This window comes from Nonomuraea sp. B1E8 (genome assembly GCF_039871515.1).
Classification (GTDB): domain Bacteria; phylum Actinomycetota; class Actinomycetes; order Streptosporangiales; family Streptosporangiaceae; genus Nonomuraea.
On the sequence record NZ_JBDPLS010000004.1, the window covers coordinates 511,139 to 567,654 of the forward strand.

52 protein-coding genes (2 of these 52 running past the window's edge) are annotated in these 56,516 nt (G+C 72.8%); 20 read left to right on the forward strand and 32 right to left on the reverse strand.

The genetic code is table 11. The features are described 5' to 3' along the window. Together ABGA98_RS17250 and ABGA98_RS17255 are read right to left on the reverse strand one after the other, a co-directional pair. Window positions 1-112, reverse strand: partial view of an FAD-dependent oxidoreductase gene (locus ABGA98_RS17250; RefSeq protein ID WP_347619315.1) — the 5' end (the start) only. The gene continues 1,463 nt to the left of window position 1, outside the view; only the first 112 of its 1,575 coding nucleotides appear in the window; the start codon lies at window positions 110-112; the stop codon falls past the left edge of the window. A 148-nt stretch (window positions 113-260) separates the two neighbouring features. Then, window positions 261-599, reverse strand: a complete 339-nt coding sequence (locus ABGA98_RS17255; RefSeq protein ID WP_347619316.1) for a hypothetical protein — start codon at window positions 597-599, stop codon at window positions 261-263. Between the two features lie 211 nt (window positions 600-810). Between ABGA98_RS17255 and ABGA98_RS17260 the strand changes: the two genes are divergently transcribed. Continuing rightward, a complete protein-coding gene (locus ABGA98_RS17260) occupies window positions 811-4,713 on the forward strand; it encodes a helix-turn-helix domain-containing protein (RefSeq protein ID WP_347619317.1) in 3,903 nt (1,300 codons plus the stop codon). Here the strand turns inward: ABGA98_RS17260 and ABGA98_RS17265 are convergent, their stop codons facing one another. Together ABGA98_RS17265 and gndA are read right to left on the reverse strand one after the other, a co-directional pair. Beyond that, window positions 4,714-5,142 carry a type II toxin-antitoxin system PemK/MazF family toxin gene (locus tag ABGA98_RS17265; RefSeq protein WP_347619318.1) on the reverse strand — a complete coding sequence of 143 codons (429 nt, stop codon included), beginning with the start codon at window positions 5,140-5,142 and terminating at the stop codon, window positions 4,714-4,716. A 306-nt stretch (window positions 5,143-5,448) separates the two neighbouring features. Next, window positions 5,449-6,873 carry an NADP-dependent phosphogluconate dehydrogenase gene (gene gndA, locus ABGA98_RS17270; RefSeq protein WP_347619319.1) on the reverse strand — a complete coding sequence of 475 codons (1,425 nt, stop codon included), beginning with the start codon at window positions 6,871-6,873 and terminating at the stop codon, window positions 5,449-5,451. A 327-nt stretch (window positions 6,874-7,200) separates the two neighbouring features. Here gndA and ABGA98_RS17275 point away from each other — a divergent pair, with 327 nt between their 5' ends. Next, the gene (locus ABGA98_RS17275; protein ID WP_347619320.1) at window positions 7,201-7,842 is read left to right on the forward strand and encodes an SDR family oxidoreductase; all 642 of its coding nucleotides are present in this window, start codon (window positions 7,201-7,203) and stop codon (window positions 7,840-7,842) included. A gap of 100 nt (window positions 7,843-7,942) precedes the next feature. Next, complete coding sequence (locus ABGA98_RS17280; protein ID WP_347619321.1) at window positions 7,943-10,450, forward strand: ATP-dependent Clp protease ATP-binding subunit; 2,508 nt, start codon at window positions 7,943-7,945, stop codon at window positions 10,448-10,450. Here the strand turns inward: ABGA98_RS17280 and ptsP are convergent. The 8 genes from ptsP to ABGA98_RS17320 are packed head-to-tail and all read right to left on the reverse strand — an operon-like array spanning window position 10,447 to window position 17,226. Then, window positions 10,447-12,186, reverse strand: a complete 1,740-nt coding sequence (gene ptsP, locus ABGA98_RS17285; RefSeq protein ID WP_347619322.1) for a phosphoenolpyruvate--protein phosphotransferase — start codon at window positions 12,184-12,186, stop codon at window positions 10,447-10,449. The genes ABGA98_RS17280 and ptsP overlap by 4 nt on opposite strands. Continuing rightward, window positions 12,179-12,460, reverse strand: coding sequence for an HPr family phosphocarrier protein (locus ABGA98_RS17290; protein ID WP_347619323.1), 282 nt, complete (start codon window positions 12,458-12,460; stop codon window positions 12,179-12,181). Before ABGA98_RS17290 ends, ptsP begins: the two co-directional genes overlap by 8 nt. 58 nt (window positions 12,461-12,518) lie before the next feature. Then, window positions 12,519-13,523 carry a zinc-dependent dehydrogenase gene (locus ABGA98_RS17295; protein WP_347619324.1) on the reverse strand — a complete coding sequence of 335 codons (1,005 nt, stop codon included), beginning with the start codon at window positions 13,521-13,523 and terminating at the stop codon, window positions 12,519-12,521. Further along, window positions 13,520-13,945 carry a PTS sugar transporter subunit IIA gene (locus tag ABGA98_RS17300; protein WP_347619325.1) on the reverse strand — a complete coding sequence of 142 codons (426 nt, stop codon included), beginning with the start codon at window positions 13,943-13,945 and terminating at the stop codon, window positions 13,520-13,522. The genes ABGA98_RS17295 and ABGA98_RS17300 overlap by 4 nt, the downstream gene beginning before the upstream one ends. After that, window positions 13,938-14,246 (reverse strand): PTS lactose transporter subunit IIB, encoded by a 309-nt coding sequence (locus ABGA98_RS17305; RefSeq protein WP_347619326.1) that lies wholly within the window; start codon window positions 14,244-14,246, stop codon window positions 13,938-13,940. The genes ABGA98_RS17300 and ABGA98_RS17305 overlap by 8 nt, the downstream gene beginning before the upstream one ends. A gap of 3 nt (window positions 14,247-14,249) precedes the next feature. Beyond that, complete coding sequence (mtlA, locus tag ABGA98_RS17310; RefSeq protein ID WP_347619327.1) at window positions 14,250-15,437, reverse strand: mannitol-specific PTS transporter subunit IIC; 1,188 nt, start codon at window positions 15,435-15,437, stop codon at window positions 14,250-14,252. Between the two features lie 47 nt (window positions 15,438-15,484). After that, window positions 15,485-16,468, reverse strand: a complete 984-nt coding sequence (pfkB, locus tag ABGA98_RS17315; protein ID WP_347619328.1) for a 1-phosphofructokinase — start codon at window positions 16,466-16,468, stop codon at window positions 15,485-15,487. Further along, complete coding sequence (locus tag ABGA98_RS17320) at window positions 16,465-17,226, reverse strand: DeoR/GlpR family DNA-binding transcription regulator (protein WP_132598494.1); 762 nt, start codon at window positions 17,224-17,226, stop codon at window positions 16,465-16,467. Before ABGA98_RS17320 ends, pfkB begins: the two co-directional genes overlap by 4 nt. A 101-nt stretch (window positions 17,227-17,327) precedes the next feature. Between ABGA98_RS17320 and ABGA98_RS17325 the strand changes: the two genes are divergently transcribed. Both ABGA98_RS17325 and ABGA98_RS17330 read left to right on the forward strand, forming a co-directional pair. Then, complete coding sequence (locus tag ABGA98_RS17325; protein ID WP_347619329.1) at window positions 17,328-18,194, forward strand: hypothetical protein; 867 nt, start codon at window positions 17,328-17,330, stop codon at window positions 18,192-18,194. An 80-nt stretch (window positions 18,195-18,274) separates the two neighbouring features. After that, window positions 18,275-18,790, forward strand: coding sequence for a hypothetical protein (locus tag ABGA98_RS17330; RefSeq protein ID WP_347619330.1), 516 nt, complete (start codon window positions 18,275-18,277; stop codon window positions 18,788-18,790). A 106-nt stretch (window positions 18,791-18,896) separates the two neighbouring features. Here ABGA98_RS17330 and ABGA98_RS17335 read toward each other — a convergent pair whose 3' ends face one another. Further along, window positions 18,897-19,691, reverse strand: coding sequence for a methyltransferase domain-containing protein (locus ABGA98_RS17335; protein WP_347619331.1), 795 nt, complete (start codon window positions 19,689-19,691; stop codon window positions 18,897-18,899). 167 nt (window positions 19,692-19,858) lie between these two features. On the opposite strand from ABGA98_RS17335, the gene ABGA98_RS17340 reads away from it, so the two are divergent. Together ABGA98_RS17340 and ABGA98_RS17345 are read left to right on the forward strand one after the other, a co-directional pair. Beyond that, entirely contained in the window at window positions 19,859-20,275 is a 417-nt protein-coding gene (locus tag ABGA98_RS17340) for a CBS domain-containing protein (RefSeq protein WP_347619332.1), read from the forward strand. A 10-nt stretch (window positions 20,276-20,285) separates the two neighbouring features. Continuing rightward, window positions 20,286-20,639, forward strand: coding sequence for an MmcQ/YjbR family DNA-binding protein (locus tag ABGA98_RS17345; protein WP_347619333.1), 354 nt, complete (start codon window positions 20,286-20,288; stop codon window positions 20,637-20,639). 33 nt (window positions 20,640-20,672) lie between these two features. Here the strand turns inward: ABGA98_RS17345 and ABGA98_RS17350 are convergent, their stop codons facing one another. Further along, window positions 20,673-21,599: a hypothetical protein gene (locus ABGA98_RS17350; RefSeq protein WP_347619334.1), complete on the reverse strand. Its 927-nt coding sequence runs from the start codon at window positions 21,597-21,599 to the stop codon at window positions 20,673-20,675. 130 nt (window positions 21,600-21,729) lie between these two features. Here ABGA98_RS17350 and ABGA98_RS17355 point away from each other — a divergent pair, with 130 nt between their 5' ends. Further along, the gene (locus ABGA98_RS17355) at window positions 21,730-22,674 is read left to right on the forward strand and encodes a GNAT family N-acetyltransferase (RefSeq protein WP_347619335.1); all 945 of its coding nucleotides are present in this window, start codon (window positions 21,730-21,732) and stop codon (window positions 22,672-22,674) included. A gap of 14 nt (window positions 22,675-22,688) precedes the next feature. On the opposite strand, the gene ABGA98_RS17360 is transcribed toward ABGA98_RS17355, so the two are convergent. Both ABGA98_RS17360 and ABGA98_RS17365 read right to left on the reverse strand, forming a co-directional pair. After that, window positions 22,689-23,471, reverse strand: coding sequence for a nucleotidyltransferase domain-containing protein (locus tag ABGA98_RS17360; protein WP_347619336.1), 783 nt, complete (start codon window positions 23,469-23,471; stop codon window positions 22,689-22,691). After that, the gene (locus ABGA98_RS17365) at window positions 23,468-24,106 is read right to left on the reverse strand and encodes a nucleotidyltransferase domain-containing protein (RefSeq protein WP_347619337.1); all 639 of its coding nucleotides are present in this window, start codon (window positions 24,104-24,106) and stop codon (window positions 23,468-23,470) included. Before ABGA98_RS17365 ends, ABGA98_RS17360 begins: the two co-directional genes overlap by 4 nt. Before the next feature lie 45 nt (window positions 24,107-24,151). Between ABGA98_RS17365 and ABGA98_RS17370 the strand changes: the two genes are divergently transcribed. From ABGA98_RS17370 to ABGA98_RS17390, 5 genes are all read left to right on the forward strand, one after another. Next, window positions 24,152-26,020, forward strand: a complete 1,869-nt coding sequence (locus ABGA98_RS17370) for a propionyl-CoA synthetase (protein WP_347619338.1) — start codon at window positions 24,152-24,154, stop codon at window positions 26,018-26,020. A 105-nt stretch (window positions 26,021-26,125) separates the two neighbouring features. After that, window positions 26,126-28,978 (forward strand): hypothetical protein, encoded by a 2,853-nt coding sequence (locus ABGA98_RS17375; RefSeq protein WP_347619339.1) that lies wholly within the window; start codon window positions 26,126-26,128, stop codon window positions 28,976-28,978. Between the two features lie 157 nt (window positions 28,979-29,135). After that, on the forward strand, window positions 29,136-30,023 hold the full coding sequence (locus ABGA98_RS17380; RefSeq protein ID WP_347619340.1) for a hypothetical protein: 888 nt from the start codon (window positions 29,136-29,138) through the stop codon (window positions 30,021-30,023). Between the two features lie 33 nt (window positions 30,024-30,056). Continuing rightward, on the forward strand, window positions 30,057-30,965 hold the full coding sequence (locus ABGA98_RS17385) for a hypothetical protein (protein ID WP_347619341.1): 909 nt from the start codon (window positions 30,057-30,059) through the stop codon (window positions 30,963-30,965). A 21-nt stretch (window positions 30,966-30,986) separates the two neighbouring features. Further along, window positions 30,987-31,871, forward strand: coding sequence for a hypothetical protein (locus ABGA98_RS17390; RefSeq protein ID WP_347619342.1), 885 nt, complete (start codon window positions 30,987-30,989; stop codon window positions 31,869-31,871). On the opposite strand, the gene ABGA98_RS17395 is transcribed toward ABGA98_RS17390, so the two are convergent. Both ABGA98_RS17395 and ABGA98_RS17400 read right to left on the reverse strand, forming a co-directional pair. Beyond that, complete coding sequence (locus ABGA98_RS17395; RefSeq protein WP_347619343.1) at window positions 31,856-32,992, reverse strand: UDP-N-acetylglucosamine--N-acetylmuramyl-(pentapeptide) pyrophosphoryl-undecaprenol N-acetylglucosamine transferase; 1,137 nt, start codon at window positions 32,990-32,992, stop codon at window positions 31,856-31,858. The two genes, ABGA98_RS17390 and ABGA98_RS17395, sit on opposite strands and share 16 nt — an antisense overlap. 4 nt (window positions 32,993-32,996) lie before the next feature. Continuing rightward, window positions 32,997-33,848, reverse strand: a complete 852-nt coding sequence (locus ABGA98_RS17400; protein ID WP_347619344.1) for a formylglycine-generating enzyme family protein — start codon at window positions 33,846-33,848, stop codon at window positions 32,997-32,999. A 215-nt stretch (window positions 33,849-34,063) separates the two neighbouring features. Between ABGA98_RS17400 and ABGA98_RS17405 the strand changes: the two genes are divergently transcribed. Further along, a complete protein-coding gene (locus ABGA98_RS17405; RefSeq protein ID WP_347619345.1) occupies window positions 34,064-35,023 on the forward strand; it encodes a Ppx/GppA phosphatase family protein in 960 nt (319 codons plus the stop codon). 58 nt (window positions 35,024-35,081) lie between these two features. Continuing rightward, the gene (locus ABGA98_RS17410; protein ID WP_347619346.1) at window positions 35,082-35,435 is read left to right on the forward strand and encodes a hypothetical protein; all 354 of its coding nucleotides are present in this window, start codon (window positions 35,082-35,084) and stop codon (window positions 35,433-35,435) included. Here the strand turns inward: ABGA98_RS17410 and ABGA98_RS17415 are convergent. Together ABGA98_RS17415 and ABGA98_RS17420 are read right to left on the reverse strand one after the other, a co-directional pair. Next, complete coding sequence (locus tag ABGA98_RS17415) at window positions 35,432-35,863, reverse strand: ATP-binding protein (protein WP_347619347.1); 432 nt, start codon at window positions 35,861-35,863, stop codon at window positions 35,432-35,434. The genes ABGA98_RS17410 and ABGA98_RS17415 overlap by 4 nt on opposite strands. Window positions 35,864-35,950: 87 nt before the next feature. After that, complete coding sequence (locus tag ABGA98_RS17420) at window positions 35,951-36,496, reverse strand: helix-turn-helix domain-containing protein (RefSeq protein WP_347619348.1); 546 nt, start codon at window positions 36,494-36,496, stop codon at window positions 35,951-35,953. Between the two features lie 99 nt (window positions 36,497-36,595). Between ABGA98_RS17420 and ABGA98_RS17425 the strand changes: the two genes are divergently transcribed. Further along, window positions 36,596-38,176 carry an MDR family MFS transporter gene (locus tag ABGA98_RS17425; protein WP_347619349.1) on the forward strand — a complete coding sequence of 527 codons (1,581 nt, stop codon included), beginning with the start codon at window positions 36,596-36,598 and terminating at the stop codon, window positions 38,174-38,176. A gap of 15 nt (window positions 38,177-38,191) precedes the next feature. Here the strand turns inward: ABGA98_RS17425 and ABGA98_RS17430 are convergent, their stop codons facing one another. From ABGA98_RS17430 to ABGA98_RS17445, 4 genes are all read right to left on the reverse strand, one after another. Then, window positions 38,192-39,469, reverse strand: a complete 1,278-nt coding sequence (locus tag ABGA98_RS17430) for an AAA family ATPase (RefSeq protein ID WP_347619350.1) — start codon at window positions 39,467-39,469, stop codon at window positions 38,192-38,194. Next, complete coding sequence (locus tag ABGA98_RS17435; RefSeq protein ID WP_347619351.1) at window positions 39,466-40,893, reverse strand: hypothetical protein; 1,428 nt, start codon at window positions 40,891-40,893, stop codon at window positions 39,466-39,468. The genes ABGA98_RS17430 and ABGA98_RS17435 overlap by 4 nt, the downstream gene beginning before the upstream one ends. Before the next feature lie 19 nt (window positions 40,894-40,912). After that, complete coding sequence (locus ABGA98_RS17440; protein WP_347619352.1) at window positions 40,913-42,022, reverse strand: hypothetical protein; 1,110 nt, start codon at window positions 42,020-42,022, stop codon at window positions 40,913-40,915. 115 nt (window positions 42,023-42,137) lie between these two features. Beyond that, window positions 42,138-42,905, reverse strand: a complete 768-nt coding sequence (locus ABGA98_RS17445; protein ID WP_347619353.1) for a hypothetical protein — start codon at window positions 42,903-42,905, stop codon at window positions 42,138-42,140. A 298-nt stretch (window positions 42,906-43,203) separates the two neighbouring features. Here ABGA98_RS17445 and ABGA98_RS17450 point away from each other — a divergent pair, with 298 nt between their 5' ends. Both ABGA98_RS17450 and ABGA98_RS17455 read left to right on the forward strand, forming a co-directional pair. Then, window positions 43,204-43,662: a hypothetical protein gene (locus ABGA98_RS17450; protein ID WP_347619354.1), complete on the forward strand. Its 459-nt coding sequence runs from the start codon at window positions 43,204-43,206 to the stop codon at window positions 43,660-43,662. Continuing rightward, window positions 43,659-44,261: a TetR family transcriptional regulator gene (locus ABGA98_RS17455; protein WP_347619355.1), complete on the forward strand. Its 603-nt coding sequence runs from the start codon at window positions 43,659-43,661 to the stop codon at window positions 44,259-44,261. The genes ABGA98_RS17450 and ABGA98_RS17455 overlap by 4 nt, the downstream gene beginning before the upstream one ends. Before the next feature lie 10 nt (window positions 44,262-44,271). On the opposite strand, the gene ABGA98_RS17460 is transcribed toward ABGA98_RS17455, so the two are convergent. The 3 genes from ABGA98_RS17460 to ABGA98_RS17470 are packed head-to-tail and all read right to left on the reverse strand — an operon-like array spanning window position 44,272 to window position 47,242. After that, window positions 44,272-45,231, reverse strand: coding sequence for a phosphotransferase family protein (locus ABGA98_RS17460; protein WP_347619356.1), 960 nt, complete (start codon window positions 45,229-45,231; stop codon window positions 44,272-44,274). Beyond that, window positions 45,228-46,418, reverse strand: a complete 1,191-nt coding sequence (locus ABGA98_RS17465) for an acyl-CoA dehydrogenase family protein (RefSeq protein WP_347619357.1) — start codon at window positions 46,416-46,418, stop codon at window positions 45,228-45,230. The genes ABGA98_RS17460 and ABGA98_RS17465 overlap by 4 nt, the downstream gene beginning before the upstream one ends. Before the next feature lie 41 nt (window positions 46,419-46,459). Next, window positions 46,460-47,242, reverse strand: a complete 783-nt coding sequence (locus tag ABGA98_RS17470; RefSeq protein ID WP_347619358.1) for a CPBP family intramembrane glutamic endopeptidase — start codon at window positions 47,240-47,242, stop codon at window positions 46,460-46,462. 116 nt (window positions 47,243-47,358) lie between these two features. Between ABGA98_RS17470 and ABGA98_RS17475 the strand changes: the two genes are divergently transcribed. Next, window positions 47,359-47,709 carry a DUF6285 domain-containing protein gene (locus ABGA98_RS17475; RefSeq protein ID WP_347619359.1) on the forward strand — a complete coding sequence of 117 codons (351 nt, stop codon included), beginning with the start codon at window positions 47,359-47,361 and terminating at the stop codon, window positions 47,707-47,709. Window positions 47,710-47,781: 72 nt separating this feature from the next. Here ABGA98_RS17475 and ABGA98_RS17480 read toward each other — a convergent pair whose 3' ends face one another. Both ABGA98_RS17480 and ABGA98_RS17485 read right to left on the reverse strand, forming a co-directional pair. Further along, window positions 47,782-49,392, reverse strand: coding sequence for a sodium:solute symporter (locus ABGA98_RS17480; protein ID WP_347619360.1), 1,611 nt, complete (start codon window positions 49,390-49,392; stop codon window positions 47,782-47,784). Further along, window positions 49,389-49,598 (reverse strand): DUF3311 domain-containing protein, encoded by a 210-nt coding sequence (locus tag ABGA98_RS17485; protein ID WP_347619361.1) that lies wholly within the window; start codon window positions 49,596-49,598, stop codon window positions 49,389-49,391. The genes ABGA98_RS17480 and ABGA98_RS17485 overlap by 4 nt, the downstream gene beginning before the upstream one ends. 306 nt (window positions 49,599-49,904) lie before the next feature. Here ABGA98_RS17485 and ABGA98_RS17490 point away from each other — a divergent pair, with 306 nt between their 5' ends. Further along, window positions 49,905-50,807 (forward strand): SDR family oxidoreductase, encoded by a 903-nt coding sequence (locus ABGA98_RS17490; RefSeq protein WP_347619362.1) that lies wholly within the window; start codon window positions 49,905-49,907, stop codon window positions 50,805-50,807. Between the two features lie 3 nt (window positions 50,808-50,810). Here ABGA98_RS17490 and ABGA98_RS17495 read toward each other — a convergent pair whose 3' ends face one another. The 3 genes from ABGA98_RS17495 to ABGA98_RS17505 form a co-directional block, all read right to left on the reverse strand. Beyond that, a complete protein-coding gene (locus tag ABGA98_RS17495; RefSeq protein WP_347619363.1) occupies window positions 50,811-51,755 on the reverse strand; it encodes a WYL domain-containing protein in 945 nt (314 codons plus the stop codon). Further along, window positions 51,737-53,338 carry a CocE/NonD family hydrolase gene (locus ABGA98_RS17500; RefSeq protein ID WP_347619364.1) on the reverse strand — a complete coding sequence of 534 codons (1,602 nt, stop codon included), beginning with the start codon at window positions 53,336-53,338 and terminating at the stop codon, window positions 51,737-51,739. The genes ABGA98_RS17495 and ABGA98_RS17500 overlap by 19 nt, the downstream gene beginning before the upstream one ends. 97 nt (window positions 53,339-53,435) lie before the next feature. Further along, window positions 53,436-56,516: the 3' portion of a S8 family serine peptidase gene (locus tag ABGA98_RS17505; protein WP_347619365.1), read on the reverse strand. Its footprint extends 405 nt past the window's final position; 3,081 of the gene's 3,486 nt are visible here — the last part of the coding sequence; the start codon falls outside the window, past its right edge; its stop codon occupies window positions 53,436-53,438.

Genomic DNA, 56,516 nt, shown 5'->3' on the forward strand with positions numbered 1-56,516 from the left:
TCGCCTGGCCCCGGTAGCCCGACTCCACCACCGTCACCGTCGCGCCGCGGCCGGTCAGGTAGTAGGCCGCGGCGGCCCCGATGATGCCGCTTCCGATCACCACAACGCGCATGGTCCAATCGTCGCAGCCTCTCTGAACTGGCCTGATGCCCGGGTCGTCCCCTTACCATCCGGATACCGGCCCACGCCCTTCTCATGCCGGGACGGCCCCCGGGCGCGGCTCGCCGCCGCACCCGGAGACCGTTCCGGTTCCCTACGGGTCAGGCGACGGTGTTGCAGCTGGGCACCCAGCCGACGACGCCCGTGGCGACGTTCCTGCCGTGCTCCCAGTCGCGGGTCGTCACGCCGTTGTCGCACGTGTACGAGGCGCCGGCGGCGAAGTTGTCCACCTCGAAGCCCTGGCCGGGGTAGCCGAGACCGTGCCGGGTCGACCCGCCGTCGGGGTGGGCGAAGATCCTGACCCCGGGGACCCGGAAGTCGTACCGGACCGCCCGCTGGGCGGCGTCCTCGGCCGCCACGGCCTGCGCGGGGACGGCGGCCAGGGGCAGCGCGGCGGCGGCGACCAGGGCGAGGGCGGCGGTCTTGATCGTCTTGTGCATGGTGCTTCCTGTTCTCTCGATCGTGTTGAGCGACCCGCACCGCCGGGTTGCGGTGGCGGGCAGCACCGATCGTGGAGCCGGCGGAGGGGCCGGCAGAAGGCGTTTCCCATCGCCTCACGCGGCGGGCGACAGGGAAACCCGGACAAGTCAGAACCAGCCGGCCGGGAAAATTCGAGGGCGCCGCGCCCGCCGGGGCAACTACAGTGAGTGAGTGATCGATCACGGCGCCAGGTTGCGCGCGTTGCGGCTGGAGCGCGGGCTGTCACTCAACGAGCTGGCCCGGCTGACCAACTACAGCAAGGGCTATCTGAGCAAGGTCGAGACGGGGGAGAAGGGGCTGACGCCGGGGGTCGCGCGCGGGTGCGACCGCGCGCTGCGGACCGGTGGCGAGCTGGCCGGGCTGGTGGAGCGCGAGTCGGCGGCCTGCCCCTACCGCGGGTTGAGCGCGTACGAGCCTGAGGACGCTCGATGGTTCTTCGGACGGGAGCACGCGGTCGGGGTGCTGGTCGCCCGGCTCGCCGGGCGGCCGGACGGGCGGGGGCCGCTCACCGTCGTCGCCCCCTCGGGAGCGGGGAAGTCGTCCCTGCTGCGGGCCGGCCTGCTGGCGGCGCTCAGGCGCGGCGCGCTGCCGGGAGCGCAGGCGTGTCCGGTCCTGCTGTTCGTGCCCGGCGAGCGCCCGGTGGACGAACTGCTGGGCAGGATCGGGGACGGCGCCGGCCTGGACGTCCCCTCCCTGGCCAGGTCCCTGCGGCAGGGTCCCGGCCGGTTCGCCGCACACGTACGCGCGATGCTCGACAATACCTCCGGCCCACCACCGGCCGCGCCCGGCCTCGGTCCCTCACCGGCCGTGCCTGATCCCGGCCCGGCACCCGTCGGCGCCGGTCTCGGCGCGTCCGGGGAGTGCGCCGCGGAGCGGCGGCTGGTGCTGGTGGTCGACCAGCTGGAGCAGGTCTTCACGTTGTGCTCCGATCCCGCGGAACGGCACACGTTCCTCGCCGCCGTGCACGCCCTGGCCACCTCCGGAGCCGCGCTCGTCGTGCTCGGCCTGCGCGCCGACTTCTACGGCCACTGCCTGGCCTACCCCGAGCTGGTCGGCAGCCTGCGCGACGGCCACCTCCCGCTGGGCCCGCTCACCCTGCCGGAGCTGCGCGAGATCATCGCCGGTCCGGCCCGGGCGGCGGGCCTGACCATGGAGCCGGGCCTCGCCGAGTTGCTGCTGCGCGACATGGGCGTCCTGCCGGGCACGGCCGACTACGGCACGGGCCCGGTGCACGAGCCGGGCGCGCTCCCGCTGCTCTCCCACACGCTGCTGGCCACGTGGGCGCGGCGTAAGGGCAACACCATGACGGTGGACGGCTACCGGTCGGCGGGCGGCATCAGCGGGGCCGTCGCGGCCACGGCCGAGCACGTCTACCGCGGCCTCGATCCGCACGGTCAGGAGATCGCCCGCCGGGTGCTGCTGCAGATGGTGTGCGTGGGGGAGGACAACGTCGAGGCCCGCCGGCCGGTCGACCTGCGTTCGCTGCCCGAGCCGCACTTCCCCGCCCCGGCCACGGCCGAGGTGGTCGAGTCGTTCGTCCGGGCACGGCTGCTCACTCTCGACGCCGACCACGCTCAGCTCGCCCACGAGGCGCTGCTGCGGGCCTGGCCGCGCCTGCGCGAATGGATCCTCGCCGACCGGGCGGGCCTGCGGACGCGCAGGCAGCTCAGGGAGGCGGCCGAGGCGTGGCGGCGGGAGAACCGCGAGCCTTCGCTGCTCTACCGCGGCACCCGGCTGCAGTCGGCCCAGGACTGGGCGGCCTCGGGCGACACCGCGCTGACCGGCCTGGAGCAGGAGTTCCTCGACGCGGGGCTGGCCGCGAGGGCGGCCGAGGAGGCGGGGGCGCGCCGCCGCAGCCGCCGGCTGCGCCGCATGGTGGCGCTGCTGACCGTGCTGCTGGTGCTGGCCGTGGCCACCACGGTGATCGCGGTGATCAACCAGCGAGCGGCCACCGAGCAGCGCAACACCGTGATCGCGCGGCAGGCCGCCGACGAGGCCGCCGCGCAGCGGGTCGCCGAACCGGCGCGGGCCGCGCAGCTCAGCCTGGCCGCCTTCCGCCTGGCCCCCACAGTGGAGACGCGCAGCGGGCTGCTGGCCGCGTTCGCGGCCCCGTACGCGATCAGGGTGAGGGCGGGTGACGGGGTCAACCGGGCCGTGTTCAGCGGCGACGGGCGTCTGCTGGTCAGCGCGGGCGACGACGGGGTGCGCCTGTTCGCGTTGGAGGACCGGCGCCGGCCGCGGCTCCTGGCGGCGTTCGGCGCCGACGGGCCCGACGTCGAGTCCGTCGCCCTGAGCTCAGACGGCGGGCGGCTCGCCACCGCCGGGCTCGACGGCTCGGTGGGTCTGTGGGACATCACCGAGCCGCGCGCGCCCCGGCTGCTGGGCGCCTTCACCGGCCACGACGGGCCGATCTGGGAGATCGTCTTCGCTCCCGGCGGGCGGTTCGTGGCCACCGGCTCCGACGACGGCACGGCCAGGCTCTGGGACGTCCGCGACCCCGGCAGGCCCCGCCGCCTGGCCACCCTGACCGGCCACGAACGGGTCGTCCACGGCGTCGCGCTGAGCCCCGACGGCCGGACTCTGGTCACCACCAGCTACGACGACACCGTCCGGGTCTGGGACGTCCGCGACCCCGCCGCCCCGCGCCACCTCGCCACGATGACCGGTCATGGCGAGGACGTCGGGACGGCCGCGTTCAGCCCCGACGGCCGCACCCTCGTCACGGGCAGCGACGACCGCACCGCCAGGCTGTGGGACGTCGCCGACCCGCGCCGCCCGCGCGAGCTCGCCACGATCACCGGCCACACCGGGCCGGTGATCGCCGTCGCGTTCAGCCCCGACGGACTCCGGGTCGCCACGGGCGGCTGGGACCACACCGTAAGGATCAGCGACGTCGGCGACCCCGCCCGTTCCGCCACCGTGCTGACCGGCCACAGCGGCACGGTGTCCGCGCTGGCGTTCAGCCCTGACGGCTCGACCATGGCCAGCGCGAGCTGGGACCACACGGTCAACCTGTGGGACTCGGCCGGCCCGGTCCTGGCCGGTCACGGAGGGGCGGTCCGTACCGTCGCCTTCCGGCCGGGCGGGCGCGTCCTGGCCACGGCCGGCGACGGGCGCGAGGTCCGGTTGTGGAACGTCGCCGACCCGTACCGGCCGGTGCCCCTGCCCGCGCTCGACAGCCCGGCAGGCACCTCCTATGCCCTGGCGTTCAGCCCGGACGGCGGAATGCTCGCGGGCGGTGGCGAGGACGAGACCATCCGCCTCTGGAACGTGTCCGACCTCAAGGCGCCCCGCCCGCTGGCCACGCTGAGCGACCACACCGCCAGGGTGCGCACGGTCGCGTTCAGCCCCGACGGCCGCATCCTGGCGGGCGGCGGGTTCGACAACACCGTCCGCCTGTGGGATGTCGCCGACCCGCGCCGCCCCGAGCTGATCACGACGATCAGCACCCATCCCGGCGCCGTCTATTCCGTGGCCTTCAGTCCGGACGGCGGCCTGCTGGCCGCCGGCGGGTTCGACAGGACCGTCCGCCTGTGGCGGCTGAGCGATCCGGGCCGTCCGGAGCCCGTCTCCACCCTGTCCGGGCACACGAACGAGGTCTACACCGTCGCGTTCAGCCCCGACGGGCGCACGCTGGCCAGCGGCAGCTTCGACCAGAGCGTGCGCCTGTGGGACATCACCAGCCCGGCCAGGCCGCGCACGATCTCCCGGCTCGGCGGCCACCGCGGCGGCGCCACCTCGGTGGTGTTCAGCCCGGACGGCGGGTTCCTCGCGACCACCGGCGAGGACGGGACGACCCGGCTGTGGCGCCTGACCGGCGCCGGCGGGCCGCTCCTGCGGGCCCGCCTCACGGGACACACCGACGCCGTCCGCGCGGCCGCGTTCAGCCCGGACGGCCGCACGGTGGCCACGGCGGGCGCCGATCACACGGTACGTCTGTGGGACCCCGACGCCGGCCGCGTCGCCGGCCGCGTCTGCGCCCTGACGGGCCCCGGCCTCATCCGGGACGCGTGGCCCGATCACTTCCCCGGTCTCGCCTACCGCCCGCCTTGCCCGGACGCGGCGAACGGCTAGCTATCCGGCGTCCCAGCCGTGGGTCTTCATGAGCCTGGCCGCCACCCGGGCGAAGCGCTCGCCGTCGAGCACCGCGCCCTCGCGCCGGATGCCGTCCTCGTCCAGCACGAAGACCCGGTCGAGCCGTACGTAGGAGACCCGGTCGTCGCGGCCCCACGAGCCCAGCTCCAGCCAGTCGGGGCCGTCGTCGCCCTTGCTGGACAACATCATGCCGAGGAGCCTGCGCCCGGTGCGGCCCACGACCAGCAGGGGGCGGTCCTTGCCCCTCGACGGATCCTCCTCGTAGGGCACCCAGGCCCAGACGATCTCCCCGGGGTCGGCCATGCCGTCAAGGTCGGGGGAGTAGGCCAGAGTGGCGGGCCCGTGGAGGGTATGGATCTCGTGTACCGCACCCCGGGCGGGCCGGGGGTCCTCACCTAGATCGCGCATTGTGGGAGCTTACGGGGCCACGCCGGCGAAAATCCATCCCGGACGGTCAGAGACCGCGAAGAACGCCCGGACGTCGCCCGCCGGCGCCTCGGGCGCCTGGAGCGCGGCGTCGTGCCCGCCGTCCGGGGAGGCCGACGCCGGGCGCTCACGCGTATCACCGCCGCCTGCCGCGACCACGAGCAGCTCCGTTTCGACGACACCGGCCGCTGTGTCGCCGTCGGCGTTCTCACGCGTGGAGAGGGGACGACCTCGTCCCCGCCCCGCACGCCGCAAGCCCTCCGGTCATCCGGCCCGGCGGCGACCTCGTCAGGCCGGGCGCTCCGCGCGGTCGCCGGACCAGTCGGTGTGGAAGGCGCCCTCCTTGTCGACCCGGTGATAGGTGTGCGCCCCGAAGTAGTCGCGCAGCCCCTGCACCAGCGCCGCGGGCAGGCGGTCGCGCCGCAGCCCGTCGTAGTAGGCCAGCGCCGAGGAGAAGCCCGGCGTCGGCACGCCGATCTGCACGGCCGTGGTGATCACCCGCCGCCACGACTCCTGCGCCGCGTCCAGGACGGCCGCGAACGTCGGGTCGGCGAGCAGCGTCGGCAACTGCCTGTCGGTGTCGTACGCGGCCCGGATCCGGTCGAGGAACTTGGCCCGGATGATGCACCCGCCGCGCCAGATGGTGGCCATGGCGCCCAGGTCGAGGTCCCAGCCGTACTCCTTCGAGGCCGCCGCCATCTGGTCGAAGCCCTGCGCGTACGCCACGATCTTGGAGGCGTAGAGGGCCTGGCGCACGTCCTCGATCAGCTCGCGCCCACCGACGCCCGACAGCTTCGGCCCCTGCAGGGACGCGGCGGCGGCGCGCTGCTCCGGGTGGCCGGACAACGCGCGGGCGAAGGTCGCCTCGGCGATGCCGGTCACCGGGACGCCCAGGTCGAGCGCGCTCTGCACGGTCCAGCGGCCGGTGCCCTTCTGCTCGGCCTGGTCGACCACGACGTCCACGAACGGCTTGCCCGTCTCGGCGTCCACCTGGTCGAGCACCTCCGCGGTGATCTCGATCAGGTAGGAGTCGAGGTCGCCCCGGTTCCACTCCCTGAACACCTCGGCCAGCTCGGCCGGCGTCGCGCCCAGCGCCTGGCGCAGCAGGTCGTAGGACTCCGCGATGAGCTGCATGTCGGAGTATTCGATGCCGTTGTGCACCATCTTCACGAAGTGACCGGCGCCGTCGGGGCCCACGTGCACGCAGCACGGCACCCCGTCCACCTGGGCCGCGATGTCCTGCAAGATCGGGCCGAGCGCCTCCCACGACTCCTTCGACCCGCCCGGCATGATGCTCGGGCCGAGCAGCGCGCCCTCCTCGCCGCCGGAGATGCCGGTGCCGACGAAGTGGATGCCCCGCTCGCGCAGCGCCGCCTCGCGCCGCCGGGTGTCCTGGAAGTGCGCATTGCCCCCGTCGACGATCATGTCGCCCGGCTCCATCAGGTCGGTGAGCTGGTCGATCACCGCGTCGGTGCCCGCCCCCGCCTTCACCATGATGATCGCCCGGCGCGGGCGCTTCAGCGAGGCCACGAACGCGGCCAGCTCCTCGGACGGCACGAACGTGCCCTCGCCGCCGAACTCCTTGATCAGCTGCTGGGTACGGCTGTACGAGCGGTTGTGCACCGCCACCGCGTATCCGTGCCTGGCGAGGTTGCGGGCCAGGTTGCGTCCCATGGTGGCCAGGCCGGTGACGCCGATGTCTGCCAAATCCATAGTGAATCTCCTCTGTGGGGGGTACGCATGATCCAGCCCGGGCGTTCGGAGGGATATTCCCACCACGCCCCGCCTGCCGTACACCCGGCTCCTCGAGCCCGTCCGGCAGGCCGGCGAGAACGTCCTCCCTGCCATACCCGCCGGCGGCTGCCCGATGCCGGACGGCCGCCTGAGGTTGTGCCCGCCCGCCGGTGAGAGACGCCGGGTCATCCGGCGGGGGAATAGGGTGCGCGAAAACGGGCATTGCGGTCTGATCGCCGCCCTCAGCCGGGGGCGGGCAAGCCGCTCCCCGCAGGGAGCGGAGGAGCCACGACACCATGGGGAACGATGCGGATCATCATCGCGGGCGGCCACGGGAAGATAGCACTGCGCCTGGCGCGGCGCCTCGGAGCCGGCGCCGTGGGCCTGGTGCGCAACCCGGCCCACGTCGCCGACGTCGAGGCCGCCGGCGGCGAGGCCGTGGTGTGCGACCTGGAGCGGGCGTCGGTCGATGAGGTCGCGCGGATCGCCGAGGGCGCGAGCGCCGTGGTCTTCGCCGCGGGCGCGGGGCCGGGCAGCGGCGCGGCCCGCAAGGAGACCGTCGACAAGGGCGCGTCCGTGCTGCTCGCCGACGCGGCGGAAGCGGCCGGCGTGCGACGGTTCATCCAGGTCTCGAGCATGGGTGCGGGCAAGCCGCCCGCGCCCGGCAGGGACGAGGTCTGGGCCGCCTACATCAAGGCGAAGACCGGGGCCGAGGACGACCTGCGCGCCCGCGACCTCGACTGGACGGTCCTGCGCCCGGGCCGGCTGACCGACGACCCGGGTTCCGGCCTGGTCAGGCTGGCGCCGGAGGTCCCGCCGGGCTCCGTGCCCCGCGACGACGTGGCCGCCGTCATCGCGGCCCTGCTCGACGCCCCGGGGACCGTGCACCGGACGCTGGAGCTCGTCTCCGGTGACACGCCCGTCGCCGACGCCGTCGCGGGAAGGTGACGCGCGGCGATCGGCCGCCCAGGAGCGGCAGGCTTTGCCGAACTCTGGCTATGAACTGCGACATACACGGCTAGATGTCCCCTGAGCCTAAGGGGGATTCATGTCTGACATGCCGTTCAGGTCGTTCTTCGGCGGGGACCCGTTCAGGGGGTTCGAGGAGCTCACGGGCCGCGTGTTCGGCGGTATGGAGGCCTGGCCGCCGACCCGGCCCAGCGTCCAGCGGGTGGACGTCGGCAGGCTGCTCAGCGCGTCGGCCAGGGAGGTCCTGAGGCGCGCCCTGGAGGAGGCCGGGCAGCGTGGCGCCGCCGACCTGGACGTGCTCGACCTGCTCGACGCGCTGCTCGACGACGACGCCACGGGGGGCATGCTGCGCTCGGCGGGCGTGGACGTCGGACGGCTGCGCGACCGCATCGACGCGCTCGCCGGTCCCGGCCCTGCCCATCTCCCGCCCGGCGAGCCGCCCACGACGCTCTCACCGGCGGCCAAACGCGCCATCCTGGACGCCCAGCGGATCTCGCGCGCCCTGCGGTCGTCGTACATCGGGCCGGAACACCTCCTGCTCGCCCTGGCCGCCAACCCCGACTCCAGCGCCGCCCGCCTCCTGCAGGAACAGGGCGCATCCGCCAACGAGCTGCAGCAGGCCATCGTGTCCGGCGGCGCGCAGGCGGGAGAGCGACGCCGGGGAGGCGGCGACACCCCCACGCTCGACGAGTACGGCAGGGACCTCACGGAAGAGGCCAGGCAGGGCGGGATCGACCCGGTCGTCGGCCGCGAGGACGAGATCGAGCAGTGCATCGAGGTGTTGTCGCGCCGCACCAAGAACAACCCGTGCCTGATCGGCGAGCCGGGCGTCGGCAAGACCGCGATCGTCGAGGGCATCGCCCAGCGCATCGTCAACGGGACCGTCCCCGACATGCTCAAGGACCGCCGCGTCATCGGCCTCGACCTGACGGGGATGGTGGCGGGCACGAAATACCGCGGCGAGTTCGAGGAGCGCATCAAGAAGGTCATCGACGAGGTGCGCGCGCACGCCGACGAGACCATCGTCTTCATCGACGAGGTGCACAACCTGGTCGGCGCCGGGTCCGCCGAGGGCGGCATGGACGCCGCCAACATCCTCAAACCGGCTCTCGCCCGCGGCGAGCTGCACGTCATCGCCGCCACCACGATCGACGAGTACCGCAAGAACATCGAGAAGGACGCCGCGCTCGAACGCCGTTTCCAGCCGATCCTGGTCTCGGAGCCGACCGTGGAGCAGACGGTCGAGATCCTGGCCGGGCTGCGCGACACGTACGAGGCCCACCACCAGGTGCGCATCACCGACGAGGCCCTCGACGCGGCCGCGAACCTGTCGGCCCGCTACATCTCCGACCGATTCCTGCCCGACAAGGCCATCGACCTCATGGACCAGGGTTCGGCCCGGGTGCGGCTGCGCTCGCGTACGCCCGGCGCCGGCGTGCGCGAGCTGGAGGAGCGCCTCGACTCGCTGCGCCGCGACAAGGAGCAGGCCATCTCCTCCGACGACTTCGACCGCGCCAAGGAACTGACGACCCAGATCGGCAAGATCAGGCCGGAGCTGGAGCGCGCCAGGCGCGGCGAGGACAGCGTGCCGCAGGTCGTGGTGGAGGACATCGCCGAGGTCGTGTCCCGGCAGACCGGCATCCCGGTCACCCAGCTCACCCAGCGCGAACGCGAGCGCCTCATGAGGCTTGAGGAGCACCTGCACCAGCGCGTGATCGGCCAGGACGAGGCCGTCGTCGCCATCGCCGAGGCGGTGCGCAGGGCGCGGGCGGGCCTGTCCGACCCGAACCGTCCCATCGGCAGCTTCCTGTTCCTGGGCCCCACCGGAGTCGGCAAGACGGAGCTCGCCAGGTCTCTGGCCGCGGCCCTGTTCGGCGGCGAGGACCACATGGTGCGTATCGACATGAGCGAGTACCAGGAGCGGCACACGGTCTCGCGCCTCATCGGCGCGCCGCCCGGGTATATCGGATATGAGGAGGCGGGCCAGCTCACCGAGGCCGTACGCCGCCGCCCGCACGGCGTCATCCTCCTCGACGAGATCGAGAAGGCCCACCCCGACGTGATGAACATCCTGCTGCAGATGCTCGACGACGGCCGGCTCACCGACGGCCACGGCCGCACCGTCGACTTCACCAACACGATCGTCATCATGACCAGCAACATCGGCGCGCAGATGATCCTCGACTCCGAGGACACCCGGGAACTGCACGACCGGCTCATGGACCTGCTGCGCCACTCGCTCCGGCCCGAGCTGCTCAACCGCATCGACGAGACGATCATCTTCAAGCGGCTGGAACGCGAGCAGCTCCGCCAGATCGTGGACCTGCTGCTGGAGCGGACCCGGCAGCGGCTGCGCGGCCAGGACGTCACGATGGAGGTCACCGACGCCGCCAAGGACTGGCTGGCCGAGCGCGGCTACCAGCCCGAGTTCGGCGCCCGGCCGCTGCGCCGCACCGTGCAGCGCGAGCTGGACAACCGGCTGTCCACCATGCTGCTGACCGGCGAGATCGAGGAGCACGGCAGGGTCACCGTGGACGTCGAAGGCGACGGCCTCCAGCTCAGGGCGCACAGCCCGGAAGGTGTCTAGCCGACGGCTGTCTCGGCGCGGCGCCGGCACTCCTCCAAGGTGAGGCCGGCCAGCGCCTCCCGTACGGCGGGCACGCACACCGGAGCCATGGACAGGCTCGTCACCCCGAGCCCGGCCAGCAGCGGCGCGAGCAGCGGATCGCCGGCCGCCTCGCCGCACACCCCGACCGGCTTGCCCGCCTCCCTGCCCGCCCGCGCGCACATGCCGATGAGCTGGAGCAGGGCGGGCTGGCGCGGGTCGAGCAGATCGGCCAGCGCCGAGTGCTGGCGGTCGGCGGCGAAGGTGTACTGGGCCAGGTCGTTCGTGCCGATGCTGAGGAAGTCGACCTCCCGCAGCAGCGCCCCGGCCCGCAGCGCCGCCGCCGGCACCTCCACCATCGCACCCACCTTCGCGATGCCCCGCTCGCGGGCGCGGCGGGCGAACCCGCTCGCCTCCGCCACGGTGGTGACCATGGGCGCCATCACCCACGCCTGCGTCCCTGTCGCCCTGGCCGCCTCGGCGATCGCGTCGAGCTGGGTGTCCAGCACGTCCGGCAGGACCCGGTCCACCCGCAGGCCCCGCACGCCCAGGGCGGGGTTCGGCTCGTCGGGCAGGCCCAGGAAGGGCAGGGGCTTGTCGGTGCCCGCGTCGAGCGTGCGCACGATCACGAACTCCGCCTGCCCGAACACCTCCGCGTACGCGGCCACCTGCTCCTCGAACGACGGCGCCCCCGTACGGTCGAGGAACAGGAACTCCGTCCTGAACAGCCCGACACCCTCCGCGCCCGGCCGCAGATCCTTGGCCGAGCCGATGTTGAGCAGCAGCTTCACCGGATGGCCGTCGGCGGTCCTGCCGGGGCCGCTGCTCGCCGCCAGCCTGGCCCGCTCCGCGCGGTCGCCCGCCACGATCTCGGCCGCCCGCTCCTCGGTGAGACCGGTCGTGACCTCGCCGGTGCCGCCGTCCACGCCGACGACCGTGCCGTCGGGCAGGTCCATGACGCCCGTGCAGGCCACCACCGCGGGCAGGCCACGGCCCCGCGCCAGGATCGCGGTGTGGCTGGTGGGCCCGCCCCGCTCCGTGACGAGCGCCAGCACGTCCGGGCCCAGGCCCGCGGTGTCGGCGGGGGACAGGTCCTCGGCCACCAGCACGTACGGGTGGCCGGGCGCGGGCAGGCCGGGCATCGGCAGGCCGAGCGCGAACGCCACCGCCCGGTGCTTGAGATCGTCGAGGTCGGCGGCCCGCTCGGCCAGGTAGCCGCCCAGCCCGGCCAGGGCGTCGCGGTGCTGGGCGAAGGCGGCGTCGAGAGCGTGCGCGGCGTCGGCGCCGTCGCGCGCCCGCCGCTCGGCCTCCTCCAGCAGCATGGGGTCCTCGGCCATCATGGCCAGCGCCTCAAGGATCTCCGCCGCCTCACCCCCGCCCGCGGCGGACCGGGTGGCCGGACGGGCGGCGGCGGCGCGGCGGTTGAGGTCGGCGGCGACCGCCTCCAGGGCCCTGGCGACCGTGGCCGCCTCGGCGGCGGGGTCGGTGACCGGGCGGGGTCCGGGCAGCGCCGGCGGCCCCGCCATCCGGATCACCGGGCCCGCCGCCCGGCCCTGGCTGACACCGAGCCCCACGAGCCCTCCGACGGCACCCGCCTCGGGGCCGCCGTCGGGGGTCGTGGCGTCCTGCGGTCCCGTGCTGGAGTCGCCGTCGGGGGTCGTGGCGTTCTGCGGTCCCGTGTCCGGGAGAAGGGGGTCTGGGCGGGGCAGGTCACGCATCGAGGGCCTCTTCCGCGTCCAGGTCGCGCGACAGCAGCGCCGCCAGGGAGTCCAGAGCCTCCTCCGCCCCGGGCCCCTCCGCTTCGAGCGTGACCTCGGAGCCGCGCACCGCGCCCAGCGACAGCACCCCCAGCATGCTCCTGGCCGGCACGGACTTCTCGCCCAGCCGGACCGTCACCGGCACCCCCAGCTTCGCCGCCGCCTGGACGAACAGCTTGGCGGGACGGGCGTGCAGGCCGCTGGCCGAGGCCACGGCCACCGTTCGTTGTGCCATGAGAAGCCTCCCAGGCTCCATGTCGGATCTTCAGTGCTGGTTCTCGCGGGGCCGGACGTCAGGGCTCGATGGTGACCTTGATGGCCGCGCCCCTGCTGACGAGATCGATCCCGTCGAGCACCTGGGGCAGCGCCAGCCGATGGGTGATGAGGTCGGACACCACCACGGCGCCGTCGGCGACCAGCCGCAGCGCCTCGGCGTTGTGCGCGGGGCTGGAGCCGTTCGCGCCGACGATGGTCAGCTCGCGGTAGTGCACCAGGTTGGAGTCGAGCGCGATGACGGGATCGTCCTTGGGCAGGCCGCCGAAGAAACTGATCCGGCCCTGCCTGGCCGCCATCCGCACGGCCTGCTCCTGTGCCGCGCCCGACGCCGCCGCCGTGATCACGACGTCCGCGCCCCTGCCGCCGGTCAGCTTGAGCACCTGCTCGGCCGGGTCGGCGTCGATGGCCGCGTCGGGGCGTACGAGCTCGGCCGCCATCGCCAGGCGTTCGGCGTTGACGTCCACGAGGAAGACCCGGGAGGCGCCGCGCGCCCGCGCCAGGCGCACGTGCAGGCAGCCGATCGGGCCCGCGCCCATCACCACCACGTCGTCGCCCGCGCCGACGCGCGCCAGCGACTGGCCGTTCAGGACGCACGCCAGCGGCTCGGCCACCGACGCCTCGGCGAAGCCGACGCCGGACGGGATGGTGTTGACGCCGTCCACGGCCAGCACCTTGGCAGGGACGATCATGTACTCGGCGAAGCCGCCGTCGTAGTGGTAGCCCATCGACTCCTGGTTCGGGCAGACCGTACGGCGGCCGCGTACGCACTCCTGGCACGTGCCGCACGGGATGGCGGCGATCACCTGCACCCGCTCGCCGGTGCCGACGACCTCGCCGGCGATCTCGTGGCCCATGACGCGCGGCGGCCTGATGTGGTGGTGGCCGAACGTGAAGATCTTGGCGTCCGTCCCGCACGTCGAGCAGTTGCGCACCCGGATCTTCAGCTCGCCGGGCCCCGCCTCGGGCTCGGGGGCGTCCTCGATCCTGATGTCGCCGGGGGCGTGGAATCTGGCGACCTTCATGTGAGCTCCTTCATGACCTGCGAGACCTCCGTGGCCTCGCGCAGCGTTCTCGCGCGGTCGGGGTCGAGCAGGATCTCGGCCAGCTGCGACAACATCTGCACGTGCCCGTCGTCCTTGGCGGCGATGCCGACGCACAGGGTGACCTGCTCGCCGTCCCAGTCGACCCCGCCGGGGAAGCGGACCACGCAGATCGCGTCGCGCTGGACGTCCTCCTTGGAGGTGTTCGTCCCGTGCGGGATGGCCACTCCCTCGCCGACGTAGGTGGAGATCGACCGCTCGCGTTCGAGCATCGCCTCGATGTACGGCTCCGCGACCGCCCCCACGTCGGCCAGCGCCCGCCCGCACCGGCGGATGGCCGCCTCGCGGTCGGGGGCGCTCTCGTGCAGCAGCACGGCCCGCGGATCGAGCAGGTCGTCACGCATCGACGGTGCCGCCGTTCCTGATGGTGTTCACCAGCTTGGTCACCGCCGGGTCGCCGAGGAAGATCTGGAACGACACCAGGGGCTTCCCAGGGGCGGAGGCCTTGGCCCTGGCGGCGAGCCCCGAGTGGCACACGATGACGTCGGCGTCGTCGGGGATGGAGTTGACCGGGGTGTGCTCGACGGTGACGCCGCTGTCCTTGAGCTGCTTGCGCAACTGCGAGGCGAGCATCACGCTGCTGCCCATCCCGGCGTCGCAGGCGACGATGAGCTTCTTGATGTCCTTGCTGTCGATGCTGGGCATGGTTCAGGCCTCCTTGGTGGCGGGCTCAGCGGTGGGCTCAGCGGTGGGCCCGGTGGTGGGCCCGGTGGTGGGCTCGGTGCCCTCAGCGGATTCTGCGGAGTCGGCGGATGCGGTGGGGTCCGCGGAGTCGTCCTGCTCCGCCTTCTCGCCGCGGCCGAAGCCGAGCAGGACGGCGGCGACGGCGAACGACACGGCCGCGGCCACGAGGATTCCCAGGCTGGAGCTGAGCCAGCCGCCTCTCGGGGTGACCGCGAGATACGCGAAGATGCTGCCGGGCGACGGCGAGGCGACCAGCCCGGCGCCGGTGGCGATGAACGTGAACACGCCGGCCGCGCCGCCCGCGATGACGGCCAGGATGAGGCGCGGCTTCATGAGCACGTACGGGAAGTAGATCTCGTGGATGCCGCCGAAGAACTGGATGAGCATCGCGGCGGGGGTGCTGGGCCGTAGCTGGCGCGGGCCGAACAGCAGGAACGCCAGCAGCAGGCCGAGCCCGGGGCCTGGGTTCGACTCGAGCATGAACAGGATCGACTTGCCGGCCTGGGCGGCCTCGGCGATGCCGAGCGGGGTGAGCACGCCGTGGTTGATGGCGTTGTTGAGGAACAGCACCTTGGCCGGTTCGATCAGCACCGAGGCGACGGGGAGCAGGTTGTTGCTGATCAGCCAGCTCACGGCGTTGCCCGCGGCCGTGGTGGCGGCCTCCACGATCGGGCCGATGCCCAGCATGCCGATGACGGCCATCACGCCGCCCACGATGCCGGCGGAGAAGTTGTCCACCAGCATCTCGAAGCCGGCCTTGGTCCGCTGCTCCGTGAACTTGTCCACATATTTCAGGATCAAGGCGGTGAGCGGGCCGATGATCATGGCGCCGAGGAACATCGGGGACTCGGTGCCCACCACGACGCCCATGACCGCCACCGCGCCGACGACCGCGCCGCGCTGCCCGTGCACCATCCGGCCGCCGGTGTAGGCGATGAGGACCGGCAGCAGGGTCCCGATGATCGGGCCGACCATCTTCGCGAGGGTCTCGTTGGGCAGCCAGCCGGTCGGGATGAACAGCGCGGTGATCAGACCCCAGGCGATGAACGCGCCGATGTTCGGCATGATCATGCCGGCCAGATGGCCGCCGATGCGCTGGACGGTGGCCTTGACACCGGTTCCGGTGACCGGGGGTGTGTAACTTTCGGCCATGGGACGTGCTCCTTCGGGGGATGAGCAGGATCAGCCGCTTCGCTGGGTCAGGGGAGTGCGGGTGCGGGCGGGGCCGGCAGGGCGGGGGAGGCGAGGGGACGGGCCGGGTCGGGGGAGCCGACGGTGACGGCGCCGGGGTCGATGTCGGCAGGGCCGGGCATCCGGCTGCCGGGCAGGCGCACCGCCGCGGCGCCCCAGGCCAGCGCCTGGGCCAGCGCGCCGGGGCCGCGCCCGCCTCCGGCGAGGAATCCGGCCAGCATGGCGTCGCCCGCGCCGACGGAGCTGCGGGGTTCGGTGACGGGGGCTTCGCCGTACCAGATGCCGTCCGGCCCGACGAGGACGGCGCCGTCGCCGCCCAGGCTGGCCAGCACCGCCCGCGCGCCCGCGGCACGTAACGTGGCCGCCGCCTCCACGACGTCGCCCACGCAGCGGATGGGCATGCCGGTGGCGGCGGAGAGCTCCTCGGCGTTCGGCTTCACCAGGGCCGGCGCGGCGCCGAGCGCGCAGGACAGCGCCGGGCCGCTGGTGTCGACCGCCACGTGGATGCCCGCCCCGGCGAACCTGCGGCACAACGACGCGTAGACGTCGGCGGGGACCTCGGGCGGAAGGCTGCCCGAGGCGACCACCCAGTCGGCCCCCTGGTCGCCGGAGTGCGCGGCCTCCAGCACGGCGTCGGCGATCGTGTCGAGCTCGTCCTGCGCGAGGGCCGTGCCCGGCTCGTTGATCTTCGTGACGGTGCCGTCGGGCTCGGCGAGGGTGACGTTCGACCTGGTCGGGCCCGCGACGGGGACGGTGACCATGTCGAGCCCCTCCGCGGCGAGCAGCCGTACGAGCTGCCTGCCCTCGTCGCCGCCGAACGGCACCACCGCGCGCGAGGCGACCGCGTTGGCCAGCAGGGCGCGCGAGACGTTCACCCCCTTGCCGCCCGGGTCGAGGCGGGCGGCGGCGGCGCGGATGACCGCGCCCCTGTCCAGGGCGGCGATCTCGATCGTGCGGTCGAGGCTGGGGTTGAGCGTCAGGGTGAGGATCACGCCCGGATCACCTCCGGGCCCGCCGCGGCCAGGTCGGCGGCCAGCGCGACGTCCAGGCCGGTGTCGGTGATCAGCACGTCGATCTCGGCGAGCTCGGCGAACGTGGCCAGATAGGTGTTGGTGAACTTCGTGTGGTCGGCCAGCAGCACGCTGCGCTGCGCGGCCTTGACCATGGCCCGCTTGATCGCCGCCTCCGCCGGGTCGGGCGTGGTCAGGCCCCTGCTCAGCGAGCAGCCGTTGGTGGCCATGAACGCCACGTCGACGTTGAGGTGGGCCAGCGGGCGCAGCGCCCAGTCGTCGACGGTGGCGAGCGTCTTGCCGCGCAGCCGGCCGCCGAGCATGATCACGTGCAGGTTGGCGCGCGCCGCCAGGGCGGTGGCCAGCGGTGGCGAGTTCACCACCACGGTGAGCTCCCGGTCGGCGGGCAGCACCTGGACCAGCCGTCCCGTGGTGGTGCCCGCGTCGATGATCACGGAACCGTCGTCGGGGAGCTCGGCGAGCGCCGCCTTGGCGATGCGCTCCTTCTCGCCCGTCATCACCTCGTCACGGGTGGCCAGCGCGGGCTCGAACCCCAGCCGCTCCACGGGGATCGCGCCCCCGTGGACCCGGCGCAGCACACCCGCCCGCTCCAGCGACGTCAGGTCGCGGCGGATCGTCTCGGTGGTCACGTCGAGCTCGGCGGCCAGCGTCACCACGTCGACGCGGCCCGCTGACCGCGCTCTCCGCAGGATCTCCTGCTGCCGCTCCTCGGCGTACATGATGTTGGTTCACCGCCGTTTCGAGTTGGTTTCATCTGTGTTTATACCCGCTTAGTTGTGCGGTCAAGGGGATACGGGCGGAATCTGGTAGTTGTAGGCGGGTGCGAATCAAGCCCCTTGCCGCCGTGCCCGTCGCCCTCGCGGCCGCGCTGACCGCCGTGCCCGCTCACGCCGAGGCGGCCAGGCCGCCCTCCGTCCCCGCCGGCACCACGGCCGCGTGGCTGGTCTTCGACCGGCAGGCGGGCACGTTCGTGGCCACGCGCAACGCGCACAGGAAGTACCGCTCGGCCTCCATCGTCAAGATCCTGATCGCGATCGACTACCTGGAGCGGCACCAGAGCGTTCCCGCCGCCGACGCCAAGCTGCTCAGGGGCATGCTGCGGGCCAGCGACGACGACGCGGCCTCGACGTTCTGGGAGCGCGAGGGCGAGGGGAAGATCATCGTCAGGATGGCCCGCAAGCTCGGCCTGGCCGACACCACGCCGCCGCCCGCCTCCAAGCCGGGCTTCTGGGGCTACACCTCGCTCAGCGCGTACGACATCGTGCGCACCTACCGCTACCTGTTCGACCGGGCCGACGCCAAGGTCAGGAACCTGATCCTGGGCCACCTGCGCAAGGCCACGCCGTGCGGGGCCGACGGCTTCGACCAGACCTTCGGCATCCCCGACGCGATCCCCCGGCCGTGGGCGGTCAAGCAGGGCTGGTCCGGGTTCGGCATGACCCCGCCGAGCCGCTGCAAGGACGCCAAGGCTGTCGGCGCGCCCATCTCGTGGGTGGCGCGGCGGGCCACCGGCTCGGGCGTGCCCGACTACGGCCGCCCGGTGCTGCACACGACCGGCCTGGCCGGCCCAGGCGACCGGTACGTCATGGCGGTGCTCACCGCGCACCCGGTGGGCGGCACGTGGAGCGGCTCGGTCAAGCGCATCACCAGGCTGACCCGCGACCTCTACCGCAGCGTCGCCGGCTGACGTCCACGCCCGCCCGTGGGAGCGTCACCGCTGTGGCCGCTGTTGCCTCGCGGGGCGGGCGGGCCGGTAGAGTCGGCCCGATGACGAAGCATGCGATCACCCCGCAGGCCGGCATTCTCGGTGACACGTTCGGCTGCGCCTGCGGCGTGGCCCTGGCCGGCCGGATGCCGGCCGAGCTCCACGCCGCCGAGAACGGCCTGTGCTCGGCGTGCCTCGGCTCGGCGGAGGAAGAGGTGACGGCGGGCATGACGCGCGGGTGCCCGTCGTGCGCGGGCAGCGGCCGCCGCAGGGAGCAGGTCACCTGGCAGCTGGCGTACGCCGAGGCCGAGCACCTGATCACGATGACCGTCGTGCGCGGCATCGTGGCGGGCTTCGAGGGGCCGTTCCGCCTGTCGGAGATCGCCGACACGGTCAGGACGGGTCTCGGGCTGCCCGCCGGGCGGCTGCCCGTCGGGCCGCGCGTGCGCGACCTGCTGCTGCAACTGCAGGCCGCGGGTGAGATCACCATGCTGTCGGCGCCCGACGAGCTCATCGGCTCCGACATGGTCCTCTACCGCGACCCCCAGTGGCAGCGCGCCAGGACCCTCGGCATCTGACAGCGCCCGGGCCGGGCTCGGAGCAGACCTCCGGCCGGTGCCCGGATCCGCGCCTCCGGTCGCCTGGGGAGGCGCGCCTGCGGCCGGCGGGTCCGCGGGGCGGGCCTCAGGCGCGGCAGAGGATCTCGCCGTGCAGGAGCGACATCCAGCCGTCGCCGTCGGCCGCCCATGTCAGCCACCCCTCCGAGATCCGCCGCAGGTCCGCCTCCGTGGCGGCGCCCGTGGCCAGGGCCTGCCGGGCCATCGCGGAGCGCACGATCCGCTCGGACCACATCCCGCCCCACCAGGCCCGGTCTTCGGGCGTGGCGAAGCACCAGGTCGACGACGTGGCGGTGACGTGCTCGAACCCGGCGGCCCGCGCCCACGACAGCAGCCGCCGCCCCGCGTCCGGCTCGCCGCCGTTGCCTCGCGCGATCTTCTGGTACAGCTCCATCCACTCGTCCAGCGCCGGCAGCCGCGGGTGCCAGGCGAACGCCGTGTAGTCGCTGTCGCGGGCCGCCACGAACCCGCCCGGCCTGGTGACCCTGCGCATCTCCCGCAGCGCGCGCACCGGGTCGCCCACGTGCTGCAGCACCTGGTGGGCGTGGACCACGCAGAACGTGTCGTCGTCGAAGCCGAGCGCGTGCACGTCGGCGACGGCGAAGTCCACGTTGCCCAGGCCGCGGGCGCGCACCTCGGCCCTGGCCAGGTCGAGCGCCTCCGCGCTCACCTCGGACGCCGTCACGTGCCCCACCCTGGTCGCCAGGTCCGCGGTGATGGTGCCGGGCCCGCTGCCCACGTCGAGCACCTTCATGTGGGGCTTCAGGTGAGGCAGCAGGTACGCGGCCGAGTTCTCGGCGGTGCGCCAGCGGTGCGAGCGCAGCACCGACTCGTGGTGGCCATGCGTGTAGACGGCTTCCATCGCCGAACTCCTTCGTCTTCGCCGGACCGTTGCCGGCGACCCTAGCGCCTGTCTCGCCATTCAAGAGAAAGTGTCTCGCTGTACGAGACAGGCGCGGCGCGGCCCGCCCCCTGGTGAATCGGATGAGCGCCCGGGTAGAAGGCGGGCACCGACCCACAGGAGGACCCATGGCGAGGACCGTGGCAGACGTCATGACAGCCCACCCGCTCACGATCGAGGGCGACCAGCCGGTTTCCGCCGCCGCGGCGCTCATGCGCGAGCACGACACCGGGGCGATCATCGTCAACGACAACGGCCGCATGCAGGGCATCGTCACCGACCGTGACATCGCCGTGCGCGTGGTCGCCGCCGAGCGCGGTCCGGACACGCCGGTACGCGAGGCGTGCAGCCCGGCCGTCGAGGCCGTCGACCCCGACACCGGCATCGAGCAGGCCGTGCGGATGATGCGCTCGCACGCCGTCCGCCGCCTCCCCGTGGTCGAGGACGGCCGCCCCGTCGGCATCGTCAGCCTGGGAGACCTGGCCGTCGAGCGCGACCCGGACTCCGCGCTCGCCGACATCTCGGCCGCCGAGGGAAATCGGTAACGTTGCCCGCGTGGTCACAGTCGACGACGTACGGCAGTTCGCGCGCACGCTCCCGCGCTCCACCGAGCACCTCATCCGGGACCGCGTCAAGTTCCGGGTAGGACAGATCGTCTACGTGGCGTTCTCGCGCGACGAGACGCTCATGGGCTTCGGGTTCCCGAAGGAGGAGCGGGCGGCGCTCGTGGCGGCCGAGCCGGACAAGTTCCTCATGCCGGGAGAGTCGGACCTGCGCTTCAACTGGGTGGAGGTACGGCTCGCCGCCATCGACGCCGCCGAGATGCGCGAACTCGTGCTGGAGGCCTGGCGGATGTGCGTACCGAAGAAGGTGCGCCTGGAACAGCAGCGGCAGGCCGGCACGCCGTGAGCGCCCGGCGGCCCCAGCGCGCCGGACGACACGTCAGCCGCGGACGTCGGCCAGCCCGCGCAGCCGGCGCAGCGCCTTGCGGGCGGCCGCCGACACCCGCTGGTCCGGGTGGTGGTCGATGAACAACCGCAGCACCTGACCCGTCCACGGATGGTCGCCGAAGGCCAGGATCGGGATCGTGCCCGCCTGCTCCTCCGCGTCCATGCCCAGGGCGATCGACTCGATCACCTGGCCCGGCTCGTCCCCGAACTCCAGCAGCGCCGCCGCCATGTCCACCAGCACCCACGCGATCTCGTCCGGCGCGGGCTGCCGCTCGGTGCGGCCGGTCCTGGCCGCGATCACCGCGCCGAGCTTGCGCTTCTCCAGGTGCCGGGAGAGCGCCAGCCGCCCCTCGTCGCCGAACCGCGTCGACAACAGCTCCACGCCGATCGCCCGGCTCAGCGGGCTGACGGTGGCCAGCGCCGCGGCGATCTCGGCCACCGCCTCATCGCGGTCCCGGCCCTTCAGCCATCCCGCCAGCTCCTCGTCGCGTTCCGCCTCCGGGTAGGAGCGCAGGCCGTGCAGCAGCGCCGTGGCGTCGCCGTCCGCGAACGAGCCCATGACCGGGACCTCCTGCCCGGTGGTCGCCGCGACCATCAGCCGCGCCACCCACAGGCCGAGCCAGCTCAGCGTGTACGGCTCCTCCTGGCGGACCAGCCCGAGCCCCGTCAGCGTCTCCGGCACCTCGCCCTGGTGCGGCTCGCGCGTCAGGAACATCCTGATCAGTTCGAGCAGCAGGGCGCCGTCGGCGGCCAGCAGGTCGCGGCAGTGTCCCGCCCAGGCGGCCAGCACCTCGGAGTCGTCGCCTTCCGGCTTCAGTTCCTCGGCCAGCGGCGCGGCGCGCACCGCCGCCGCGAGCGTGGCCTCGCCCGGCAGCCGGATCGGCGGTTGCAGGGGCAGCGTGTCGTCGTAGGAGCTCACCAGCCCATCCTGTCGCGATATTTCTGTTAAAGTGCCAGCCGACACCGAAAAGTCGGAAGAAAGGAGGCGCTGAGATGTTCCGCATCACCCTGGGCGCTCCTCGCGCCCGCTTCCACTTCTCGGAGGAACCATGCGTTTCCGTCCCGCGGTCAAGGACGACCTAGACCGCCTGCTCGGCTGCGTCGTCGACGAGCCCATCAGCTGGGCCCACCCTGAGCGGCTGCTGTCGTACCTGGAGAGCCGCAACTACGGCTACGACCGCATCTGGCTGGCCACCGACGACGACACCGATGACATCCTCGCCCGCGCCGTCTGGTGGAGCTTCCCCGACGGCGCCAGGCCGCTCGCGCTGGACTGTCTCTACGTGCACCCGTCGGTCGGCGACCGCGTGGGCGTGGCCGCCGAACTACTGCAGCACGCCCACGCCGCCTTCGGGCGGGCGCCCGAGTACCACGTCTTCGTGCCCGACGGCTGGCGCGGCGACCCCGCGGTCACGGCGGCCATCGGCTGGCGCTGGGAGGCCGCCGGCCGCGCCGGGCTGACCGAGGAGCTCGAACGCCTGCGCTATGCGTGGACGGCGGGCGACGCGCCCGTCCCCGAGCCGCCGGCCCGGCTCGTCTTCCGTGGCGAGGACAACGACGAGGCCTTCGTGGAGGCGTTCCGGCGGGTGGCCGCCGGAACGCTCGACTTCGCCACACGCCAGGCCCTGCGCACCATGGACCCGGTGGAGCAGGCCCGCGAGGACGTCCGCGACTACGCGTCCATGCGGGGCGAACGGTCCTGGTGGCGGCTGGCCTACGACGAGGGCGGCGACCTCGTCGGGGTCGCCCTGCCCTCCGCCAACGACGCCGGGCCCGTGGTCGGCTATCTCGGTGTGGTGCCCGAGCGGCGCGGCCACGGGTACGTCGACGACCTCCTCGCCGAGATCACCCGCTTCCACGCGGAGCGGGGCGTCCAGCGGATCGTGGCCGACACCGACTCCGGCAACGTGCCGATGGCCAGGGCGTTCGAGCGCGGCGGCTACCGAACCTTCGCCATCAGGCTCGTCCTGTCGGCCGATCCCGCGGTTACGTAACGGCGGATTCCCCGTCAGGTCCGGGCCGTCCGATCCCGCGGCTCCGTGACGCCCGGCGAGGGCCCGTGCAGCCGGGCCCGGACCACCACGTCGTGCAGCGCCTCCCCGGCGGACGCCCGCTCGGGGAGCGCCGACGACTCCCGGGCCTCCTCCAGCGCCGCCGTCATCCGCGCCACGTCCTCCTGGACTCCCGGCACGGACGGCGCCGGCCCGTGCTCGGCCTCCCGCTTCGCGGCGACGAGCTCGGGCAGGTACGCCGGCCCGTACGCGTACAGGCGGGTCAGGTCGGCCTCCAGCTCGCCGGTGCGCATGAGGTGCGTCCCCGTCGCCAGCACACGGAACGTGTAGAGCAGCGGCTTCAGCTCGCCGCTCTTGCCGAACAACCGCCACTGCGTGCGCGCGAATCCCAGATAGTGGTGCGCGTGGTGGCGCGTCAGGCAGCCAGGGGCCAGGGCGACCAGTTCCTCGTGCGCCGCCGAGGACGCCACGACCAGCGGCGAGAGCAGCTGCTCCAGCACGTAGCCGTTGCGGCCGAGCAGCAGGCGCCCGAACTTGGCCAGGTCGTGCGTCACGAGGTCCACCTCGACGCCGTCGCGCGTCCACGTCCGCTCCAGCGTCTCCGGGCCGTGCCGCAGCCCGGCCACCTCCTCCACCGGCAGCAGGTGGGCGCCCCGCAGGTCCACGTCGGAGTCGGCCGAGGGGAACCCGTACAGGTGCGCCCCGCTCACCGTCGCGAACACCGGCGGGTACGGCTGCTCACCGGGGATCTCCGCCAGCCATCCGGGCAGGTCGTTCACAGGTTCTCCTTCCGTACGCCGATCAGGAAGTCCTCCACCCGGTCCCGGTCCGGCCGGGCGGGCAGCACGCTCGGGGTCGCGGCCAGCTCGGCGACCAGGGCGGCGCGCCAGGCGTCCACCTCCGCCCACGGCAGCGCTCCGCGCCGGATCGCGAGCAGCCGCTCGCGGTGCGGTCCCACCCGGACCAGCGGCTCGCCGTGCCGGACCAGGTGCAGGCCGCTGAGCAGCAGCCGCACCATGTGCATGGCCTGCTTCCACTTGGGCGCGAGCGGGTCGATGCGGCGGAACTGGTTCTCGGCGTAGCCGGCGAACGAGTGCTGCGCCCGCTGCGAAAGGAACGCCGTCCGCATTTCGCGCAGCCGCCGGCCGGCGGGGGTGATCACCTCCACGACAGGCGACCACAGGCATTCCAGGACGGTGGGGTTGGCCTCGAGGGCGAGGCCGCAGAAACGCTCGACCTCCCACGAGAACTGCTCGGGCAGCGGCCCGTCGCGGTGCGTGGGAGGTTTCTCCAGCCGCCAGAACGCCGCGGTCGGCGCCACGAACACGCCCCGCCGGTCGGTATCGGAATGTTCGGTCTCGAGCCCGTACGCCCGCGATCCCATAACGACGGAAAGGATCAAGTCATCGCTCACCCCTGTATCTTGCGCCATGGGGGCGCGGGCTGATCTGATCGATCAGTGGGCGGTTACGACGAGGCTTACCGGCAGAGCATCGAGCGGCCTGGCGCGTTCTGGGCCGAGGCGGCGCGCGGCATCGACTGGGACGTGGCGCCGGCCACCGCGCTCGGCGACGACGGCCGCTGGTTTCCCGACGGGCGGCTCAACACCTGCCACAACGCGGTCGACCGGCATGTCGCGGCCGGGCGCGGCGAGCAGGCGGCGCTGATCCACGACAGCCCGGTCACCGGCACGGTCCGCGTCCTCACCTACGCCGACCTGCTCGACCAGGTGACCAGGACCGCGGGCATGCTGCGCGATCTGGGCGTGCGGGCCGGCGACACCGTGGTCGTCTACATGCCGATGGTGCCGGAGGCGGTCGTCGCGATGCTGGCCTGCGCGCGGCTGGGCGCGGTGCACTCGGTGGTGTTCGGCGGGTTCGCGGCCAGGGAGCTGGCGATGCGGATCGACCACGCCAGGCCCAAGGTGGTGCTCTCGGCGTCGTGCGGCATCGAGCCGGCGCGGGTGGTGGCGTACAAACCGCTGCTGGACGCGGCGCTGGAGCAGGCCGCGCACCGGCCGGACCGCTGCGTGATCCTCCAGCGACCGCAGTCGGTGGCCGAGCTCACGCAGGGCCGCGATCTCGACTGGGAGCGGGCCGTGCGCGAGGCCGAGCCGGCCGGTTGCGTGAGTGTGGCCGCCACCGACCCCCTCTACATCCTCTACACCTCCGGCACGACCGGCTCGCCCAAGGGCGTCGTGCGCGACAACGGCGGGCACGCGGTGGCGCTGCACTGGAGCATGGCCAACGTGTTCGGCGCCGCTCCGGGCGAGGTCTACTGGGCGGCCTCCGACGTGGGCTGGGTGGTCGGCCACTCCTACATCGTGTACGCGCCGCTGCTGGCGGGCTGCACGACCGTGTTGTACGAAGGCAAGCCGGTCGGCACGCCGGACCCGGGAGCGTTCTGGCGGGTGGTGGCCACGCACGGGGTGCGTACGCTGTTCACCGCGCCGACCGCGATCAGGGCCATCAAGAAAGAGGACCCATCCGGAAATTTCGCGAAAAAGTGGGACCTGTCGGGGCTGCGGTACCTCTTCCTGGCCGGCGAGCGCCTCGACCCCGACACCTACCACTGGGCGTCCGGCCTGCTCGGCATCCCCGTCATCGACCACTGGTGGCAGACCGAGACCGGCTGGCCGGTGGCCGCCAACTGCGCCGGCATCGAACGGCTGCCGATCAAACCCGGCTCGCCCACCAAGCCTGTCCCCGGCTGGGACGTGCACATCCTCGACGCCGACGGCAACGACTGCCCGCCGGGGGTCGACGGGGCGGTCACCGTCAAGCTGCCGCTCCCGCCCGGCGCGCTGCCCACCCTCTACCGCGACGACGCCCGCTTCGCCCGCTCCTACCTGGAGCGCTACCCCGGCCACTACCTGTCAGGCGACGGCGGACACCTCGACGCCGACGGCTACCTCTACGTCATGGGCCGCATCGACGACGTGATCAATGTCGCCGGGCACCGCCTGTCCACCGGCTCGATGGAGGAGGTCATCGCCGCCCACCCCGACGTGGCCGAGTGCGCCGTGATCGGTGTGGCCGACGAGCTGAAGGGGCAGCTGCCGATGGGGTTCGTGGTGCTCAAGGCCGGTGCGGAGCGTGACCCCGCCGAGGTGGAGCGCGAGGTGGCCGCCCTCGTACGCGAGCGCGTCGGGCCCGTCGCCGCCTTCCGCCGCGCCCTGGTGGTCGCCCGGCTGCCGAAGACCCGCTCGGGCAAGATCCTGCGCGCCACGATGCGCGACATCGCCGACGGCCGCCCGTACACCACGCCGTCCACGATCGAGGATCCGGCGGCGCTGCCGGAGATCGCGCGAGCCCTGAAGGGTACATAACGTTCAGACCGGCAACACCGGCAGCAGACCGGCATGGTGTGGAAGCCTGCGCGATCGCGGGCGCGGAGCGCATGATGGGACACCCCCTGTCCCCGGGAGAAGGCCATGATCGATACTCCGAGCTACGCCGACGCCCTGAGGATTCTCGGATGCAAGGACGGCAGGCTGGTCAAGGTCGTCGGGTTCGCCTCGGCCGCCGAGCGCACCGGCTGGGCGCTGGCCGGCGGCGGGCGGCTGGCGGCCGGGCTGAACGACATGCGCGACGGCATCGTCCGTTACGGCAAGGACATCGTGCGCCGCATGCCCGAACTCAAGGGCGGCGTCGACCGGCACACCCGCACCGAGCGGCTGGCCGCGGCGCACGCCGTGATCGTCGTGTCGGCGTACTTCGAGGCGCTCGGCGAGGCGAAGCTGCCGTTCACGCTGGACCGGCTCGACCGCGGCGAGAAGATCTCCCACGGCGTGCCGACGCCCGAGCGGTTCGCCAGGCTGGTGGCGGAGCTGCTGCTGGAGCGGCTGCCCACGCCCGAGCCGCACCTGCCGTACGCCGAGACGCGGCGCGCCGTGGAACGTGCCTTCCTGCACATGTCCGAGGCCCTGGCCGGATACGTGGGCGGCCTGTCGATCTGGGACGAGCTGAGCGTCGACGACCAGCTCCTGCTGCCCCGTATGCTCGCCGAGGGCCCGCCCGCGCACGCGCTGCGCATCTACGACGAGGACTACCGGTCGCTGGCGCTCGACAGCCACGAGTTCGGGGTGCGCAGCCTCGTCACGGAGCGGCCGCCGCCCGGCACCGCGCTGTCGCGGGTGGCGTGGTTGCTGGCCGAGCTGGCCCCGCCCAGGGTCGGCGACCGCCCCGTGATCCACCTGGCCAGGATGGCCGCCAACGCGCTCGACCAGCCGCTCCTGGTCGCCGGGAAACATCCCGAGGACGTCACGCTCCCGCTGCTCGGCGAGGGCTACCTCACTCCCCGCTGCCGGGTCGCGGAGCTGACCCGCTACGCCGCGCCCGCCGAGCGGGCCTGGTGGGACGACCGGCGCCTGTTGCCCGACCCCGAGGCGTTCCTCGTGGGACACCTCACCTCGCTGCGGGCCACCCGGGCGCCCCTGCTGGTGCTGGGCGAGCCGGGCTCGGGCAAGACGAAGCTGACCGAGGTGCTCGCGGCCCGGCTGGCCAGGTCGGAGTTCCTGCCGATCAGGGTGGAGCTGGGCGCGGTGGCCGCGCGCGCGGACGTCACCGAGCAGATCGAGCAGGCCCTCAAGGGGGTGCTGGAGGAGCAGGTGGGCTACGCCGACCTGGTGGCGGCCGGCGACGGGGCGATGCCGGTGATCCTGCTCGACGGGCTGGACGAGTTGTTGCAGGGCGGCGTCAACCGGTTCGACTACCTCGAACACGTCCAGGAGTTCCAGGCCAGGGAGGCCGGGCTCGGGCGTCCCGTCGCGGTGATCGTCACCAGCCGTACGGTGGTGGCGGACCGGATCAGGTATCCGGAGGGGCTGCTGGCGCTGCAGCTGCAGCCGTTCGACGACGGCCAGGTGCGGCAGTGGCTGGACATCTGGGACCAGGCCAACCGGTCCCTGCTGGCCAGGCGTGACCTGAAGCCGCTGCCCGCCGAGGCGGCGCTCGTGCACGGCGACATGGCCAGGCAGCCGCTGCTCCTGCTGCTGCTGGCCCTCTACGACGCGGGCGGCAACGCGCTGCAGCGCGACCACGGCCCGCTCGGGCGCGCCCGCCTGTACGAGGTGCTGCTCAGGGACTACACCGAACGGGAGACCGGCGGGGCGCGACGGGTGGCGATCGACCAGGAGCTGGTGCTGCTCGGCACGGCGGCGCTGTCCATGCTGGCCAGGGGCCGCCAGGTCCTCGGCGACGAGGCGCTCGAGCGCGACCTGCCCGCCCTGTGCCACGGCGGCGAGGAGGACCCCGACGACGAGGGCGAGCGGATCGACTGGGTGCGCAAGGCCACGGAACGGTTCTTCTTCGTCCGCAGGAACGGCCACGCGTTCCTGCACTCGACGTTCGGCGAGTTCCTGGTGGCCTGGCTGACCGTCTACGCGCTGCGCGACCTCGACCGCAGGCGCCACCTGGCCGGTGACGAGCCCCTCGCGCTCGTCCAGGCCGTGGACGACGACCTGCTGTACGTCGTCACGTCCCACTCGTGCCTGGCCGAGCGCGGGCCCACCGTCGGTTTCATCCTGGAGCTGCTGGCCGAGGTGCCCGCCGCGGTGCGGGAGCGGTGCGTCACGCTCCTGGCGGGGGTGCTGCGGCGCTCGCTGCACGAGCGCCCCCGCCGCCACTTCACCGGTTTCCTTCCGGTACGTCACACGGTGCCCCGCCGCCTGGCCGCCTACTCCGCGAACCTCACCCTGCTCATCGTCGCCGCCTCCGACCAGCCCGTCAGCGTCTCCTCGCTCCTGGCGGGACCCGACCCCCTGGACCGCTGGTCCGCGCTCACCCACCTGTGGAAGGGCAACCTCGGGCACGAGGGCTGGAACGGCCTGCTCACCGCGCTGTCGGCGCACCGGGTGATCGACGGCGGCACGGAGGACGTCGTGCTCGGGGGCGAGGAGGGCGCCAGGAGCGCAGCCGGGACGAGTACCGGAATGAGTGACGGCATGGGCGACGTCGTCGTCGCGGTCGCCACCGGCCACACGCCCCGGCACCGCCGCCTGCTCGACCTGCTGCTGCGTGCCCTGGGGGAGGGGCGCGGCCTGCCCTACCGGGAGCGGGTCCGCATCCTTGACGAGCTGGTCCGTACGGTGGCGGTCAGGTCGCCGGCGCTGCACCAGGCGCTGGGGGCGATGTGGGCGGAGGACGGCGACGGCCACGCCGAGCTGCGCCCGTTGCTGCGCGCCGTGCTGGCCGACCCGGTGGACCGGATGGGCGCCTGGAACGCGCTGGTCAAGGCCGGCGTCCCGGAGATGGCTCTCTGGGAGATCCAGCAGAACACGTCCTGAGCGATCAGGTGCCTGCCGCCGTGCCCCGGCTGCCGCGGCCGCCACGATCGTGCGGTGGTTCCCCAACCTGACCTTTCGGAGGCTGACATCCGGGGAAAAAGTTACGTAATATCCACACATCACGAGCGTTGGGGGCGCCAGGGTGCCAGGACAGAACGTGGGTGTGGTAGTCGATCCGGGAGTACCCCCGGAGATCGCCGGACTGTTGCGCGCGAACGCCCCCCTGCTGTCCAGGATCAAGGCGGGCTGGGTGCCCCCGGCCACCCGGGCGCCGGCGCGCCACCGGAGCGCTTCCAGCGCGCTGCTGCTGGCGGCCACCCCGGCCGTGATCGCGTTCATGGCCGTCCTGATGGCCTCGCCGCTCGCGCCCGCCGGGTTCATGCTCCTGGGCACGTACGTCTTCATCGTCCTTGTCAAGATCGCCTCGATGGGCGAGGTGGTGGAGGACGACCGGCCGCACGAGCGCGGCGTGTACGAGCAGGCCCGCTGGTACGACGGCCGCTACCTGCTGCCCGAGGACTTCGACGAGGAGGCCGGGCAGGTGCTGGCCAGGGCGCAGCGGGCGATCGGGTCCGTGCTGCGCTCCCACGTCAACGCCGAAGGCCTCCTCGACGACGCGCGCAACGCCGTGATGCTGCCCGCGCAGGAGTGGGAGATCGCCCGGCTGCTGGCCAAGCTGTCGGCGCTGCGCCTGGAGCACAGGGAGCTGGTGTCCAGGGGCATCGCGCCCGAGGTCGCCGCGGTGATCGAGCCGCTCGAACGGGCGCTGGCAGGAAGCGAGGCGGCCGTGGTCGCCCGTGTGGAGGCGCTGGAGCGCTACGCCGCCCACGTCGCCGACGCCGAGCGCGCCTACCACGCCCGCGGCCAGATCGAGGAGCTGCGCGCCCGGCTGCCGAAGTACGAGGAACTGCTGGCGGAGTCGGGCGCCGACGCGCTGGCCGTACCCGAGATCGAGCGGCTGGCCGAGGACGCCGACGTTCTGGAGCGCACGCTCCGGCGCAGTGTGCGCTCGGCGCACGAGGCCTTCCGTTACCTGGAAAGCTGACAGTCGGACAGACCGGGACATAGGATCAGTAACGTGGCCGGACGTCATGCGAAGGTGATAGTCGATCCGGCGGTGCCCGACGACGTCGCGGCCCTCTTGCGCGACAACCGCAAGCTGCTCGTCCGCATCCACGCGGGCTGGGCGCCCAAGCACAGGGGTCACCGGCCCATGGCGGGCACCGTGGCCAGGCTGGCGGCCAGCGTGACGGCCGTGGCGGCCGCCGTGTACGGGCTGGCGTTGTTCGTCGCCGAGCAGTACACGGCCTTCGTGGTGATCATGACAGGGGCGGCGCTGCTGATCGTCAGCGTCCTGCTCAGGCCCAGGCCCGACGCCGAGGTGGAGCGCCGGCACGCTCTGGAGCGTGTCGTCTACGACCACGCCGGCGGATACGAGGGCCGCTTCGTGCTCCGCGAGCACCTCGACGATGCCGCGAGACCGCTCCTCGGCCGCGCCCAGGCGGCGATCGACCAGGTCATGAGCTCCAGCGTGAACGCCGAGGGGCTGCTCGACGACGTGCGCAACGGCGTGATGCTGCCCGCGCAGGAGTGGGAGATCGCCCGGCTGCTGGCCAAGCTCTCGGCGCTGCGCGCCGAGCACCAGGAGGTCGTCGCGGAGGGCGTCACCCCCGAGGTGGCCGCCGTGGCGGGGCCCCTCGCCGAGGCTCTCGACAGCAGCCAACGGGCGGTGCTGGCCCGCGTCGAGGCCCTGGAGCGGTACGCCGGCCACGTGGCCGACGCCGAGCGCGCCTACCGCGCCAGGCACCAGATCGAGCGGTTGAGCGCCCGGCTGCCCCGCTACGAGGAACTGCTCGCCGAGTCGGGCGCCGACGGGTCGGCCGTGCCGGAGCTGAGCCGATTGTCGGACGACGCCGACCGCCTTGAGCAGGCGTTACGCAACAGCGTCAGCTCCGCGCACGAGGCATTTCGCCACCTCAAGGGCTGATTTCCCTTAGGATCCGGTTTTGTGGCGGATGTGGTGGTAGACCCCGGGGTGCCGCCCGATGACGCTCAGCTGCTCAGGCAGAGCCGGCTGGTGCTGATGAAGATGCGCCAGGGCTGGGTGCCCGAATCGCGGCGGGCCGCGTCGAGCGCGCGCTATCGCATGGCCGCCGGCTTCGGCACGGTGGCGTTCTTCGGACTGGTCATGGGTGTCGGCGGCCTGGGCAGAGGGCTCGGCATCCTCATGCTCCTGCTGATGCTCATCCCCGTCATGGTCGTCCTGTTCGTCCGGAACGATCTGGGCGAAGAGGACGAGGACGAGTACGAGCGGCAGACGTACGAGCAGCTGCGCTGGTACGAGGGCCGCTACGTGCTGACCGACGACCTCGACGAGTCGTCCAGGCGGCTGCTCGCCCGCGCCCAGCGGGCCATCGCCACCGTGACCGGCTCCAGGGTCAACGCCGAGGGCCTGCTCGACGACGTGCGCAACGCCGTGATGCTGCCGGCGCAGGAGTGGGAGATCGCCCGGCTGCTGGCCAAGCTGTCCGCGCTGCGCACCAAGCACAGGGAGACCCTCTCGCAGGGGCTCACACCCGAGGTGGAGGCCGTGGCCAGGCCGCTGGCCGGCGCGCTCGACAGCAGCGAGGCGGCGGTGCTGGCCCGCGTGGAGGCGCTGGAACGGTACGCCGCCAACGTCACCGAGGCCGAGCGCGCGTACGTGGCCCACGAGCAGATCGAGGAACTGCGCGGCCGGATGCATCAGTATGAGGAGCTCGTGGCCGAGACCGGGGCCGACGGGTTCGCCGTTCCCGAGCTCGACCGGCTGGCGCGCGACGCCGACCGGCTGGAGCAGGCGCTGCGGCGGAGCGTGAGCTCCGCCCACGAGGCCTTCCGCTACCTCGAACCCTGACCCGCGGCCTCCAGCAGCACGTCGCACAGGGTGTCGGCCGCGTCCAGGCGGCCGAGCGCGGCCGCCGCCTGCCCCATCGAGTGCCGCAGCTCGGGGTCGGCCAGCAGCGGCATCAGCTCGGCCAGCAACTGGTCGGCCACCGGACGCGGCTCCAGCAGGGCCCTGGCCGCGCCGGCCGAGGCCAGGTAGCCCGCGTTCTTGCGCTGCTCGTCGCCGCCCGTCGGGATCAGCGGGATCAGCACGGACGGCTTGCCGATGGCCGTCAGCTCCGAGACCGTGCCCGCGCCGCTGCGCGAGATCACCACGTCGGCGGCGGCGAACAGGTCGGCCAGCTCCTCTCCCACGTAGGGCACCGGGTGGTAGCGCTCGGCCAGCTCGCCGGGCAGCGCGACGGCCCGCATCTGGTCGATCCAGGCGGGCCCGCACTGGTGCACGATCTGCGCGTGCGGCAGCAGCCGCGGCAGCACCTCGGCGATGAGGGTGTTGATCTGCTTGCTGCCCTGCGCCCCGCCCGTCACGTAGATCAGCGGCACCTCGAACGTCAGCCCGAACAGGTCGTAGGCCGCCGCCCGGTTGCCCTGCAGCAGCTCCGGCCGGATCGGGTTGCCCGTCACCACGGCCTTCTTCCTGGCCGCGGGGGGCAGATATTCCAGCGACGACTCGTGCGACAGCGCGATCCTGGTCGCCAGCCTCGACAGGATCCGGTTCGCCAGCCCGACCACGGTCGTCTGCTCGTGCATCACCAGCGGCCGGCGGATCAGCTTGGCCGCCACGCCGATGGGGACCGCCACGTAACCCCCGGTCGACAGCACCACGTCGGGCAGGTAGCGGGCCGCGTGCCCCACCGCCTGGAACACTCCGACCGGGATGCGGAACACGTCGGCGATGTTGGTGCCCAGCTCCTTGAGGTTGGGGCGGCGGCGCAGCTTGCCCGTCGTGATCGCCTTGAACGGGATGCCGTGCTCGGCGGTGATCCTGGCCTCGAGACCGTTGGCCGTGCCCACCCAGAGCACGTCGTGCGGCACCTGACGTCGCCGAACGGCCGACAGGGTCGTCAGGGCCGGATAGGTGTGACCGCCGGTGCCGCCGCCGGTGATCAACAGTCGCAGGGTTCGTGACATGCGATCAGACTAGAGCCGCGCAGCGGAAACCCGTGTGCCCGGAAGCGGAGTCAGGAGTGTTGGAGGTGCGGGCGGCGACACGATAGCGGTTGCAGTAGGAGTCGTGGCACATGTACGACCCGCCGCGGATCACCTTGGCGCCGCCCTCGGCCGGACCCGTGGGGTTGTCGGCGAAGGCCTCCCACGTCGTGCCCCACCAGTCGGCCGTCCACTCCCACACGTTGCCCGAGACGTTGTAGAGGCCGTAGCCGTTGGGCTGGAACGACTTGACGGGCACCGTCCCCCTGCTCGGCGCGGTCGGGAACCGGCCCTGCCAGATGTTGCACCGCTGCCGGCCCTTGGGCGCCAGCTCGTCGCCCCACGGGTACTTCTTGCGCTCCAGCCCGCCGCGGGCCGCCATCTCCCACTCCGCCTCGGTGGGCAGCCGCTTGCCCGCCCACGTGGCGTAGGCGTTGGCGTCGTTCCACGACACGTGCACCACGGGATGGTTCTGCCGGTCGCCGATCGAGGAGCCGGGGCCCTCGGGCGAGCGCCACGTGGCCCCCTCGACCCCGGCCCACCAGGGCGCGCCCGGCACGGAGGCGTCCATCACCCCACCCGTGGCGAACTGGTGGAACACGAACGACCAGCCGATCCGCTCGGCCTCCGTGACGTAGCCGGTCTCCTTGACGAACGTGGCGAACTGCGCGTTCGTCACGCATGCCGGATCGATCAGGAACGGGTCGAGCCGCACCTCGCGGACCGGCCCCTCACCGTCGTCGGGCCGTCCGTCGGCGTCGTCCCCGCCCATCAGGAACGTCCCGCCGGGGATGCGCACCATGCCGCGCGGCGCCGTCCGCCGCGCGGCGATCTCCACGGCCTCCTGAACGGGCCCAGAGGTGGCGTTTCTGCTCGGGCCGCAGCAAGCGTTCACAGATCCCCCCAACGTGTCGTGACACCAAGGAAGAGTAATGCCTGCGGCATGGCCGTCACGACGCGGACGCCCCACGCCACGGCGCCGGCCGCCCTCCCCACACGCCCGGCGGCGGGCTCCCTGTCGTCGTCGAAGCCGCAGGACTGTAGCGTTTCACCATGCGACTCGGCGTGCTGGACATCGGCTCGAACACCGTGCACTTACTGGTCGTCGACGCCCACCGTGGCGCCCGGCCCATGCCCGCCTACTCCCACAAGGTCGAGCTGCGCCTGTCCGAGCATCTCGGCGACGACAACCGGCTGGCCGGCGAGGGCGTCGAGCGGCTCGGCGCCTTCGTGGAGGAGGCCGTCGCCCTCGCCGAGGACAAGGGGGTGGAGGACCTCGTGGCCTTCGCCACCTCCGCCGTGCGCGAGGCCGCCAACGGCGAGCAGGTGCTCGCCGAGATCGACGAGCGCTGCGGGGTGGACATCACCGTGCTGTCCGGCCGCGACGAGGCCAGGCTGACGTTCCTGGCCGTACGGCGGTGGTTCGGGTGGTCGTCGGGGCGCCTGCTGGCCTTCGACATAGGGGGCGGTTCGCTGGAGATCGCCGCCGGGGTCGACGAGGAGCCCGACGTGGCCGTGTCGCTGCCGCTGGGCGCCGGGCGGCTGACGCGCGACTGGTTCACCGGCGACCCGCCGTCCGCCGACGAGGTGCGCAAGCTGCGCAGGCACGTACGCGCGGAGATCGCCCGCACCGTCGGCGACATCGTCAGATACGGCGGGGCCGACCGCGCGGTGGCCACGTCGAAGACCTTCAAGCAGCTCGCCAGGATCGCCGGCGCGGCGCCCTCCAACGAGGGCCCCTACGTCGCGCGCTCGCTGTCGCGTGCGGACATGGCCGACTGGGCGGCCAAGCTGACCACCATGGAGGCCGCCGAGCGGGCCCAGTTGTCCGGCGTGTCCGAGGGCCGGGCGGCGCAGCTGGCGGCGGGCGCGCTGGTCGCCGACGCCATCATGGACCTGTTCGAGGTGGAGCGGCTCGACGTGTGCCCGTGGGCGCTGCGCGAGGGCGTCATCCTGCGCCGCCTCGACCTCCTGCCCGGCCGCCTCGACCAGGCGAACGGCGTGGCCGAGTAAGCCCGTTATATCCCCAAGATCAGGCATAGACCGCTGGGCGACGGGCATCTTCTGCGGAATGGTGGAAGTGCTCGGCGCGATCGGTGCCCTGGCGGTCGTCGTCCTCCTCATCGTCATGGCCGTGCTGCTCATCGCGGTGGCCGCCATGGTCACCTTCGTGACGATGGCCGCCGTAATGATCAACTGGCGTGCGGCGTGGAGACGGCTGAGCCGCCGGGAGCGACGGCTGGAGCTCAAGCTGAGCGGCAGCGCCGTGCCGGCGCGGCGGCGGGCCGAGCTGAGCGGGAACACGCCCCGCGTGCGTCGGCGGTTGCGCCTCGGCGGCCCCGCGGAGCGCGGGTCCGCCGACGGCCGTCCGCACCGCGTACGGCTGCGCGACCACAGGCCGGCGGAGCGGCCCAGCAAGATCTAGGTGATCACGAGGTGGGTGCCGGCCGCGCCCGGCGCGTACCGCAGGCGCTTCTCCAGGCACACCATGGCCCCGTCCTCGTGCTTGTTGGCGAATCGGATGTCGTCGGCGAGGGCCCGCATGATCTGCAGCCCGCGTCCGTGCTCGGAGCCCGGGCCGTGGTCGACAAGCTTGTGCGGGTCGAAACCGCCTCCGTGGTCCACCACCTGGATGACACACCGCTCCTCGTCGACGATGGCGCAGACGCGGTAGTCGTCGCTGGGCGCCGCGTGTTTGACCACGTTGGAGCACGCCTCGGTGAGCATGAGCTCGATATCGTCGCGGACCTGCGGATCGACGCCGAGCGAGCGCAGCGTGCCGTCCAGCATCTCCCTGATCAGCGGGACGCTCGCCGCATCGCGGGGCAGTCGAAGCGCTATCGTGGTCTCCACCGCGCCTCCTCCCGGATCGATGCGTGGAGTTCTTCTGCCCCGAATCTCGCGCCCCAATCGTCCCTTCAGGGCGGTCGGGGCGGATGATCACGGCTCGAGGAGCCGCATGGCCACCTCGATCGTGGCCTCGTGGATCTCCTCCTCCGACAGCTCGCCCTCCAGGGCCAGCCACTTGCCCGCATGCAGCCCGAACAGCGCCAGCGAGCGGCTGATGCGCTCGACGGGCGTCGCCTCGGGCCCGCTCATCTCGTGCGTCACCTCCTTCATCCGCTCGCGGATCTTGATGAGCGTCGGGTGGTCGCGCAGCGCCGTCTGGTTACGCTCGAGGAACCTCGCCACCCCGAGGTGCCGGGTGCGCCGCAGGTAGGCGGCGTAACGCTCGACCAGCTCCCGGCGCATCTCCGGGGTCTTGGGCTGGCTGCGCGCCCACGCGAGCAGCTCCTCGATGTCGGTCAGCCGGAGATCGACCAGGCTCGCGACGATGTCGTCCTTGGTCTTGAAGTGGTAGTAGAGCGCGGCCTTCGTCACCCCGAGCTCCTCGGCGATCTCCCGCAGGGAGGTCGCCTCGTAGCCCTGCTCGGTGAAGAGCCTGAGCGCGATCTCCTGGATCCGGGTTCGCGTGTCTTCCCGCACTTCGCACCTATTTCGACTTGACGGCCGACAAGTAAGTATCTACCTTATTCTACGCTTGCCGGTCGGCAAGTAAGGAGCGTGCGTGCTGGGGGGTAAGTGGTGGCGGAGGCAATCGGACGACGCCGTGAGGTCATGATCGTCCTGCCGGGGCTGATGCTCGCGATGATGCTGGCGATGCTCGACAACATGATCGTGGGCACGGCCATGCCGCGCATCGTGGGGGAGCTCGGCGGCCTGGCACACCTGTCCTGGGTGGTCACGGCGTACGTGCTGGGCACGACCGTGTCGACGCCGATCTGGGGCAAGATCGGCGACCTGTACGGGCGCAAGGCCATCTTCATCATCTCGATCGTCATCTTCATGATCGGTTCGGCGCTCTGCGGAATGGCCGGTTCCGACCTGCTCGGCGGGCCGGACGACGGCATGGCCGAGCTGATCGCGTTCCGCGCGGTGCAGGGGCTGGGAGCGGGCGGCCTGATCGTGAACGTCATGGCGATCATCGGCGACCTCGTGCCGCCCCGCGAACGCGGCCAGTACCAGGGCATCATGGCCGGTGTCATGTCGCTGGCCATGATCGCGGGCCCGCTGGTCGGCGGCTTCATCACCGACAACCTCGACTGGCGCTGGGCCTTCTACGTCAACCTGCCCATCGGCGCGATCGCGCTGGTCCTGCTGGTGCTCAGGCTGCACCTGCCCAAGGTGGAGAACACGCGGGTGCGCATCGACTGGGCGGGCGCGATCCTGCTGTCGGTCAGCATCACCGCGATGGTGCTCATCACCACCTGGGGCGGCAACGAGTACGCGTGGGGCTCCTGGCAGATCCTCGGCATGGCCGCGCTCGCCGTGGTCACGCTGGTGGCGTTCGTCCTGGTGGAACGGCGGGCGGCCGAGCCGATCATGCCGCTGCAGCTCTTCCGCATCCGCAACTTCACCCTGATCTCGGCCATCGGCTTCCTGCTCGGCTTCGCCATGTTCGGCGCGATCAACTTCCTGCCGCTCTTCCAGCAGATGGTGCAGGGCGCCACCGCCACCAACTCCGGCCTGCTGCTGCTGCCGATGATGGGCGCCTCCATGGTGGTGTCGCTGTTCGTGGGCAAGGCCATCACCGCCACGGGCAAGTACAAGATCTATCCCGTGATCGGCGGCGCCGGCATGGCCGCCGGCATGTGGCTGCTGTCCACCATGGACGTCACCACGCCGGCCTGGCTGACCGGCGTCCACATCACGGTGCTCGGCCTCGGCATGGGCTTCCTGATGCAGACCACGATGCTCATCGCCCAGAACAGCGTCGAGCAGAAGGACCTGGGCGTCTCCAGCAGCGCGACCACCTTCTTCCGGTCGATCGGGGGCTCCTTCGGCGTCTCGATGTTCGGGGCGATCTTCAACAGCGCGCTGCTGTCCGAGCTGACCGGCAGGTTCGGCGAGCAGGCGGCCGAGCGCATGGCCAGGACCGGCGCCAGGATGGACCCGGGCGCGGTCGCCGCCATGCCCGCCCAGGTCCGCACCGGGCTGCTGGAGTCGCTGGCGGCGTCCATCTCCGGTGTCTTCTGGTGGGCCATCGCGTTCGCGGTGGCCGTGCCGGTGCTGGCGGCGTTCATCCAGGAGATCCCGCTGCGCGGGGCCGCTCCTGCGGAGGCCGCCGCCTCCGACGAGGAGCCCGTCGCCCCGGCGGCCACCTGACCAGCTGCCGGGACGTCAGACGCGGTGGCGGGAGAGGTGCTCCAGCACCGACTGGTTCGCCTCCCACCCGTCGGGGAACTTCACCGGCACCCCCAGCTGCACCGGCTCGGCCGACGGGTGCGCGTCGAGGAGCTCGGCGATGCCCGCCCTGGCCACCACCACGCAGGCGTGCCGGTGCCGCGACGCGAGCACGCACAGCCGGCCCGACTCCAGGTGGAAGGCCGTCGCGTCCCTGCGCCCCGACAGCGGGTGCAGCACGATCGTCACGTCGTACTCGCGGCCCTGCAGCCGGTTGGCGGTGTCCACGGTGATCTGCGGCGGCACGCCGGCGGCGCGGATGGCGGCCACCTGGTCGCGGTGCGCCGCGCCGACCGCGACGCGGTCCGCCGTCACCGGCCGCTCGCCCTGCTCGGAGCTCGCCACCGCACCCCGCTGCAGCAGCCGCCCGGCCAGCAGCGCCACCGCCTGCACGGCCTCCGCGTCGGTGCGCACGGTGTGCCGGTTGGGCAGCTCCAGCAGCGCCCACCCCGACCTGGCCGCCTCCTCCAGCGCCCGGTCGTGCGGCGTGCCCATGCCGCCGGTGGCCAGGTCCAGCCGCCGATCCCCGTCGGACGTGCCCGACCGGAACCCGGTGAACGGGTAGAACGCCCGCGACACCACAGGCGCGGCCGACGCGGGCAGCCGCCACGACACCGGCAGCCGGTGCACGGGCAGATCGGGGTTGTGCCGCAGCAGCACCGACACCGCGCTCTGCAGCGGATCCCACGACAACCCCGACCAGCGGTCACCGTCGACGATCGAGAACGGGTCGAGCTGCCCGGGATCGCCCACGAACAGCGCCCGCTCGAACAGCCCCGCGATCCGCAGCAGCTTGTCCGAGCGCATCTGGTACGCCTCGTCCACGATCGCCCACGGCCACACCCGGCCGCCGATCCACGCCCACTTGTCCGCCGTGGCGATGACGATGTCGGGGTCGCCCAGATCCTGGATCCGCGTCCCGACCCGCACGCCGGGCAGCTCCAGCATCCGCGGCGGCGGCACGTATCCGCTCGCCGACAGCCGCCCCACGCTCAGGCGCGGATGTTTGCCGGAGATCCGCGACACCAGGTCGTCGACCTGCTCGTTCGTCTGGGCGACGATCATCAGGGGCTCGCCGGTGGCGGCGATGTGCGCGGCGGCGCGTACGACCAGCGTGGATTTGCCCGCACCGGGCGGGGAGTCGACCACCACGCCCCGGTGGCGGGGCAGGTCGGCGAGGACGTTCCTGATGACCTGCTCCGGGCCGGCGGTCACGACCACTCCTCCTGGGCGTCCTCGTCGTCGGGCACGTACTCCTGCGGCGGCCCGCCGTGCGTCCACGGGGTGGCCTCGGCGTCCGGCAGCGCGGGCGAGCCCTGGAAGTCGTCCGTCAGCGAGGTGTAGCAGACGCGCTCGCCGATCTCGGGCACGGCGCCCGGCGCCGCCGTCCTGCCGCGGCCCATGCCCTTGGTGATCTTCAGGGTGACCAGGCCGTCACCGGCCGACACCAGCTCCGCGCCCTGCGCGCGCCGCTGCGGGGTGCCGAGGGACGTGCCGGGCGCGAGGCGTACGGGATCGTCGGTTTTGATCACCACGAGCGGCCGGAGCTTGCGCGAGCGGCCCTCGCCCTCGGTGTTGTCCGGGTCGCTGTCGAGGACCTCGCCCGCGAACGCTTCCCCGGTCAGCCGGTATTCGGCCATCACGAGCGGGTCGTCGTAGGCGCGCTGCGCGTCGTAGGCGGCCTGGGCGCGTTCCATGCGGGCCAGCTTGGCTGCGGCGGCGACCGCGCCGTCGCGCCGGGGCTGGGGTGGCGCGCCCTCGGCGATGTGCGCGGCCATGCCGCTGAACGAGCCGCGGTCCTGCTCCCACCGCGACGCCACGCCGGCGCCCGCCTCCAGCCCGGAGAGCAGGTCGATCGCCTGCCACATGAGCCGCCACCCGGGCTCCAGCTGGGTGCGCAGCGCCTCCGTGACACGTTCGGGCGAGCCGCTGTCCATCGCCGGCGCGAGCACCTCCGCGTCGAATCCCGGGTCGGTCGCCGGCCCGGCGGGCGGCCAGATCAGCGGGTCCTCGGCGTCGTCGCTCGGCCCGGTGGTGATCCAGGCCAGCAGCGCGGCCAGGTTGGCGTCCTCCAGGCCGCTTTGCCCGCTGGCCCAGTGCCGGCCCAGCTCCTCCGTCATGGCCGGCATCAGCGACGAGCCAGGGTACGCCGCCCGCTCCGCGAAATAGGTCAGCCACCGCCCCAGCAGCGGCACCGACTCCGGCACCGGGTAGGGCCCGTCGGCCCGGCGGAAGCGCATCGAGCGGCCCAGCAGCCGGACGAAGGCCACGCCCGCCGGGTTGGGGACGAGGATCTGCGGCGCGTCGATCGCCCGCTCGTACGGGTCGGCGTTCCTGCGCTCCACCGTCTCGGTGTCGCGCAGGAACCCCTCGACGTACGGCAGCAGCACCCCCGCCAGCTCGGCCGCCCACGCGAAGCGCAGGTCGCGGTTGCGCGGCTGGGTCACCACCAGCAGGCGTGGCCGGTCGCGGTCGGTGCCGAGCATGGCCGCGAGCGGCGCGGCGGCCTCGCCCGACAGCTTGAGCGGGATGAACACCATCGGCGGGTCCGCCAGGTGGCAGTGCCTGACGGTCGCGATGGGCTGCGCGATGCCCTCGTCCAGGGCCCGCAGCCGGGCGAGTGAGGTCAGCAGGCTCACGTGGGTCTCCCTCGCGGGCTCACGTCAGGCACTCCTTGCGCAGGCGTTCGGCGTTGCGGAGCAGCCGCGCGATCTCCTCCTGGCCCGCGGCGGGGTCGCGGGTGCCGTCGGCCAGGCCGAGCGCCTCCGCCACCGAGGCGACCCCGCCCAGCTCGTCGCGCACCTGCCGGCCGAGCAGGTCGGAGGCGCCCTCCTGCCGGGCTTCGTCGCGGCAGAAGAAGCACATGTCGCACGTGGACAGGCAGTCGGGGGCGTAGCGGGCGGTCGTCCTGCGCAGCGCGTCGGCCAGCTCGGCGACCGGCCTGGTGGGCCGGCCGTCGTCGTCCGGCCGCAGGTCGAACGTCAGATCGTCGGGCAGCCCTTCGAGCAGCCGGTCGAGGGCGGTCATCCTGGCGAGCTGGCGGCGCAGCACGGCGAGCTGCCTGCGCACGTCGACCAGCGAGGCGACGGGGCGGTTGGCGAAGTTCTCCGGGCAGACCAGCACCACGTCGTGCGAGACCTTCAGGGGGTCGTGGCCCAGCTCCTCCAGCAGCGTGCGCAACGCCAGCACGTAGACGGCGGCCTGGCGGGCGGCCGCCGCCACCGCCGAGGGGTCGGCCTGCCCGTCGATCACCGCGAACGACTTGATCTCCACGATGTGGAAGCGGCCGCCGAGCTGGAACGCCACCACGTCCGGCTCCAGGTAGGCGGTGTGGCCGGCGATCTCCAGGCTGAGCAGCGGGTGGTCGTACAGCGTGCCCGCGTCGTGCTCGTCGCGGGCGGCCCGGTCGATCAGCGTCCTGGTGTGGGCGTGGCGCAGGTGGGCGCCGACGTTCTCCACGTCGTGGTAGGCGACCTCGGCGACGGGCAGGCCGAGCAGCTCGCGCAGCATCCGCAGCAGCTCCGCGCATCCGTCGGCCTTGACCAGCGCCTCGAACACGTTGCCGCGCGTGATCGCGAACGGCGACTGGCCGAACGGCGCGGGGAAACCGAGGTGCCGGGCGGCGGCGTCCTTGTCCACGCCGGCGCCGTCCATGAGGGCGCGGCGGGCGCAGCCGGGGTTGGCGGCCAGGGCGGCGATCGCGCGGGCGTCGTGGGGGCGCGGCGGCGTGACGCCCCGCAGCATGTCGAGCCGGGGTTGCGGGGTCACGGCCGTACTCCGTCCCGTGCGCTCGGCCGACCGGTGCCGCCGTCTGCCTCCGTTGTCGTCGCCGAGCTGCCTCGCGGGTTCGTGGCCCCGCTCCGCACGGCGCGCTTCAAGCCGCTCACTTCGCGTTCTCCTTCTTGATCGTGCCCAGCGTAGCGGCGCCGAACAGGCGGGCCGCGTCATCGAGCTGTGCCACGGCGCGTTGCGCCAGCTCGGCGCGGTCCCGCGTGTCGCGGTCGGCGTGCACGCGCAGCTCGGCCCTGGCCGCCTCGATCACCCTGCCGCGGTGCGGCGGGCCCAGCGCGCCGTCGGCCGCGCCGGGGATGTTCCTGGCCATCCTGACGAGTAACCTGTCCGCCCGCTCGTCGCCGGTCTCCTGCTCGGCCACCGCGATGGCGCAGGTCAGGAAGTCGACACGAGGGCTGAGCGGGCCGACCACGCGCCGTTCCAGCGGCCAGGCGCTGAGCGTCAGGAGGCCGCGGGCGGGGGAGAGGCGGTCGGTGAGCGCGGCGCACAGATAGTACGGCCGCCCGAACGGCGACGACCTGAACGAGCGCTCCTCGTCCCTGCGCAGGCTGGTGAGCCGGCTGCTGCTGATCGTGCCGCCGAAGAACGCGGCGCTGACGGCCACGATCAGTCTCGGCTGGGCGGCCGCCCCCAGCAGGCGCAGCCCCTGGTGCACCTGCTCGCGCACGGTGACCAGGCGCGGTGGCTCCTCCTTGGCGGGCTGCTCGCCGCTCACCAGGGTGTCCCAGGCGTGCTCGGCGCTGCGCAGCTCGGCCCGCAGGACGCGGGCCCTGGCGCCGTCCCTGGCCCGCATCGCCTTGCGGACGCCCGCTCGCAGCTCGTCGATTCGCCGCTCGAGGTCGTCCAGCCGGTCACTCATGGCGCGACTGTATCAACCATCCCAGTATTTTCCAGTAATTTCACGATTTCGAGGGCAATCTAGTGATCTACATCGTAAAGGCGCCCGCCGCGGACGACGATCAGGAGGCCGGAGCCGGGAGAGTTGCGCATGCCTCGAAACTATCCCGCCGGCAAGACGGGGCGCCTGAGCCCGTACGGAGCTCGACGCGCCCGGCCGGTCGCGTACATCCGCGAATCCCGGCACGCCGCTGAGCTGGCCCGATAAGGTTTCCGGCGGACACAGGGGCGGGTACGGCGGCGGGAGGGCGGGGCGGCACGTGAACCACGGGACCCGGCAGGTGATGGGCGCCGTCGCCGGACTGGCCGCGCTCATCCCCGTCTACTACCTGACCGAGGCGGCCGCCAGGGCGCTGCGCACGGGCGTCGCCACGTTCGGCCCCGCGCCGGCCGGCCTGGCCTGCCTGGGGGCGGTGGCCGTCATCGTCACCGTCCTCACCGCCTGGCCCGCGGCGGCGCTGTGCTGCGGCGTGCCGCTGGCGGCGGCCGGTCTCCTGTTCGCCCTCGACGTGGACGCCGCGCTCGGCGCCGCCGGCCGCCTGCCCTGGGCGGGAGCGGGCGGGCTGCCGTGGTCGCGGCCGGACGGCGTGCCGTGGGCGCAGCCGGGCGAGCCGCCCGGCACGCTCGCCGGGATGACGGGCCTCTACCTGCTCATCGGAGCGCTGCTGGTGCTCTCGGCGCTGCTGCCCGTCCGGTTGCGATCTATCCTGGGAAGGTGAGCGGGCGGGATCCGGATCGGCGCAGGGCGCTGCTCGACGCGGCCGACCGGGTCATCACCGACGACGGCCCCGAGGCGTCGATGGCGGCCATCGCCGCCGCGGCGGGCGTCACCAAGCCTGTCCTCTACCGCCACTTCGGCGACAAGAGCGGCCTCTACCAGGCGCTGGCCGACCGGCACGTGCGCACGGTCATCGGCCGGCTGCGGCCCTGGCTCGCCGCGCCGGGCATGGACCCGCGCGGCCGGGCGCGAGCCGCCATCAGCGTCTACCTCGACCTGATCTCCGCCAATCTCAACCTCTACCGGTTCCTGTTCCTCCGGGCCGGGGCCGAGGACACCGCGATCCGCTCCCGCATGACCTCCCTGGTGCGCGGCCTGGGGGAGGAACTGGGCGCGCTGCTGGCCGCCGAGGGCGCGGTGGCCGATCCGGTGCGGGCGCAGGTGCTCGGGCACGCCTTCGTCGGCATGGTGCAGACGACCGGCGACTGGTGGCTGGAGCATCCGGAGGTGGACCGCACGCAGGTGGTGGAGGGGCTGGTGGACGTGATCGCCGCCGCGGTCTCCGGCGCCGGGGCCCCGCACGCCGCGGGGAAGGACTGAGAGACGCCCTTCACCCGCGGGCCGTGCGCTCGCGCACCATCTGGAGCAGGTCCCACTCGTTCTGGCACACCCGCCGCCCGATCGCGGCCAGCTCGACCGACCGCGCGCCGCCGCGCAGGTGCCGCATGGTCTGCATGACGCAGATGACGCCCCACTTGAGCACGCCGAACGTCTCCCACCAGCGCAGCGCCTCCCGGTCCACCGGGGCGCCGCCCGCCCGCTCGTACGCGTCGATCAGGTCGTCGTAGTGCCCGAAGCCGCCCACCGGCAGCGGCGAGCCGAACCGCCACGCCTTCACGCACAACCACCCGAGGTCCTCCAGCGGGTCGCCGGCGTGGGCGAGCTCCCAGTCGAGCACCGCTCTGATCCCCTCGGGGCCGACGATCAGGTTGCCGTTGCGGAAGTCGCCGTGCACGACGGTCGTCCGCGAGCCGGGCGGCCGGTCGGCGGCGAGACGGCGCAGGGCCAGCTCGAACACCGGATGCGGCTCGCCGAGCTGGTCGAGCAGGTCGCGCCAGCGCAGCAGGGGATCCTCCTGCTCCTCCCGTGGCGCGCAGGACAGCGGCATCCGGTGGACGGCCGCGAGCGCCCGCCCGCACTGGTCGGCCAGCAGGGGCCTGGCCGCGGCGTAGGCGTCGTCGCGCAGGATCCTGCGCGGGATCGTCTCGCCGGGGACCCGGGTCATGAGGAGGTAGGAGGCGCCGGAGGCGACGATCCCCGGCACCGGCACGCCCGCGTCCGCCGCGGCCCGCATCAGCCTCGCCTCGGCGGCCAGGCCTCCGCCGAGTTCGGCCTGCGGGGCCGCTCCTGGCGAGTCGAGCCGCAGGACCAGCTCGTGCCGATCCCCGTCCGGGCCGGTGACGTCGAGGGCCCAGGTCTCCCGTGACGCTCCGCCCGGCAGCCTGACGCTCGACGTGACGCGCGTGCCCGGGCCGAACGCCTCGGCGGCGATGGTGTGCGGATCGTTCACCGCAGGCCGAACGCCCAGGTGCCGCCCGCCGCGTAGGCGCCCAGGACACGCCGCCCCACCGCGTCGATGTGCACCTCGTCGGGCCCGTCGTAGATCCGCCCGGCCCGCGCGTGCCGGTACATCCGATCCAGCGGCGTGTCGGGGGTCAGCCCGGCGGCGCCGTACACCTGGATGGCCCGGTCGATCACGTTGTGCAGCATGCGCGCCCCCACCACCTTGATCGCGCCGATCTCCACCCGCGCCTGCGAACCCGCGTCGATGGCCTCGGCGGCGTCGAGCGTGAGCAGCCTGGCGGCCTGGATCTCGGCGTAGGAGTCGAACACGTGCTGCCGCATGAGCTGCTTGGCGGCCAGCGGCTCGCCGAACGCGGTCCGCTCGTGCATCCTGCGGCACATCAGGTCGAACGCCCGCTGGGCCTGCCCCAGCCAGCGCATGCAGTGGAAGATCCGGCCCGGCCCGAGCCGCTTCTGCGCGATGACGAATCCTTGCCCGCGCGGCCCGAGCAGGTTGCCGGCGGGCACGCGGACGTCGTCGTAGCGCACCTCGCAGTGCGCCCCGTCGAGCCCGAGCACGGGCGTCTCGCGCATGATCGTGTAGCCGGGCGTGTCCGTCGGCACCAGGATCATGGAGAACGCCAGGTGCGGCGGAGCGTCCTGCTCGGTCCTGCACATCACGGTCGTGTACGCCGCCCGCGACGCTCCCGTGGTGAACCACTTGTGCCCGTTGATCACCCATTCGTCGCCGTCCAGCACGGCGGACGTCGCGATCTGCGTGGGATCGCTGCTCGACACCGCCGGCTCGGTCATCGCGAAGCTGGGCCAGATGTCGCCGCGCACCAGCGGCTCGAGATAGCGTTCGCGCTGCTGAGGCGAGGCGTGCTCGTGCAACATCAGCGAGTCCTGGAGGGTGAACGTGCCGAGCGCGAGCTGGCCGTACTCGCTGCGCCCCTGCACCTCGTTGACGTAGGCGTAGTCGAGGAACGGCAGCCCGCCGCCGCCCAGCTCGCGCGGATGGCCGAGCGCCCACAGGCCCTCCTTCTTCGCCTCGGCCCGCAGCTCGTCCAGAAGCTGCGTGGCCGCCGGCCCGCCCGCGTGCAGCACCGGCTCCGCCGGCTCCACCCGCTCGGTCATGAACGCGTGCACGGCGTCGCGGACGGGGCGGACCCGGTCGGGTACGGCGAAGCTCATGCAAGGATCTCAACGCCGAACCGTTGCCCAGTCAACCACCTTCAGGGCAGCCAGCTCACCTTGCCGCGCAGGAAGGCGTACCCGACGAAGGCCACGGCGTCGATCAGCGTGTGCGCCACGATCAGCGGCATCGCCCGTCCCCAGCGCTGGTACAGCCGCCCGAACACCACGCCCATCACCACGTTCCCGACGAACCCCCCGAACCCCTGATACAGGTGGTACGACCCCCGCAACACCGACGACACCGCGACGGCCTTCCACGGGGACCAGCCGGCCTGCCCCAGCCGGTGCAGGAGATATCCGGCGACCAGCACCTCCTCCAGCACGCCGTTCTGCGCGGCGGCGAGCAGCAGCACCGGCACCTGCCACCACACCTCGGGCAGCGCGCCGGGCACGACGGTCAGGTTCACCCCGGCCGCCCACACCGCGAGGTAGAACGCCAGCCCCGAGCCGCCGATCGCGGCCGCCAGCGCCGCCCCGCGCAGCAGGTCGCGCCCGGGCCGGCGGAAGTCGGCGCCGATCGTGCGCAGCGACTCGCCCGACCGCACCAGCAGGTACGCCACCAGCCCGACCGGCGCCACCGCGATCGCGATCTGCACGAGCTGCAACGCCAGGTCCAGCCAGGGCCGATCCGGCGCCATCGACCCGACGAGCACGGCCTGCTGACCCTTCAGCTCCTTCGGCGCCGTGAGCGCCCCGATCAGCCGCACGATCGCCACCAGGGCGCTGGCGCCGAGCGAGACCGACAGCACGACGATGACCTCGGCCCGGATGAGGCGGGGCCCGAGCACCGGGGCGGGCGCGAGCGGAGACTGTGTGGTCATGGCCGCAGATTAGCCTCTCCATGATCGGATGCGAATAAAGGGCTCATACCCTCGCCATACCGTCGGAAGGGTCCCGGTGCCTTCGCCCGGCGTCCCGCCGAACCTACTCTGGACGGGTGAGCCCTTCCAGCCCGCACGACGTGCCCACGGCGGCGCAGCTCGTCGCCGCCGTCCGCGACTTCCTCCAGACCGACGTGCTCCCCGCCGTGGACGGCAGAACGCGCTACCACACCCGCGTGGCGATCAACGTGCTCGGCATGGTGGAGAGGGAGATCGAGCTCGGCCCCGGCCAGGCCGGCGAGCACGCGGCCCGGCTGGCCGCCCTCGGCGTGGGCGACGACGCCGAGCTGGCCGCCGCCATCCGCGAGGGCCGTGTCGAGGACGGTGCGGCGCTCATGTCCGCGCTGGAGCAGGCCGTGCTGGCCAAGCTGGCGGTGGCCGACCCGGACTACCCGGCGACCGGCTGACGGCCAGTGCGCCGGACGCGCGCAGGCCCGCCCCCCGCAGGCGACGGGGGAGCGGGCCGGGACGCCGTCGCGTCAGTGGGAACCGGTCAGGTCCAGGTTCTTGACCTTCGGCTCGCCCTCGTCGGCGAAGTAGTCGTCGCGCGCGGTCGCGTCGTCGCCGTCGGCCACCTTCGTGGCACGGAACAGCAGCGTGCCGAGCACCGCCACGACGAGGTTGACGATCAGCGCCAGGAAGCCCGCGTAGACCGTCATCGTGGTGTCGAAGCCCAGGTTCGACAGCCCGAACGCCGAGCCGCCGAAGTGCGCCTTGCCGCTGGCCGGGTTGGGGATCAGGTAGAGCATCCACATGCCCGCCGCCAGGCCGGCCGCCCAGCCCGCGATCAGGCCGCCCTTGTGGAACCAGCGCGTGTAGAGCCCCAGCGCCACCGACGGCAGCGTCTGCAGGATGATCACGCCGCCGATGAGCTGCAGGTCGATCGAGAACTGCGGGTCGAGCAGCAGGATGCACAACACCGCGCCCACCTTGACCACCAGCGACACGATCTTGGAGACCTTGGCCTCCTGGGAGTCGGTGGCGTTCTTGTTCACGTATTCGCGGTAGATGTTGCGGGTGAACAGGTTCGCCGCCGCGATCGACATGATCGCCGCGGGGACGAGCGCGCCGATGCCGACGGCGGCGTACGCGACGCCCGCGAACCAGTCGGGGAACATCTGGTCGAACAGCACCGGCACGATGGTGTTCGCGTCGGCCTTGCCGTTCTCGCCCACGATCGGCTTGGTGCCCGCCGCGATCGCCATGAAGCCGAGCAGCGCGATCAGCCCCAGCACGAAGCTGTAGGCGGGCAGCGCCGACATGTTCCGCTTGATGACGTTGCGGTTCTTCGAGGCCAGGACGCCCGTGAGGCTGTGCGGGTAGAGGAACAGCGCCAGCGCCGAGCCGAACGCCAGCGTCACGTACTGGAGCTGGTTGCCGGCGTTGAGGATGTAGCCGTCGCCCTGCGCCGGCGTGGCCTCGAACTTGGCCTTGGCCGCGTCGAAAATGGAGTCCCAGCCGCCCAGGCGCGACGGGATGTAGATGACCGCCGCCAGGATCACGATGTAGATGAGCGCGTCCTTCACGAACGCGATCAGCGCGGGCGCGCGCAGCCCCGACTGGTACGTGTACGCCGCGAGGATCGCGAACGCGATGATGATCGGCAGGTGGCCGGTGATGCCCATGGCCTTGAGCACCGCCTCGATGCCCACGAGCTGCAGCGCGATGTACGGCATCGTGGCCACCAGGCCGGTGATCGCGATGGCCAGCGCCAGCGTCGGCGAGCCGAACCTGGCCCGTACGAAGTCGGCGGGCGTGACGAACCCGTGCACGTGCGAGACCGACCACATCCGCGCCAGCACCAGGAACACCAGCGGATAGACGACCACCGTGTACGGCAGCGCGTAGAAGCCCAGGGCGCCGGCGCTGAACACCAGCGCGGGCACCGCCACGAAGGTGTAGGCGGTGTAGAGGTCGCCGCCGACCAGGAACCAGGTGATCCACGAGCCGAAGTTGCGCCCGCCGAGGCCCCATTCCTTGAGGCTGGCCAGGTCGTCGGGCCGCCGCCAGCGTGAGGCGACGAACCCCATCCCGCTGACGAGGACGAACAGCAGGGTGAAGACGACCAGCTCGGTCACGTGCCCGCTCATTTGGTCATCCTGTAGACGATGGTGGTGCACGCGACGCCCACCACGATGAAGGCGAGCTGGAGCCAGTAGAAGAGCGGGAAGCCCAGCAGGCGGGGCTCGTCGGCGTTGAACAGGAACGTCATCAGCGGCAGCACGATCGGCACGACGAGCAGCCAGTTCCATGGGCTGCGGTCGGTGCGTGGCTGCCCGGGTTCGCCGGTAGTCATCGACCCTCCGATGAATGGATCAGAGCCGCTTGTGACAGGCTCCTGACGATTAGTCAGCAGAGGGAGAGTAACTTCACGGGGATATGTAACCCAATGTCCGGCATATTACGGTTTGGCCTAAATGTCGGCAGGGCTCCCGGCATCTGAGACGCCTGGGCCCGGGAAGGTCACGTCGCCCGTACAGACCCTAGTGACGGGCGCGCCACGAGCGTGAGACCTGATCGCTGAGCGGTCGGTCGGGTGCGCCGAACGGTCCGCCGGAAAACATGACATGAGATGTCCTCTTTTCGCGCGACGATCGGCCGCATGATTGTCGTAGTGGCGGGCGCGACCCGCGGAACAGGACGAGGCATTGCGGTCGAGCTGGGCGCGGCCGGGGCGACGGTGTACTGCACGGGCAGGAGCACCCGCGCGGGGCGCTCGGAGATGGACCGCCCGGAGACCATCGAGGAGACGGCCGAGCTGGTGACCGCGGCCGGCGGCACGGGCATCCCGGTCCGGACCGACTTCCTGGTGCCGGAGCAGGTGGCGGCGCTGGCCGCGCGGGTCGAACGCGACCACGGCCGGCTCGACGTGCTGGTCAACGACGTGTGGGGCGGCGACCACCTGTGGGAGTGGGACACGCCCGTCTGGAAGCACGACCTGGACAACGGGCTGCGCCTGCTCAGGCTGGCCATCGACACCCACGTCATCAGCGCCAGGCACCTGTTCCCGCTGCTCGTCAGGAACGAGGGCGGGCTCGTGGTGGAGGTCACCGACGGCACCCGGGCCTACAACGAGACCCACTACCGGGAGAACGTCTACTACGACCTGGCCAAGTGGTCGGTGAACCGGCTGGGGTTCGCCTGGTCCACCGAGCTGCGCCCGTACGGCGGCACGGCCGTGGTGGTCACGCCGGGATTCCTGCGCTCGGAGGCGATGCTCGAGCACTACGGCGTCACCGAGGACACCTGGCGGGAGGCGACGATGGAGAGCGAGCACCGGCGCGCCTGGATGGTCTCCGAGACGCCCGCCTACATCGGCAGAGGCGTGGCCGCGCTCGCCCAGGACCCGGACAAGGCGCGCTGGTCGGGCCGGTCGGTGAACAGCGGCGACCTGGCCGACGCGTACGGCGTCACCGACGTCGACGGCAGCCGCCCCCAGGTGTGGCGCTACATCACCGAGGTCCTCGACAAGGGCGGCGACGCCGGCTGGGAGGCCTACCGCTGACGCTCAGCGGCCATAGAGCGCGGCCATGCGGGCGGTGGCGTCGGCGAGCATCGCGCGCAGCTCCGGCGGGTCGAGCACCTCCGCCTCCGGTCCGAACCGCAGCACCTGCGAGTACGCCACCTGCGCCGACTCCACCGCCAGCCGCACGGTGCCGTCGGGCTGGAGCGAGGCGAGCGCGTCGTCGACCGCGGCCGGGTCGGCGACGTGCCGCAACATCCGCACCCCGCGCTCGGTGAGCCGCAGCGTGATCGTGTCCCTGAGCAGCGAGCGGCTGAACTCCGCAGACCGCCCGGCCCAGAAGGCGGCCAGATCGAAGCCGGGGTCGCGGTCGAAGGGCTCGGCCAGCTCGGTGACCTCGCCGAACCGGTGCACCCGGAAGATGAGGAACCGATCCGCGCGCCGGGCGGCCAGATACCAGGTCCCCGCCTTGAGCACCAGCCCGTACGGCTCCAGCGTGCGGGCGGCGCCCTTGTAGACGGCGCGGACGCGGCGGTCGCTCCACACGGCCCTGGCCAGCGGCCCCAGCGCGGCCGGGGGCGGGTCGTCGCCGGCGAACCAGCCGGGCGCGTCCAGGTGGAAACGTTGCGCGGCGACCACCGGAGCGTCGCGCAGGGCGGGGGAGAGGGCGGCTGCGGCCTTCAGCCGGGCCGTGGCCGCGACCTCCGCCAGGCCCATCTCCCGCAGCGCCCCCGGCACCCCCGACAGGAACAGCGCCTCCGCCTCCGCCCTGTCCAGCCCGGTCAGCCGCGTGCGGTAGCCGTCGAGCAGCCGGTAGCCGCCGCCCCGCCCCCGGTCGGCGTAGACGGGCACGCCCGCCTCCGACAGCGCGAGCACGTCGCGGTGCACCGTCCGCTCCGAGACCTCCAGCTCGGCCGCCAGCTCGGCCGCCGTCATCCCGCCCCGGCCCTGCAGCAGCAGGACCAGCGACATCAACCGCGAGGCGCGCACAGCGGCATCACCACGGCGGAGGGACGTTCGGGGGAATGGAACACCTCGACGTCGGCCGGCACCAGCTCGCCGTCCGAGCCGCCCGCCGCGAGCGGGTGGCCCGTGCCGGTGTTGCGGGCGATCGTCGGGTACGCCCCGGCCGCCACGTGCAGCCTGATCCGGTGCTCGCGCCCGAACCGATGCGCCATCGGCCACAGGTCCACCTCCACCCTGCGCACGCCGTCCCCGTCGCCGTCCCCGTCGCCCGGCCCCAGGCGGCGCACGCCCTCGCACACGTTGATCGAGCGCCCGTCCGGGTGCACGTCGCACACCCGCACGACGACGTCCACGTACGGGGTGCTCGACCGTACGAACAGCTCCGCGCGGACCGGGCCGATCATCTCGACCGCCTCCATCAACGCCGGCGAGCTGTAGACCAGCACGTCGCGGCGCTGCTCCAGCCGCCGCTGGTCGCGCGGCCTGGAGTCGCCGAGCAGCACGGGCCCGCCGATCACCGGCGTCGGGTGGGCGGGGTGGTAGCGGAAACGGTCGGGCTCGGCCTCGCGGGGGCCCTCCACCCCGAGACCGAACCCGTGCTGCAGGTGCCAGCGCTGCTCCCGCATCCCGGGCACGGGCCAGTCGGCGTGGTCGCGCCACTGCCCGGCGCCCGTCACGTAGATCCGCACCGGGTCGGGGCGCAGCCGTGAGCAGTCGCCGAGCAGGTGCGCGCGGAACCAGGCCGTCGCCTCGGCCAGCGTGGGACGGCCGTGCCGGGCGTCGATGTGGTACCACGGCCCGATCGTCAGGTAGGGCCGCCGCCCGGCCGCCCGCAGGGCCGCGTAGTCCTTGAGCTGCCAGGGGAGGAAGACGTCGTACCAGCCGCCGAGCATCGTGACCGCCGCGTCCACCTCGCCCACCTGGGGGGAGAAGTCACGCTTGTCCCAGTAGGGGACGTGCGGGTCCTCGTGGTGCGCGATCAGGTCCTGGTAGAAGCGGAGCGGCCGGCCCGCCGAGACCACGTCCAGCTCGGCCACCGGGCGGCCCGACAGGACCGCCCTGCGGGTGAGCCGGGGCGCGGTCAGCACCGAGGCGCCGCCGAACCGCCGCGACAGGCCGTCGGTGAGCGTCGTCCAGCTCAGCGCCGACTCAAGCGCGAACGCGCCGCCCACGTAGGCGGCGTCCCGGAACTGGGAGGCGGTGATCTGCAGGGCCATCGCCTTCAGCTCGGGCCCGGCGTAGGGGGCGATCGCCCACTGCGTGTATCCCAGGTAGGAGGGGCCGAACATGGCGAACGAGCCGCCGTACCACGGCTGCTCGCGCAGCCACGCCACGGTGGCCAGGCCGTCGTCGTGCTCGTCGCCGAGCGGGTCGAGCAGGCCGCCGGAGCCGAAGCCGCCGCGGCAGCTCTGGATGACGACGTGGAAGCCCTGCCGGGCGAAACCACGGCCGTAGACCAGGCCGAGCCAGCCGCGCCTGCCGTACGGCGAGCGCATCAGGATGACGGGGGCCGGCCCGCCCGGAGCGGGAGCGTAGTGGTCGGCCAGCAGCGTCACGCCGTCCGGCATCGGCACGGGAAGATCGCGCTGGACCCGCACACGTCTCATGTACTTACCAGTAACAGACGCGCCCGCGGAAGTGGTACCCGGGGGTGGAAGCGCCCGCCCCGCGCGGCGCGGGGCGGGCGCGATCGTCACCGGAGCGCTACGTCCTGTCCGGGCGCTCCGAGATGCGCACGGCGTTGACGAGCGTCGACCCCTCCCGCGTCGCGAAGCGCACGTTGAGCTGGCCGTCGGTGACCTTCACTGTGTACTGCCTGGACACGGCCGTGTACGTGCCCGCCTCCAGCGCCAGGTCGAGCGCCGGGATCGCGAGCTGGCCCTCGACCAGCACGTCGAAGACCCGCCGGCCCATCTTCATGTTGCGGATCTCGGCGAAGTCCAGCTCGACGGTGTACGTCCCCGCAGGAACGCCGTCGAAGCGGTACTCCAGCATGCCCTCCCTGGCCGTCCTGAACAACGACTGGTCGCCGGTGCCGCGGATGGTCCTGGACGTGCTGAGCGTCCGGCTGTGGTCGGCGACGTAGCCGTGGCCGCCCGCGGTGTACTTCCTGTCCCGCGTCCAGACGTCACCGGCGTCGTCGGTCACGCTTCTGGAGCCGCCCACGTCGACGGCCACCTGGTGCTTGGGCACCACGACCGTCACCGCGATCTCGATCGTCGGCTGCCGGCCGCTGGCCGACTTCACCAGCAGCGTCCCCTCGCGGACGGCGCCGGGGGCGACGCCGTCGCTGTCGACCGTCACCTCCAGCTCCACCGACGTGCCCCTGGCCAGCTCGCCCTCCGTCGGCGTCACGGTGAACCACTCGCCGCCCGTCACCGTGTACGGCGTGGGCGAGCCCAGGTTCGTCAGCTCCAGCGTCCGGGTGCGCGTGGAGTCGGACGGCAGCACCACGGTCAGCTCCGCGGCCGACGCGCTCACCCGTCCGGTGACCAGCGCCGTGTCGATCGACGTCACGACCGTGGGCGCGACCGTCACCGGCTGCGTGAACGTGCCGTAGTGCTCCTTGGACACCTCGACCTCGTAGTCGCCCGCCAGCACCTGGCCGTAGAAGCGGCCGTCATCGCCGGTGGTGAATGTGGCCACGTCGCCCACCTTCACCGTCGCCCCGGCCAGCGGCTCGCCGTCGTTGGCGTCGGTGACCGCCCCGGTGACCAGGCCGTGCCTGCCGGCCGTGAACGTCAGGGCCTGCCCGGCGGACAGCACCGCCTCCTGGTAGGCGTAGAGCAGCCCGTCGTCGCCCGCGGCGTTCTCCACGCCGATGGTGGCGCTGGTGCCCTGCTCGCGCTCGCTGTCCACGTCCTTGTACCGGAAGCCGATCGAGCCGTTCTCGCCCAGCAGCGCCGCGAACGACAGCCGCTGGGCCGTGTCGTTGTAGAAGGTGACGTCGCGCCACTCGATGACGAACGTGCGGTTCGGCGCCGTGCCCGTCACCGCCGTGTAGACCCCGCCCTGGTCGTCCACCTTGAGGTCGTCCCAGTACGGGTAGACCGCGTTGTTCGGGGTGCCCGAGGACGGGAGCGTGCCGTTGCCGGCGGTGGTCGCCCGGTCGGCGGCGAAGGTGGCGAACCCGTTCGTGGCGATCCACGCCTTCGTCTGGCCGGTGCCGTAGAACGGGACCGCGAACGGCAGAGTCACCTGCTGGGCCTCGTCGTCGCCGGTCAGCGCCAGCTTCTCGGTGCCCGCCACGTACGCCTGGTCGCCGACCGCGCAGGTGTAGCCGAAGTTGTCGCCGCGCAGCGGCAGCTCCACGTCCTTGACCACGTCGCCGGCCACCGTCACCTCGGCCGTCGCGCCGCTGGAGCAGCGGGAGACGGGGGTGACGACCAGCTCGTGCTCGCCGTGCGGCAACGTCAGGCTGTAGCGGCCCGACGCGTCGGTCACGGCGCTCACCGGCGTGCCGGTGGCCGTCACCGTCGCGCCGGCCTCCGGCGTGCCCGCCGTGGTGACCGTCCCGGACACCACGCCCGACGCCTTCCTGGTCATGGTCACGTCCGCGGTCGCCGTCCGCCCGGCGGCGACCGTCACGGCGGCGGTGGCCGTGTCGTAGCCGAACTTCCCGGCGCTGAGCTCGTAGTCGCCCGGCAGCAGGCGGGGGATGGCGTACGCGCCGTCCTCGCCGGTGGTCACGCTCCGGGTGAGCGGTCCGGTCACCGTGATCGTCGCCCCGGCCACCGGCTCGCCGCCCGCGGTGACGGCGCCCTCGAGAGCGCCGGTCTCCCCGGCGGGAGCGGCCTGCACGGCGGCGAAGGTGTCGAGCCTGCCCTCGCCCCACACGTTGTTGTCGGCGGCCGTGCCGCCGCAGCTGGTGTCCTCGACGTCCACGGCGGTGGTGTCCAGCAGCGGCCGGGTGCCCTCCACGTCACCCGCGAGGGCGGGCGAGGCCGACCAGATCAGCGCCACCGTGGCCGCCACGTGCGGGGAGGCCATCGACGTGCCGGTGTAGGTGTCGTAGGTGCCGCCGGGCGTCGAGGAGCGCACGTTGACGGCGGGCGCGGCGATGTTCGGCTTGATCTCCCCGTCCTCGCCCGCGCCCTTGCTCGAATTGCGGTAGAGCGCGTTGTCGACGTCGAAGCCGCCCGCGCTGTAGCTCATGACGTACTGGCCGGGGGAGCCGGAGGTCTGGCAGGAGGGCCCCTCGTTGCCGTTGGCGAAGGCCGGGAAGATGCCCGCGGCGATCCACGCCTCGACGACCGGCTTGTACCACGGGTCGAACCCGTCGCCGCCCCACGAGTTGTTGACGATGTCGGGCGCCAGGTCGGGGCGCGGGTTCTCGCCGTTCACGTCGGTCGGGGCGAGCATCCACTGGCCGGCGGCGATCAGCGACGCGTCGCTGCAGAAGTTGGACTCGCAGCCCTTGGCCGCGATCCACCGGGCGCCCGGCGCGACGCCGATGCCGTTCGCGCCGACCATGGTGCCCATGGTGTGCGTGCCGTGGCCGTTGTTGTCGCACGGCGCGGGCGACGGGCAGACGCCGGCCGGGTCGAACCAGTTGTAGTCGTGGCTGAACGTGCCGTCCGCGTTCCTGCCCCGGTAACTGTCGACCAGCTCGGGGTGGTCGAACTGGGCGCCGGAGTCGATGTGGGCGATGACGATGCCCTCGCCCCGGTTGCCCAGCTCGTTCCAGACGCGCGGGGCGTTGACCCGGTCGATGTTCCACTCGACCGCGTTCACCCTGGCCTCGGCCTCGCCGGGCGTGGGCTTGGGGATCGCGACGGTGCGGAT

Bases quoted from the DNA above. Each gene is read 5' to 3' on its own strand.
- ptsP (WP_347619322.1), bottom strand. From the start codon at position 12,186: ATGCGTGACCTGCCCCGCCCAGACCCCCTTCTCCCGGACACGGGACCG.
- ABGA98_RS17355 (WP_347619335.1), top strand. From the start codon at position 21,730: ATGCGTTTCCGTCCCGCGGTCAAGGACGACCTAGACCGCCTGCTCGGC.
- ABGA98_RS17405 (WP_347619345.1), top strand. From the start codon at position 34,064: ATGCGACTCGGCGTGCTGGACATCGGCTCGAACACCGTGCACTTACTG.
- ABGA98_RS17375 (WP_347619339.1), top strand. From the start codon at position 26,126: ATGATCGATACTCCGAGCTACGCCGACGCCCTGAGGATTCTCGGATGC.
- ABGA98_RS17300 (WP_347619325.1), bottom strand. From the start codon at position 13,945: ATGCGTGACGACCTGCTCGATCCGCGGGCCGTGCTGCTGCACGAGAGC.
- ABGA98_RS17490 (WP_347619362.1), top strand. From the start codon at position 49,905: ATGATTGTCGTAGTGGCGGGCGCGACCCGCGGAACAGGACGAGGCATT.
- ABGA98_RS17295 (WP_347619324.1), bottom strand. From the start codon at position 13,523: ATGAAGGTCGCCAGATTCCACGCCCCCGGCGACATCAGGATCGAGGAC.
- ABGA98_RS17305 (WP_347619326.1), bottom strand. From the start codon at position 14,246: ATGCCCAGCATCGACAGCAAGGACATCAAGAAGCTCATCGTCGCCTGC.
- ABGA98_RS17465 (WP_347619357.1), bottom strand. From the start codon at position 46,418: ATGAGCTTCGCCGTACCCGACCGGGTCCGCCCCGTCCGCGACGCCGTG.
- ABGA98_RS17280 (WP_347619321.1), top strand. From the start codon at position 7,943: ATGTCTGACATGCCGTTCAGGTCGTTCTTCGGCGGGGACCCGTTCAGG.
- ABGA98_RS17275 (WP_347619320.1), top strand. From the start codon at position 7,201: ATGCGGATCATCATCGCGGGCGGCCACGGGAAGATAGCACTGCGCCTG.
- ABGA98_RS17485 (WP_347619361.1), bottom strand. From the start codon at position 49,598: ATGACTACCGGCGAACCCGGGCAGCCACGCACCGACCGCAGCCCATGG.
- ABGA98_RS17340 (WP_347619332.1), top strand. From the start codon at position 19,859: ATGGCGAGGACCGTGGCAGACGTCATGACAGCCCACCCGCTCACGATC.
- ABGA98_RS17410 (WP_347619346.1), top strand. From the start codon at position 35,082: ATGGTGGAAGTGCTCGGCGCGATCGGTGCCCTGGCGGTCGTCGTCCTC.
- ABGA98_RS17335 (WP_347619331.1), bottom strand. From the start codon at position 19,691: ATGGAAGCCGTCTACACGCATGGCCACCACGAGTCGGTGCTGCGCTCG.
- gndA (WP_347619319.1), bottom strand. From the start codon at position 6,873: ATGGATTTGGCAGACATCGGCGTCACCGGCCTGGCCACCATGGGACGC.
- ABGA98_RS17265 (WP_347619318.1), bottom strand. From the start codon at position 5,142: ATGCGCGATCTAGGTGAGGACCCCCGGCCCGCCCGGGGTGCGGTACAC.
- ABGA98_RS17395 (WP_347619343.1), bottom strand. From the start codon at position 32,992: ATGTCACGAACCCTGCGACTGTTGATCACCGGCGGCGGCACCGGCGGT.
- ABGA98_RS17330 (WP_347619330.1), top strand. From the start codon at position 18,275: ATGACGAAGCATGCGATCACCCCGCAGGCCGGCATTCTCGGTGACACG.
- ABGA98_RS17320 (WP_132598494.1), bottom strand. From the start codon at position 17,226: ATGTACGCCGAGGAGCGGCAGCAGGAGATCCTGCGGAGAGCGCGGTCA.
- ABGA98_RS17445 (WP_347619353.1), bottom strand. From the start codon at position 42,905: ATGAGTGACCGGCTGGACGACCTCGAGCGGCGAATCGACGAGCTGCGA.
- ABGA98_RS17500 (WP_347619364.1), bottom strand. From the start codon at position 53,338: ATGAGACGTGTGCGGGTCCAGCGCGATCTTCCCGTGCCGATGCCGGAC.
- ABGA98_RS17290 (WP_347619323.1), bottom strand. From the start codon at position 12,460: ATGGCACAACGAACGGTGGCCGTGGCCTCGGCCAGCGGCCTGCACGCC.
- ABGA98_RS17470 (WP_347619358.1), bottom strand. From the start codon at position 47,242: ATGACCACACAGTCTCCGCTCGCGCCCGCCCCGGTGCTCGGGCCCCGC.
- mtlA (WP_347619327.1), bottom strand. From the start codon at position 15,437: ATGGCCGAAAGTTACACACCCCCGGTCACCGGAACCGGTGTCAAGGCC.
- ABGA98_RS17480 (WP_347619360.1), bottom strand. From the start codon at position 49,392: ATGAGCGGGCACGTGACCGAGCTGGTCGTCTTCACCCTGCTGTTCGTC.
- ABGA98_RS17255 (WP_347619316.1), bottom strand. From the start codon at position 599: ATGCACAAGACGATCAAGACCGCCGCCCTCGCCCTGGTCGCCGCCGCC.